Origin of the sequence: Hymenobacter sp. 5516J-16, from assembly GCF_022919335.1 — a bacterium.
GTDB classification, from domain to species: Bacteria; Bacteroidota; Bacteroidia; order Cytophagales; family Hymenobacteraceae; genus Hymenobacter; species Hymenobacter sublimis.
In genome coordinates this window covers 2862629-2917500 of record NZ_CP095058.1, presented here as the reverse complement: position 1 = coordinate 2917500, position 54872 = coordinate 2862629, and the positions used below count along the sequence as shown (strand labels likewise).

General features: G+C 56.5%; 53 protein-coding genes, 1 tRNA gene, 1 rRNA gene and 3 pseudogenes (1 of these 58 cut by a window edge). 21 read left to right on the top strand and 37 right to left on the bottom strand.

Features of this window, described 5'->3' with window-relative positions:
• From MUN84_RS14485 to rpmH, 11 genes are all read right to left on the bottom strand, one after another.
• A 16S ribosomal RNA gene (locus MUN84_RS14485) occupies positions 1-260 on the bottom strand; it reaches 1255 nt to the left of the window's first position.
• An 878-nt stretch (positions 261-1138) separates the two neighbouring features.
• Entirely contained in the window at positions 1139-2434 is a 1296-nt protein-coding gene (locus MUN84_RS14480; RefSeq protein WP_244694723.1) for a serine hydrolase, read from the bottom strand.
• Positions 2435-2554: 120 nt separating this feature from the next.
• The gene (locus MUN84_RS14475; RefSeq protein WP_244694722.1) at positions 2555-3418 is read right to left on the bottom strand and encodes a hypothetical protein; all 864 of its coding nucleotides are present in this window, start codon (positions 3416-3418) and stop codon (positions 2555-2557) included.
• Between the two features lie 403 nt (positions 3419-3821).
• Positions 3822-4661: an ion transporter gene (locus tag MUN84_RS14470; protein WP_244694721.1), complete on the bottom strand. Its 840-nt coding sequence runs from the start codon at positions 4659-4661 to the stop codon at positions 3822-3824.
• A gap of 97 nt (positions 4662-4758) precedes the next feature.
• Positions 4759-6015, bottom strand: a complete 1257-nt coding sequence (locus MUN84_RS14465) for an APC family permease (protein WP_244694720.1) — start codon at positions 6013-6015, stop codon at positions 4759-4761.
• A gap of 313 nt (positions 6016-6328) precedes the next feature.
• Positions 6329-6838 (bottom strand): DUF2480 family protein, encoded by a 510-nt coding sequence (locus MUN84_RS14460; protein ID WP_188558084.1) that lies wholly within the window; start codon positions 6836-6838, stop codon positions 6329-6331.
• Between the two features lie 70 nt (positions 6839-6908).
• Entirely contained in the window at positions 6909-7616 is a 708-nt protein-coding gene (gene tsaB / locus MUN84_RS14455; RefSeq protein ID WP_244694719.1) for a tRNA (adenosine(37)-N6)-threonylcarbamoyltransferase complex dimerization subunit type 1 TsaB, read from the bottom strand.
• Positions 7617-7649: 33 nt separating this feature from the next.
• Complete coding sequence (locus MUN84_RS14450; RefSeq protein ID WP_244694718.1) at positions 7650-8210, bottom strand: hypothetical protein; 561 nt, start codon at positions 8208-8210, stop codon at positions 7650-7652.
• 72 nt (positions 8211-8282) lie between these two features.
• On the bottom strand, positions 8283-9992 hold the full coding sequence (locus tag MUN84_RS14445) for a S41 family peptidase (RefSeq protein WP_244694716.1): 1710 nt from the start codon (positions 9990-9992) through the stop codon (positions 8283-8285).
• Between the two features lie 95 nt (positions 9993-10087).
• Positions 10088-10513, bottom strand: coding sequence for a ribonuclease P protein component (locus MUN84_RS14440; RefSeq protein ID WP_244694714.1), 426 nt, complete (start codon positions 10511-10513; stop codon positions 10088-10090).
• A gap of 46 nt (positions 10514-10559) precedes the next feature.
• A complete protein-coding gene (gene rpmH, locus MUN84_RS14435; protein ID WP_088845492.1) occupies positions 10560-10718 on the bottom strand; it encodes a 50S ribosomal protein L34 in 159 nt (52 codons plus the stop codon).
• Between the two features lie 235 nt (positions 10719-10953).
• Here rpmH and MUN84_RS14430 point away from each other — a divergent pair, with 235 nt between their 5' ends.
• Together MUN84_RS14430 and MUN84_RS14425 are read left to right on the top strand one after the other, a co-directional pair.
• Complete coding sequence (locus tag MUN84_RS14430; protein WP_244694713.1) at positions 10954-12687, top strand: M61 family metallopeptidase; 1734 nt, start codon at positions 10954-10956, stop codon at positions 12685-12687.
• 185 nt (positions 12688-12872) lie between these two features.
• The gene (locus MUN84_RS14425; protein ID WP_244694712.1) at positions 12873-13679 is read left to right on the top strand and encodes a hypothetical protein; all 807 of its coding nucleotides are present in this window, start codon (positions 12873-12875) and stop codon (positions 13677-13679) included.
• A gap of 81 nt (positions 13680-13760) precedes the next feature.
• Here the strand turns inward: MUN84_RS14425 and MUN84_RS14420 are convergent, their stop codons facing one another.
• The 4 genes from MUN84_RS14420 to MUN84_RS14405 all read right to left on the bottom strand — a co-directional run bounded on the left by MUN84_RS14420 (position 13761) and on the right by MUN84_RS14405 (position 15792).
• Entirely contained in the window at positions 13761-14036 is a 276-nt protein-coding gene (locus tag MUN84_RS14420; RefSeq protein WP_244694711.1) for a hypothetical protein, read from the bottom strand.
• 182 nt (positions 14037-14218) lie between these two features.
• On the bottom strand, positions 14219-14467 hold the full coding sequence (locus MUN84_RS14415) for a hypothetical protein (RefSeq protein ID WP_244694710.1): 249 nt from the start codon (positions 14465-14467) through the stop codon (positions 14219-14221).
• Between the two features lie 159 nt (positions 14468-14626).
• Positions 14627-15559, bottom strand: coding sequence for a PfkB family carbohydrate kinase (locus tag MUN84_RS14410; RefSeq protein ID WP_244694709.1), 933 nt, complete (start codon positions 15557-15559; stop codon positions 14627-14629).
• Between the two features lie 159 nt (positions 15560-15718).
• Positions 15719-15792 (bottom strand) — tRNA-His (locus tag MUN84_RS14405).
• Between the two features lie 265 nt (positions 15793-16057).
• On the opposite strand from MUN84_RS14405, the gene MUN84_RS14400 reads away from it, so the two are divergent.
• Positions 16058-17488, top strand: a complete 1431-nt coding sequence (locus tag MUN84_RS14400; protein ID WP_244694708.1) for a DEAD/DEAH box helicase — start codon at positions 16058-16060, stop codon at positions 17486-17488.
• 218 nt (positions 17489-17706) lie between these two features.
• Here MUN84_RS14400 and MUN84_RS14395 read toward each other — a convergent pair whose 3' ends face one another.
• The 4 genes from MUN84_RS14395 to MUN84_RS14385 all read right to left on the bottom strand — a co-directional run bounded on the left by MUN84_RS14395 (position 17707) and on the right by MUN84_RS14385 (position 19957).
• Positions 17707-18165: a hypothetical protein gene (locus tag MUN84_RS14395; protein WP_244694707.1), complete on the bottom strand. Its 459-nt coding sequence runs from the start codon at positions 18163-18165 to the stop codon at positions 17707-17709.
• A gap of 132 nt (positions 18166-18297) precedes the next feature.
• Positions 18298-18537: a uracil phosphoribosyltransferase gene (locus MUN84_RS23905; protein ID WP_317238948.1), complete on the bottom strand. Its 240-nt coding sequence runs from the start codon at positions 18535-18537 to the stop codon at positions 18298-18300.
• Between the two features lie 14 nt (positions 18538-18551).
• Positions 18552-19013, bottom strand: coding sequence for a uracil phosphoribosyltransferase (locus MUN84_RS23900; protein ID WP_317238947.1), 462 nt, complete (start codon positions 19011-19013; stop codon positions 18552-18554).
• Positions 19001-19957 carry a GNAT family N-acetyltransferase gene (locus MUN84_RS14385; RefSeq protein ID WP_244694706.1) on the bottom strand — a complete coding sequence of 319 codons (957 nt, stop codon included), beginning with the start codon at positions 19955-19957 and terminating at the stop codon, positions 19001-19003. The genes MUN84_RS23900 and MUN84_RS14385 overlap by 13 nt, the downstream gene beginning before the upstream one ends.
• Positions 19958-20078: 121 nt before the next feature.
• Between MUN84_RS14385 and MUN84_RS14380 the strand changes: the two genes are divergently transcribed.
• The 8 genes and pseudogenes from MUN84_RS14380 to MUN84_RS14345 all read left to right on the top strand — a co-directional run bounded on the left by MUN84_RS14380 (position 20079) and on the right by MUN84_RS14345 (position 28682).
• Positions 20079-21626: a hypothetical protein gene (locus MUN84_RS14380; protein ID WP_244694705.1), complete on the top strand. Its 1548-nt coding sequence runs from the start codon at positions 20079-20081 to the stop codon at positions 21624-21626.
• A 2-nt stretch (positions 21627-21628) separates the two neighbouring features.
• Positions 21629-21964 (top strand): hypothetical protein, encoded by a 336-nt coding sequence (locus MUN84_RS14375; protein WP_244694703.1) that lies wholly within the window; start codon positions 21629-21631, stop codon positions 21962-21964.
• Between the two features lie 96 nt (positions 21965-22060).
• Positions 22061-22417, top strand: coding sequence for a hypothetical protein (locus MUN84_RS14370; RefSeq protein WP_244694702.1), 357 nt, complete (start codon positions 22061-22063; stop codon positions 22415-22417).
• Positions 22418-22575: 158 nt separating this feature from the next.
• A pseudogene (locus tag MUN84_RS14365) lies at positions 22576-24422 on the top strand (ABC transporter ATP-binding protein).
• A gap of 193 nt (positions 24423-24615) precedes the next feature.
• Complete coding sequence (locus MUN84_RS14360; protein WP_244694700.1) at positions 24616-25020, top strand: hypothetical protein; 405 nt, start codon at positions 24616-24618, stop codon at positions 25018-25020.
• Positions 25021-25035: 15 nt separating this feature from the next.
• Positions 25036-25617, top strand: coding sequence for a D-sedoheptulose 7-phosphate isomerase (lpcA, locus tag MUN84_RS14355; protein ID WP_244694699.1), 582 nt, complete (start codon positions 25036-25038; stop codon positions 25615-25617).
• 261 nt (positions 25618-25878) lie between these two features.
• Positions 25879-27415 (top strand): annotated as a pseudogene (locus MUN84_RS14350) (YifB family Mg chelatase-like AAA ATPase).
• A 233-nt stretch (positions 27416-27648) separates the two neighbouring features.
• Positions 27649-28682, top strand: a pseudogene (locus MUN84_RS14345) (quinone-dependent dihydroorotate dehydrogenase).
• A gap of 116 nt (positions 28683-28798) precedes the next feature.
• Here MUN84_RS14345 and MUN84_RS14340 read toward each other — a convergent pair.
• A complete protein-coding gene (locus MUN84_RS14340; protein WP_244694698.1) occupies positions 28799-29155 on the bottom strand; it encodes a hypothetical protein in 357 nt (118 codons plus the stop codon).
• Positions 29156-29223: 68 nt separating this feature from the next.
• On the bottom strand, positions 29224-29775 hold the full coding sequence (locus MUN84_RS14335; protein ID WP_244694697.1) for an acyloxyacyl hydrolase: 552 nt from the start codon (positions 29773-29775) through the stop codon (positions 29224-29226).
• A gap of 432 nt (positions 29776-30207) precedes the next feature.
• Here MUN84_RS14335 and MUN84_RS14330 point away from each other — a divergent pair, with 432 nt between their 5' ends.
• The 5 genes from MUN84_RS14330 to MUN84_RS14315 all read left to right on the top strand — a co-directional run bounded on the left by MUN84_RS14330 (position 30208) and on the right by MUN84_RS14315 (position 33592).
• Entirely contained in the window at positions 30208-30957 is a 750-nt protein-coding gene (locus MUN84_RS14330; RefSeq protein WP_244694696.1) for a porin family protein, read from the top strand.
• A 322-nt stretch (positions 30958-31279) separates the two neighbouring features.
• On the top strand, positions 31280-31570 hold the full coding sequence (locus MUN84_RS23090) for a PorT family protein (protein WP_262920538.1): 291 nt from the start codon (positions 31280-31282) through the stop codon (positions 31568-31570).
• 47 nt (positions 31571-31617) lie between these two features.
• The gene (locus tag MUN84_RS23085; RefSeq protein ID WP_262920537.1) at positions 31618-31980 is read left to right on the top strand and encodes a PorT family protein; all 363 of its coding nucleotides are present in this window, start codon (positions 31618-31620) and stop codon (positions 31978-31980) included.
• Between the two features lie 133 nt (positions 31981-32113).
• The gene (locus MUN84_RS14320; RefSeq protein WP_244694695.1) at positions 32114-32893 is read left to right on the top strand and encodes a porin family protein; all 780 of its coding nucleotides are present in this window, start codon (positions 32114-32116) and stop codon (positions 32891-32893) included.
• A 96-nt stretch (positions 32894-32989) separates the two neighbouring features.
• Entirely contained in the window at positions 32990-33592 is a 603-nt protein-coding gene (locus MUN84_RS14315; RefSeq protein WP_244694694.1) for a porin family protein, read from the top strand.
• Positions 33593-33679: 87 nt separating this feature from the next.
• On the opposite strand, the gene MUN84_RS14310 is transcribed toward MUN84_RS14315, so the two are convergent.
• The 12 genes from MUN84_RS14310 to MUN84_RS14260 form a co-directional block, all read right to left on the bottom strand.
• Positions 33680-35041, bottom strand: a complete 1362-nt coding sequence (locus MUN84_RS14310; protein ID WP_244694693.1) for a dipeptidase — start codon at positions 35039-35041, stop codon at positions 33680-33682.
• Between the two features lie 568 nt (positions 35042-35609).
• Positions 35610-36251: a glycerol-3-phosphate 1-O-acyltransferase PlsY gene (gene plsY / locus MUN84_RS14305; protein WP_244694691.1), complete on the bottom strand. Its 642-nt coding sequence runs from the start codon at positions 36249-36251 to the stop codon at positions 35610-35612.
• 106 nt (positions 36252-36357) lie between these two features.
• A complete protein-coding gene (locus MUN84_RS14300; protein WP_244694690.1) occupies positions 36358-37188 on the bottom strand; it encodes a hypothetical protein in 831 nt (276 codons plus the stop codon).
• Positions 37140-38432: a hypothetical protein gene (locus MUN84_RS14295; RefSeq protein WP_244694688.1), complete on the bottom strand. Its 1293-nt coding sequence runs from the start codon at positions 38430-38432 to the stop codon at positions 37140-37142. Before MUN84_RS14295 ends, MUN84_RS14300 begins: the two co-directional genes overlap by 49 nt.
• The gene (locus MUN84_RS14290; RefSeq protein ID WP_244694686.1) at positions 38417-38701 is read right to left on the bottom strand and encodes a hypothetical protein; all 285 of its coding nucleotides are present in this window, start codon (positions 38699-38701) and stop codon (positions 38417-38419) included. Before MUN84_RS14290 ends, MUN84_RS14295 begins: the two co-directional genes overlap by 16 nt.
• Positions 38620-41601, bottom strand: a complete 2982-nt coding sequence (locus MUN84_RS14285; RefSeq protein ID WP_244694684.1) for a hypothetical protein — start codon at positions 41599-41601, stop codon at positions 38620-38622. Before MUN84_RS14285 ends, MUN84_RS14290 begins: the two co-directional genes overlap by 82 nt.
• Positions 41602-41977: 376 nt before the next feature.
• Complete coding sequence (locus MUN84_RS23080) at positions 41978-42163, bottom strand: 50S ribosomal protein L11 methyltransferase (protein WP_262920535.1); 186 nt, start codon at positions 42161-42163, stop codon at positions 41978-41980.
• Positions 42124-42813, bottom strand: a complete 690-nt coding sequence (prmA, locus tag MUN84_RS14280) for a 50S ribosomal protein L11 methyltransferase (protein ID WP_262920534.1) — start codon at positions 42811-42813, stop codon at positions 42124-42126. Before prmA ends, MUN84_RS23080 begins: the two co-directional genes overlap by 40 nt.
• 91 nt (positions 42814-42904) lie before the next feature.
• Positions 42905-43291, bottom strand: coding sequence for a DUF6150 family protein (locus MUN84_RS14275; RefSeq protein WP_244694683.1), 387 nt, complete (start codon positions 43289-43291; stop codon positions 42905-42907).
• A 158-nt stretch (positions 43292-43449) separates the two neighbouring features.
• Complete coding sequence (tpiA, locus tag MUN84_RS14270; protein WP_244694681.1) at positions 43450-44214, bottom strand: triose-phosphate isomerase; 765 nt, start codon at positions 44212-44214, stop codon at positions 43450-43452.
• Positions 44215-44358: 144 nt separating this feature from the next.
• Positions 44359-44658 carry a hypothetical protein gene (locus MUN84_RS14265; RefSeq protein ID WP_244694679.1) on the bottom strand — a complete coding sequence of 100 codons (300 nt, stop codon included), beginning with the start codon at positions 44656-44658 and terminating at the stop codon, positions 44359-44361.
• Positions 44646-45164, bottom strand: coding sequence for a tryptophan-rich sensory protein (locus MUN84_RS14260; RefSeq protein ID WP_244694678.1), 519 nt, complete (start codon positions 45162-45164; stop codon positions 44646-44648). Before MUN84_RS14260 ends, MUN84_RS14265 begins: the two co-directional genes overlap by 13 nt.
• Before the next feature lie 190 nt (positions 45165-45354).
• Between MUN84_RS14260 and MUN84_RS14255 the strand changes: the two genes are divergently transcribed.
• Positions 45355-45591, top strand: coding sequence for a hypothetical protein (locus MUN84_RS14255; RefSeq protein WP_244694677.1), 237 nt, complete (start codon positions 45355-45357; stop codon positions 45589-45591).
• A gap of 74 nt (positions 45592-45665) precedes the next feature.
• On the opposite strand, the gene uvrA is transcribed toward MUN84_RS14255, so the two are convergent.
• A complete protein-coding gene (uvrA, locus tag MUN84_RS14250; protein ID WP_244694676.1) occupies positions 45666-48500 on the bottom strand; it encodes an excinuclease ABC subunit UvrA in 2835 nt (944 codons plus the stop codon).
• Between the two features lie 199 nt (positions 48501-48699).
• Here uvrA and MUN84_RS14245 point away from each other — a divergent pair, with 199 nt between their 5' ends.
• Complete coding sequence (locus MUN84_RS14245; RefSeq protein WP_244694675.1) at positions 48700-49182, top strand: DinB family protein; 483 nt, start codon at positions 48700-48702, stop codon at positions 49180-49182.
• A gap of 141 nt (positions 49183-49323) precedes the next feature.
• Here MUN84_RS14245 and MUN84_RS14240 read toward each other — a convergent pair whose 3' ends face one another.
• The gene (locus tag MUN84_RS14240; RefSeq protein WP_244694674.1) at positions 49324-50004 is read right to left on the bottom strand and encodes an SGNH/GDSL hydrolase family protein; all 681 of its coding nucleotides are present in this window, start codon (positions 50002-50004) and stop codon (positions 49324-49326) included.
• Positions 50005-50935: 931 nt separating this feature from the next.
• Between MUN84_RS14240 and MUN84_RS14235 the strand changes: the two genes are divergently transcribed.
• The 3 genes from MUN84_RS14235 to MUN84_RS14225 all read left to right on the top strand — a co-directional run bounded on the left by MUN84_RS14235 (position 50936) and on the right by MUN84_RS14225 (position 53475).
• Positions 50936-51730 (top strand): alpha/beta hydrolase family protein, encoded by a 795-nt coding sequence (locus tag MUN84_RS14235; RefSeq protein ID WP_244694673.1) that lies wholly within the window; start codon positions 50936-50938, stop codon positions 51728-51730.
• Between the two features lie 236 nt (positions 51731-51966).
• Positions 51967-52569, top strand: a complete 603-nt coding sequence (locus MUN84_RS14230; RefSeq protein ID WP_244694672.1) for a hypothetical protein — start codon at positions 51967-51969, stop codon at positions 52567-52569.
• Positions 52570-52722: 153 nt separating this feature from the next.
• On the top strand, positions 52723-53475 hold the full coding sequence (locus tag MUN84_RS14225; RefSeq protein WP_244694671.1) for a copper resistance protein NlpE: 753 nt from the start codon (positions 52723-52725) through the stop codon (positions 53473-53475).
• 79 nt (positions 53476-53554) lie between these two features.
• Here MUN84_RS14225 and MUN84_RS23075 read toward each other — a convergent pair whose 3' ends face one another.
• Together MUN84_RS23075 and MUN84_RS23070 are read right to left on the bottom strand one after the other, a co-directional pair.
• A complete protein-coding gene (locus MUN84_RS23075) occupies positions 53555-54319 on the bottom strand; it encodes an MFS transporter (protein ID WP_262920533.1) in 765 nt (254 codons plus the stop codon).
• 2 nt (positions 54320-54321) lie between these two features.
• Positions 54322-54855 carry an MFS transporter gene (locus MUN84_RS23070; RefSeq protein ID WP_262920532.1) on the bottom strand — a complete coding sequence of 178 codons (534 nt, stop codon included), beginning with the start codon at positions 54853-54855 and terminating at the stop codon, positions 54322-54324.
• Positions 54856-54872: the final 17 nt, after the last annotated feature.

Below are 54872 nucleotides of genomic sequence, written 5' to 3'. Positions count from 1 at the left end.
GTGGGCCATTACCCCGCCAACTAGCTAATGCTACGCAACCCCATCCAGATCCGATAAATCTTTACCCATTACATGATGCCATGTTGTGGGCTTATGCGGTATTAATCCGCCTTTCGGCGGGCTATCCCCCAGATCTGGGCAGGTTGGTTACGCGTTACGCACCCGTGCGCCACTAGTGGTATTGCTACCACCCGTTCGACTTGCATGTATTAGGCCTGCCGCTAGCGTTCATCCTGAGCCAGGATCAAACTCTCCATTGTATAAATTACTGCACTAGCCCGAAGACTAGCTGATGTCAAGTGCTGATCCGACTCGTACTCTTGACGAGCTGTGGTGCTCTGTCTTCTTGTACGCGTAGTATATGACGGCGTGTCTACTTCTTCTCCCGAAAGAGAAGTAGAAGGCCAACCGCCTACCTATTTGTTGTCTTTTCCAATCATTCAAAGAACGTGTGCCAGACCCCTGTTGGGTCTAACCGTGCGCCTCTAGAAAGAGGCCGAGTGTGTTAAGCAAGCTAGCTTCCGTTCGAAGCGGGTTGCAAAGGTAACACCTAGTTTTTATTTCGCAACCGTTTCGAAAAACTTTTTTTCTCGAAGCGAGCGGCTTTCTTTTTCTCGCGCCAGCTTCCGGTTGAAGCGGGCTGCAAAGGTACAACCCGTTTTCCTTTTTCCAAGTTCACAGCGGAAAAACTTTTTTCGTTTTTCGCAGCCTGCTTTCTCAGAACCCGGTTTCTCGTTCGAAAGCGGGGTGCAAAGGTACCACCAACTAGTTGGCTTTTGCAAGGAAGTAGCGAAAGTTTTTTTCGTCTTCCCGGGCCCGCTTCCGGTTGAATCGGGGTGCAAAGGTAGCGCTGTCCGTGTCAATGTTGCAAGCCTAGCAGAAAACTTTTTTTTCATCCGTTTCCTACCCGTCCCATCGGTTACTGTCTTCGTACCAAAGCAAGTCGCACCGCGTGTTCGCTCAAGCCCTCCCGCGTTTCGGTTTGGGAGTGCAAAAGTGGCGCTTCAAATTCAGTTCTCCAAACCCTGCCCACACTTTTTTCGTTAAAATTTGCTTCGTTGAACGCCTCGCGAGCGTTTCCTGCAGATTATCAATTGTTTGCTACCAAGCATCTGTATTACATTTTACTGGCTTGCTCTCATCTTACCTGCTTTTGAGGAAAGGATTCATTCAAGAGAGGGAGTATTGGTCGTGCACGCGAAGCTTCATACTGACTGACCACCTGACCGAGGGCTGCTAAGAAGGGTAAACCAATGGACTCATACTCGTAGGCCCCATCATTGATTACGCCATCCTTATTCACATACAAGACGGCGCTAAGCATGAACTCTGTATGCTGGGTAGAGTCAGCGAAGTACGCAACGTCGGCGAGGTAGCCATGTGACATGCCTACTACGTTGTACATGTGTAAACCTGCGTCAGCCTTGGTGTTTCTGCTTCGACCGTAGTAGAGGTACTTCTTGTATGCGTCGAAATAGCTTGGAGCTCTGTAAGCAGTGTAGCCTGAACTGTGCGGAGTGTGGTGGAGGTAATAGCGCAGAAAGGCATAATCGGTGGTGGTGAGGTTGAAACGCCGTTGAGCGAGTACTGCTTCCGGAAACAAGATGACCTTGAGCATATCCGTAACATCTTGCAACGGCAGGTAATTGGCAGTGGTAAAATCGTATGGTTGCGGGATGATGCGGCCCCCGGCCTGATAGGCGCGGCCTTTCATTACGCGGCCTAACGGATGCGTCAACGGAACTCGATTCACTGTAGGCGGCTGCTGGTAGCATACTTGGCCCGTATTTGGGTTTCGAAACTCAATAGGATTGGTGTATCGATTGGCTGCGGTATCACAGGGGGCAAAGCGTCGGACAATTCGAGCATCAGGATACCCTAGCTGGCGGAGACGAGCATTGAGCGGGCCCTGCCCCAGAAATTCATATAATCGATTATAGGCCTGATTATCACTCACCAGTAGCATGCGCTTGATGTAATTGCCGACAGTATTGATGCGGTCAGAATCAGGAGACACTATATAAGGAGCAGCCGTCTGGCAACGAAAGCCCACGCCGGTGGCCATTGGGGAGCGACGAGACAAGCCCGGTTGCTGCAGTTGATTTAACTTTTCGAGAGCTAAAGCGGCGGTGGGTAGCTTAACTAGACTGGCCGGATTGAAATACCGGCCGGCATCAAGGCGAAAGTTGTGCTGAACGAAATGAGGCCGCTGTTGAGCATCTCGGTTTATTTGTGTGTAAATGATCTGCAACTCGTAGTTGGCGGCGCGCTGTACCACTGGCCGCAGACGCGAATCGGAGTTCAGCAAACTATCTAGCAAGCGGCTGTTCGCAACTGGAGTTACAGCGGGCAGAGGCAATACAGAATGCTGGTCCTCATTGGATGTGAAGCGCAATAATGCGGCTATGATGGGAATGAGAATGATGTGCATCATATAATAAGGTAGCAAAAGACCTCTCCCCTACCCCAAGCAGTACCTGTCATGTGTGCTTTAACGCAACCGGCGAGCCGCATCTATATGATACGGCTCGCCGGTTGCTGATTTTATAATGAGTTATTGAACAGTGATTGTCCGCTGGGCTAGCAAAAGGTTGGAATCGTTTTGACGCCAGTTGTAGCCCGTGCCAAACGGTAGGGGGCGCGGGCGGTTGGCTGAGTCGGTGTAGGCAGTCGTCAGTTCGGGCTGGTAGTGTTTGGCGAAGAGGTTGATAGGACGCTTATAGGTCCCGTAGAAGGTAAACTGCCAATCGGTGGCAGGACGGAAGTACTTCATGGCAATGCCTGAATCGTCCTGGAGCACGTAGTTGCTGCGCGCTAAAATCAGATTGCGGACTTTGCTGAAGTAAGGCTTGTGCATCAGATACGTAGCCGACTTTACGTAGGTGGTGAGCGGCCCTAGCGTTTGGACGTATTTGAGGGCGGCTTCCTTGGTAACTCCTAGCTTCCAGTCGCTGAGGTCGGCGGAGAGGTAGACCACCTTTTTCGGCTGGCCCTGCGCAGTACGCAGCTGTACTTCAACCCCGGGTACCACTTTTAAACCAGGCCGTCGAATCGTAGCGGTGTCGGCTTCTACTACCTCGCCCTCCGGAGTGAGCTGGATATAGCGCACAGCTTCTACTTGGTGATTAGTACGCGTGGCGAACAGCATCAGCAGCGGCAAGGCTCCGTCGAGTTCAACCGACTTCAGATCAACGGCCATGTCATTCGTGCGGAAAAAGCTGAAGTTGAGCACCGACCAAAGCGACGCTTTCAGGGCTGTGAACAGCTTGGGATTTTCTAGGGTAGTAGGGCGCGGCACGGTACCAACGGGCTCCAGACCCATCAGTACGTAGGTCTGGCTACCGGGAAACATCGTCGTGACGTTGAGAAAATCGGGGCCGCTGAAGGGGTAGAAGATGGTAGGACTGGTGGCCCGCACCGAGTCCAGCTCCGTTTGAGCCCAAGCTTCAATTTTGGCCGTGCGGGTAGTGTGGTAGTTGGTCCAGCTCTGGGCGGCGTCGGCGGCGTAGGCCTGCCAGGCGGGCTGGGCTGTGAGGGCCGCAAGTTGCCAGCGCGGCTGGTAGGCAGTCCTGCTAGGTAGGCGGCCACATCGTGGGTAGCGGAAGTGTCGGAGGCAGCGGGTTTGGGGGCAGCTGGTAGGGTTGCAACCGTATCGGTGGGGGTAGCGGCTGGCTGCTCAGTGGTGCTTGGTTTTTTATCGGAGCAGGAAGCCAAAACGGCCAGCATAGCCGGCATGATAAGCCGGGTGACGGAAAAACGCATAGGTGCTAGGAGTTGGAAAGGGCCGAAAGGTAGAAAATGTAGGGCGGAGCTTTCTACACCTAAAGCTTCTCTCCGCACCGCCAGCAGTATTCTGCCTCGGGCCGGTGTTCCGTGGCTTGGCACACATGGCAAATAACCTGCTTGTAAGTAGGCGGCGAAGAAGCTGGAGCAGCCGGCGTTGCCATCTGGGCCGATACAATCCCTGTGGGCACGGCAATAATGGCATAGCCCAGAATCATGAGCACAGAGGCCAAGCTTTGCCCGAGCACCGTTACGGGTGAAATGTCGCCGTAGCCCACGGTTGTAAGCGTAACAATAGCCCAATAAATGCTCTTTGGAATACTGGTAAAGCCATTTTGACCGCCTTCAACCACGTACATCAGGGTACCTATCACGACTACCAGTGTCAAGACAGCCGTCAGGAATACCAAAATTTTAAAGCGGCTGGCTTTGAGGGCCCGTACAATAAATTCTCCTTCGCCCACGAAGCGGCCTAACTTAAAAATGCGGAATACACGCAGTAGCCGCAACGTGCGGATCGTCAGTAGGTATTGGCTTCCTGGCAGCACCAGACTAACCAGGGTAGGCGCAATCGACAGAAAATCGATGATGCCCAACAGACTCAGGGCATAGGTGAGCGGGCGGCGCACTACCACTAAACGGGCAATGTATTCGATTAGGAACAGCACGGTGAAAGCCCATTCCACCGCCCGAAGGTAGGGGCCATACTGGGCATTGATGCTCCGCACGCTCTCGAGCATGACCACGACTACACTCAGCAAAATAGCCCACAGCAGCGCAATATCGAAGGTTCGTCCGGCGGGCGTATCGGCTTCAAAAATGACGCTGTAGGCTTTCTGCTTCCAGCCAGGAGCTGCTAGGGGCGGGCGTGTTTCCATACCGTATAAAACTCAGCTTACGGCCGGGAAGCGGGTTGGGGTTGAGCTGAAAAGCGCTTTCCCACGAAGTATAGCACCAGTCCTACGGCCAACGTGGCTACTCCGTATACCGTCTCTTGGGGTTGCGCTGGGCAATGAAACGGAGCGTCCAGCCATTGAGTAGCAGAAACAGCAGGGGCGTAACGGGGTAGCCCCAGGCCCGGTAAGGCCGGGACAGCGCGGGCTGGCGCCACCGCAGAATGAACAGGCCTAGCACCGTCAGAAACGTAAACAGGCTCAGAACAAAGCCAGCGTACAGCAGCACTTGCTCGAAAGTGGCCGTCAGAATAAAGAGAATGGTTAAGGCGGTCTGAAACAGGGTAGCTCGCACCGGAATACCCGCCGAGCTTAACTGGGCCAGTGGCCGAAGTGCGGGTAGGTCCTCCCCCATCACCTGCACAATACGCGGACCGGCAAATATCATGGAGCTTACCGTAGATACTAACAGAACGGCAATGGCTCCGCCCATAAGTCGGCCCGCAGTGTCCCCGAATAAGTGGCTAGCCACAACAAAACCGACTTCGAGCTGGCCACTAATCTTGGACAGAGGAGTTGAGTAGAGAAAAACGAAATTCAGCCCTACATATAAAAGGAGTACGAGGCTGGTACCGAGCAACAAGATGCGGGGCAGATTACGCTGGGGTTGCTCTACTTCGCCCGTAAGGTAAACGGCCGCGTTCCAGCCTGAATAAGCATAGGACACATACACCAACGATACGGCAAAAGCCGGGCTTAGCAGCTGCTGCCAGTCGGCGGCCCCATGAGGCGCAAAGTGCAGGGGCTGAGGCTGGGCCACCAGCAGGCCTACCCCAATAAACCCAGCCAACACCAACACTTTTATGGTCGTTATAACTACCTGCAAGCGACTCCCGGCCCGTCGGCTCGTTATGTGCACCGTCGCTAATATGAGCACGACAACTACTGACAAAGCGGAAGGCGAAACCGTAGGCCATACGCTTTGAGCGTAACGGCCCAGGGCCATGGCTGCCAAGGCGGTAGGCGCGGCAAACCCTACCGTAGCCGAAACCCAGCCCGATAGAAACCCCAGCGCCGGGTGATAAATACGCGAGAGGTAGTGGTACTCGCCGCCGGAGCGGGGCATAGCGGCTGCTAGCTCCCCATAGCTCAAGGCCCCGCACAGGGCAATAATGCCCCCTACGGCCCACAGCATCAGCAGCGCAAAACCACTCTTGATGTCCAGCACCTGAAAGCCGAGGCTAGTGAACACGCCAGTACCTACCATACTAGCCACTACAATGGCTATGCCCGTCATAACACTGATTTTATATGAGCCAGAAGGATTGGGTGCGGGCATATGAGCAGGGTTAAGAAGCCAAAGATGCACAATGTGCCCCCTGCATCAGTTCGCAGCCTGAGTTTTAGCCACTGCGAAAGTGCTGCGTTCCGCTGCATAACTGGCCCATACCTGCCAAGCATACAGCTACCCTTTAGCGTCCGTAACTTCCACCCCACCGCGGGCGGTAAGTGCTTCCGTTGAAGTGTCGCTTACTTCTACATCCAGATTGCAAGGCTAAGTTGGTATAGAAGTAACATGAAAAGAGCCCACTTGCCGGGCAAATGGGCTCTTTTCAGTAAAAATCAACCGCTAAACTTCGCGTAAGCCGAGGCTACACTTTCGGGCGCTTGTATAGCGGCACAGTACTGCACGGCTCCCCGTACATAACGCTGCTGACAACGGGTAGCAGCTTCTGCATGATGGCCACGTAGGCGTAAGTTGGCACGGGTTTTTCGCCGCAGCCTTTTACTACCACTTTTGCGTCGTGGTACTGCTCCACGTCGATGGCCGCAATGGCCTCGTGGAATAGCTCCTGCTCCAAGGCCTCTAGGTTACCAAATACGTAGCGATGCGCGTGCTTTTGCAGCTTGGTTGCCAGCAACATATAGGCCCACGTGGGCACAATAGCGTCAGCGGAACAGATAATAGCTACGTTCTTTCCGTCGTACTGGCTCCAGTCGTGGGTTTTGATAAACTCGCGGAAATCCTTTTCGCGAAGCATCAGCCCATGAAACAGATTTTCCTTGATATCATATACCACCCGCTCCCCTGGGTGAATAAACTCTTCGAGATTAAGGGTAGTAAGGGCGCTTTGCGCCACGCGGTTGATAAATTCTTCCATGCTCAGCGCCGCAGCAGCAGCGAATTAGTAAGATGTCGTTCCCTATGATTGCAACAGCGTAGTGGTACCTCTACGAGCCGGCTTTGTTCTTTGGAGTTGTGGTATAGACTTCCTTCAAATAAAACGGCTCATAGTAAGCTACGTTCTGAAACTCCTGGCGCTGGTAAGCCGCTACTCCCAGGGCGCCTACCGCTATGGCTGAGGGCTCAATGCCTGGCAAGAAACCAGCTCGGGCATTGTTAGCCACCAGCGGATGAAATTTCGTGGCTCCGCTACCAAAGAACAACAAGGAGTGGTGGGCTAAATGTTCGGCCAAGGCGGTTTCGTCTAGCACCAAGGGGGTAGGTGCCAGTACCTCGGCGCCATCGTGGCGGTAGAGGGCCGTGTACACTTCCATCCGGCGGGCATCCAGCATGGGGCAGTATAGGTACTGCTCGGGCTGGGCGGTGTACGTAGCTACTTGGTGCGCCAGGCTTTGCAAGGTGCTCACGGCCAGTAGCGGAATATCCAGGGCATAGCATAGCCCCTTGGCCGCCGCCGCCCCAATGCGCAGCCCGGTGTAGGAGCCCGGCCCGTCGGAAACGGCCACTGCTGCCACATCCTGCAGGGTGTGCAGGGTATTTTCCAGCAGCTGGTTCACGAGCACACTCAGGTGCGAGGAGTGCGACTTTTCCAGACGCAGTTCCGATTGTCCGACCAATGTACCATCCGCCACGCGGTGCAAGGCAACGGAGCAAACTGGCGAGGACGTTTCCAAGGAGAGCAGCAAGGTAGGCATAAGACAAAGGTACGGCGGCTCTTGGGAAGCGTACTACAGTGCTTGCTCATCAGCGCCTATCCGCCGCAAGGCACGCTCTTCCCACTGCTTCTCTTCCCATAGCTTATTCAGGCGGGGCTGTATAAACCACACTCCGACTGGCCAGAAAAAGCAAAGCAGAAAGCCTTTTACAGCTTGAGCAGCATCAGGACGGCGGCCTGTTTGACTAGCATAAAGCAGGGAGCCAGGAAACCAATGCATGTGTAAGTAGGCAAAGGCAACATAAAAGAAGATCAAACCACCAACCCCATCGGCATGCCAACTCGTTGTTGAGATATGAAAGTGAGGATCTTCGGTTGCTACGCTGTAGCCCCATGCGCCCAGGACTAGAAAGGCATCGAATAGAAACCAGTTCATATTATACCCTTCCTGCTTAGGACGAAGCCGCATCAACTCATTCGACTGCAGGATCAACCATACTATTAAGGAGAAGGCGCCCAAAAAATCCAGCACACTATCCAGAAAGAGGTCTTCCGTGTACCAGGATAGAAAGTGAGGAATAAGCAAGCACAAGAATACCTGCCAATGTTTGGCACGTAGTACAACGTCGTTCATCTTACTTCAACATAACATAGAAAAAGCAGCCCCAAGATGAGGCTGCTTTTTCTATTTACAATTCCAAGACACCTATTTGCCGCCAGCCGTGCTGCGCTTGGCTTCAGGGCGGGTTTTGGCTTCTACGGTGCCGGGCTTTAGCAAAGCTGAGTAGCGCGGCTGGTCATTGAGCACGTTCAGGGCCATCAGGATGTTGGGGTCATCGTCGAAGCTGGCTTCTACGCTGCCCTTCTGGAAGTAGTAACGCGACACAATTTCCTGCTCCAGCAACTCCCGAATTTCTGGCTTGAAGCGCATCAGGTCGTTGGCCTTGTTGGTCGTCACCTTTTTGCGCATGCCTTCTAGCTCGGTTTTCACATCCTCGTAGTGCTTTTCCTCCTTTACTTTTTTGGTGAGGTCAGCCAACGCCTTTTCCGCGTCGGTGCTGTAGCTGATGTCCTTGCCTTTGAGGTAGTCTATGAACTTCTGGTAGTCGGCGTCGGTGAGCTTGAACTGGCGCGCAGCGGCAATGGTCGGGTGCTCGGCGCGGTAGCGGGTAGCGTAGTCGAAGAGGTAGCTTTTCTGGAGCAGCACGCGGGTGATGTCGGCTATTTCGCGGTCCTGCACTTCCACGTCGGGCGCTACGCCGCCGCCGTCGTATACGGTGCGACCGGCCACGGTTTTGAAGGCTGTGCGCAAGGAGTCGGGCACTTTACCCAAGGTGCCATCATCGGCGCGGTGGGTGTAGTCGATTTCCTGAATGCACCGGCCGCTGGGGATATAGTACTTAGCAGTGGTTACTTTCAGCTGGGAGTTGTAGCTCAGGGGTCGGGTGGCTTGCACCAGCCCCTTGCCGAAGGTCCGCTCCCCCACCAGCACGGCCCGGTCGTAGTCCTGTAGCACGCCCGAAACAATTTCCGAAGCCGAGGCAGAGCGGTTGCTGGTGATGACCACCATCGGAATTTGGGTATCCAACGGCGCATCCAAGGCTTTATAGGTTTTGTTCCAGTCGGATACCTTGCCTTTGGTGCTCACGATGTCTTTGCCCTTGTCCACAAACAGGTTGGAGATATTCACAGCCTCGTTAAGCAAGCCGCCGGGGTTGTCCCGAATATCAAAGACGAGCTTTTTGGCGCCTTGCTCCTTGAGCTTGGCTACCGCTAAGCGCACTTCCTTACCTGCATCCACGGTAAAACCCGAGAGCTGAAAGTAGCCAATTTCGGGCGTCAGCATGCCGTAGTACGGTACATTGTCGACCTGAATTTTGTCGCGGGTAATGTTGACTTCCACCGGGGCTTCTTGGCCGTAGCGCGTCACCATCAGCTTCACCTGGGAGTTAGCCTGGCCCTTGAGCAGCTTGCTGATATCGGAGTTGGACTTCTTCTCCACCGTCACGCCGTTGATGCTCAGAATTTCATCACCGGGCAGCAGACCCGCCTTTTGGGCAGGATAGCCCTCGTAAGCTGCCTGCACTACCGTTCTGCCGCTACGCTTCACGACTACCGCCCCAATCCCGCCGTACTGGCCTGTGGTCATGGTGCGAAAGTCCTCAATATCGTCCTCAGGAATATAGTTGGTGTAGGGGTCTAGGGACTTGAGCATGGCGTCAATCCCGGTTTTCACCAGCTTAGCCGGCGGCACCTCATCAACATAGTAGGTATTCACCTCCTTGAAGAGGGTAGCGAAAATGTCGAGGTTCTTAGCAATTTCGAAATACCGCTCGTTGTCAGAGGCCGGGCGGAAGGATACGAGCAGCGCAGCGCCGCCAAGCAGGGCAACAGCTGCCAAGGATTTTTTACGCATATACGGGGCTGAAATCAACTAAACGACCCTACAGTGTGCCTCGCTTCCGGCTTGCTGTTTCTACCATGAACAGCCGGAGGACAAGTCATTTGTACCTAAGAACCGGCGACTCGCGAAGGAGTTGCACCGGCTTCGGTGAGCAAACGCTCTAGCCCTGAAATTAATTTTTTTTCAACCAGCGTGAAAGGCTTTTTTTCCTTACCCGTGTAGATAATCGCCAATCGCCCGAGGCAGTGGCCTCCTTCGGCTTCCAGCAGCCGGTATTTGTTAAGCCGGTAAGCCTCGCGCAGCAGGCGCTTAAGGTAGTTGCGGTCAACGGCGCGCTTGAAGCTGCGCTTACTTACGCTGACCAGCACCTGTGGCGGCGCGGTAGTAGGTGTTTCCGTGGGCAACCAGATCAGCCGCAAGGGGTATAAACCAAAAGAAGAACCCCGGCCGAAAAGCTCTTCAATGAGCTTTTTGCGACACAGATGTTCTTCTTTCGGAAACGAATAGGAGCGCCCGCCCGGCATAGAATCCATGGACTCAGACTCAGAGAGCGGCGACTGCACAGAAGCCGGCAGCGGCTTAGCGCTTATGACGACCTTCGTCGGATACGGTCAGGCGCTTGCGGCCTTTGGCACGACGACGAGCGATTACGCTGCGGCCGTTAGCGGACTCCATGCGCGAGCGGAATCCGTGCTTGTTGCGGCGCTTGCGCTGCGAGGGCTGAAAAGTACGTTTCATGGTATTGTTAAGTGACTCAGTAACAGGTAAGGCCGGCAAAGGTAAGGGGTTGAATCGGAAAAGACAATGCTTTCCCGCGCTTTTTCCTTTCTGACTAAGTGGATTTTACCGGAAATGGCCTCACGGAATGCTGGTTGTTTTCCGCCTGCAGCCGTATGAAAACCACGGGTATCCGCCCCGCAAATTCGTAGCTTTACGTTCAGGTTTACCGGCCCTTGCCGCCGTCCGCGCTTCCATGATTCACTACCACGTCTCGTTCGAGAACCCGCTTACCTTCTACGTTCAAATTCAGATGACCTTTGAGGTAGCCCAAGACGCTACTTCGGAGTTGGAACTACAGCTGCCAGCGTGGCGGCCCGGACGGTATGAGCTGCAGAACTTCGCCCAGAAGCTTCAGCACGTAGTCATTGAAGATGCAGCCTCCGGCGAAGCCCTTTCTTCCCGCAAAATCACCAAAGACCGGTGGCAGGTAGCAGAGGCCGCCGGCCGCACCGTGCGGGTGCGCTACAACTTTTACGCCCACCAAATGGACGCCGGCGGCTCCTGGCTCGACGAAGGCCAGCTCTACCTGAATCCCGTGCAGGGCTTTATGTACGTGGAGGGCCGGCAGCAGGAAACCTGTCAACTATTGCTAGACCTGCCGGAAGGCTGGCAAATTGCTTGCGGCCTCCCCCAAAGTGGCCCCAACACGTTGCAAGCGCAGAGCTTCGACCATCTCGCCGACTCGCCCCTCATTGCCAGCCCTACCCTGCAGTATCGTAACTACGAGGTAAATGGGTTGCCCTTTTACATCTGGATTCAGGGTGACTGCCCCGTGGACTGGAAGCGCGTGGTAGAGGATTTTCGAGCGTTTAGCGCCGAGCAGCTGGCTTTGTTCGGCTCGTTCCCGGCCCAGGATTACCACTTCCTGAATCAGATTCTGCCCTATAAGCACTACCACGGCGTGGAGCACTTGAACTCCACGGTCATTACCCTGGGCCCGGCCGAGTTGCTGATGACGGAAGGACTCTATAAGGAGTTTCTGGGGGTAAGCTGTCATGAGCTGTTCCATGCCTGGAACATCAAGAGCATCCGGCCCGCCGAAATGCAGCCCTATGATTACGCCCGGGAAAACTACTTCCGCACCTGCTTTATTGCGGAAGGCATCACCACGTATTACGGTGAGTACCTGCTGGCCCGCGCTGGGGTCCGTACTACGGAGCAGTATTTCCAGGAGTTGAACACGGTGTTGCGCAAGCACTACGACGACTACGGCCGCTACCACCTCTCCGTGGCCGATGCTAGCATGGACCTCTGGCTCGATGGCTACAAACCCGGCATCCCCGACCGCAAGGTGTCGGTGTACCACAAAGGCGCGCTGGTGGCTTTGCTGCTGGATTTAACGCTGCGCCAGCTTTCCGGCAACAAGCGCAGCCTCGATGACGTGATGCAACGGCTGTGGGAAGAGTTCGGAAAAACCGGCGTGGGCTACACCGAGGAAGACTACCTCCGCATCGTGAAGGAAGTGGCCGGGCGCGACATGCAGGCCTATTTCGACAAGTTCATTTACGGCACGGCCCCACTGGAAGAACCCTTGAACCGGGTGTTAGGCTTTGTGGGCTGTCGTCTTCGCCTCGACGAAAATTTGTCGGTTTCGGAGGGTACGTATGGCTTCCGGACGGTAGTGAAAAACGAACGCACGGAAGTCACGGATATTCTGCCCGATTCGCCCGCGGCGCTTAGCCTGACGGTTGACGATGAGGTTATAGCCGTAAATGGCCGGCGCGTGGATATGAACCTGCAAAACCTGCTCAGCGACGGCGCCGACCACCACGAAATCACCGTATTCCGGCAGAATCGTTTGCTAACTGTTCCGTTGGTAGCAGATCCGGCCCACCGGTTCTGGCAGAAGGTAACGGTAGAAAAACTGGCCGCCCCTACCCCCGAGCAACAGGCTAGCTTTAAGCAGTGGCTGAAACAGGATTTTTAAGGTAATACCCTTTTCAGAGCCTTGCTTGCCGATCAGCTAGTCACTTGCCTTCTTACGCAGCCTCCGCGCTTTTCACCCCAGAATATTTCGCATAATCAGTGCTTGGCGGAACTCCCTGCACGCGTTTTCTTTTTCGCTCTTTGTCCACCAGACCTCGCGCATTTCGAATCAAGCCTACCCCTATCATGTTTCGGTTTCGTACCGTGGCGGCCGTGTTGCCGCTAGCCATGGCTTTGCCGGCTTGTTCACTGCGGATGCAACCGGCTGAGAAGCCGCGCCCGGGCATTGCAGTACCGCCACTACCCGCGCCAAAGCCCCCACGCATCTACCGCCTCGAGCATCTGGATACGCTGGTGCAAGTGCCCGGCCGCGTGCTGCGCATTTACCCGGCGGCCCGGCCCGTGTATGAACGGCTGCCCAGCCCGCACTGGGTTTTGCCGCAAGCGGCCTCGGCAGCCGAAGAAGAGTCGTTTCTGGACTTTGCCGCTGAGGAAAAGCGGCGGCTACTGAAGGCTGGGCCGCGAGTATTTCGGAAAGGCCGAGCTTTGTACCTACGCCCCACAGCCAGCCGGGAAGTTCGTTTGGTAAACAACCCGGTAGAAGATGAGCGTAACGTTGCCTACGAATACCTAGCCACTCTTCCCGAGATAAAGCAGTGGCTGGTATCGGTGCACCTGTACGAAGGCGGCTACTATATGCTGATTGACCAGCGCACAGGCCACCGCACCCAACTCATGGCCCCACCCGTTATTGCGCCCGATGGGCAGCATTTTGTGTGCGGCAACTCCGACGTCCTCGCCCGTTTCGAGCCCAGCGGTCTGCAACTCTGGTCTATGAATGATGGGGTGCCCCATTTGCTGTGGGAGCGACAAACAGAATGGGGGTGCACGCAGCCCCGCTGGCTCGACAACAAAACCATTCTCTTTGAGCAGGACTTCTTTGATAAGGGCGACGTAGACACCCGCGTAGTACGACTTAAAGTAATTCCGTAGCGCCATTACGCGCTTACGCTCTTATACACCAAACGGCCTTCCTGAAGTATATCAGGAAGGCCGTTTGGTTTGTACTCGTAATTATTTCTGCTTTTGCTGGCTGGGGTTCGGGTTGTGGCGAGGCTTATTTGCTTGCGTGGTCCGCTCCTGCTCACTGTCGCCACCGCCGGGCGCATTATTCCGGGTGTGGTTGCCCGCCTCATTGAGGCCGTTCTGGTTGTCGTTTTGCACCTGAGTACCGCCGGACTGTCCGCGCGTATCGGGGTCAACTGAGGGAGCGTGCTGCAGGGCATCGGGGCCCATGGCCGAGTCGCTTTTTTGATTCGAGGCTGGGGAATCTTTTTTATGCTTAGACATGGCAGTAGAGGCTAAGAGTACGTGAACAATCTGCCTTCTTTTACCCAGCCAGTACCCGTAGGGTTGTAAAAAAGGAGCGGACTTTTCGCAAGCTAAACAGTAGGCAAACCGAACTCTTACGCTCTATTCACCTACTGTTTACTTGCGAAAAGTCCGCTGTAAACACTCCGCTGGGAGGTTACTTAGTCAGCCTTTTTGCCCGGTCCTCGCTGGTTACCATCTACCGACATGGGCTGGTTGCCCTGCGGATTGTTGCGAATGGGCGTGGTTTTGCGGGGCTCATTGCCACTGGAGTTGCCGTCGGTGGTATTGCCGTGCGCCGATACGTTGCTCACGTTGGGGTTCTGCACCTGGGTGCTTTTCTTCTTGGTATTCGCAGCCGGATTAACCGAGGTTTGCTCGCTGGTCAGGTCGGTTTGTTTTTTGCTCATGCTCATGGCCGTAGGGGGTTACGGGTGAATAGATAGAGCATGTACCTCATCAGTAGCTGGCAGGTTACGGTAAAATTAGGGCCACGCATAAGCCCTGGCCGCTACTAGCAACCAGGGCTTGCTACCGTTGTCGGTGAATATTGCGCGAACCGGGCCGCTTTACTGGGCCACCGCCGAAGCCGGCACAACGGCCACCAAGTCGGCAAATTGCTGCTCGCGGGCTTCAATTTCTTCTTGGGTTAAGTTCAGCAGGCGCTCCGTGCCAAACTTCTCCACGCAGAACGAAGCCATGGCCGAACCGTGAATCACGGCGCGTTTCATATTGTCGAAGCTGATGTCATCGGTAGCGGCCAAGTGACCGATAAAGCCGCCCGCGAAAGTATCCCCGGCGCCGGTCGGGTCGAATACTTCTTCCAAGGGTAGGGCTGGTGCGTAGAACACCTTGTTTTTGTGGAAAAGCAAAGCGCCGTGTTCCCCTTTTTTGATGATGAGGTACTTCGGCCCCATAGCCATGATAATTTTGGCGGCTTTCACCAACGAGTGCACCCCAGACAGTTGCCGTGCTTCCTCATCGTTGATGCTGAGCACGTCCACCATTTCAATGGTCGTTTTCAGCTCATCCATGGCCACGTCCATCCAGAAGTTCATCGTGTCCATCACGATAAGCTTGGGCCGATTCACGAGGCGCTGAATCACGAGGCGCTGAATTTGGGGCGTTAAATTGCCCAGCATCAAATACTTGCAATCCTGGTAGGAGTCGGGGATAATCGGGTCGAAATCAGCCAGCACGTTCAGTTCCGTTACCAGCGTCTCACGCGAGTTCAGGTCGTTGGAGTACTTGCCCGACCAGAAAAACGACTTCTCTCCTTCCTTGATCTGCAGGCCTTCTGTATCCACGCCGTGCTCCTGAAGCAACAGAATATCCGACTGCGGGAAATCGTCGCCAACTACTGCCACTACCTTCACAGGCTTCACAGAATAGGAGGCCGATAGGCCGATGTAGGTAGCGGCGCCGCCTACAATTTTGTCGGTTTTGCCGAAGGGCGTTTCCAGGGCGTCGAAGGCCACCGTGCCGATAACAACCAGACTCATAGATCAGAGGGGGAAAAGTGGTTCATGTACTATTATTACTGCTCCGCAACGTTGCTCAAGCCGAAATCCTTCCGTAACGCGGTAAAAACACCCAAGAGTGAGCCACCAAGGCAAACAAAAAAGGTCTCTACCGAGACGGAGAGACCTTTTTTGACAGTGGGTAAATAATGGGGCTCGAACCCACGACCTTCGGAATCACAATCCGACGCTCTAACCAGCTGAGCTATATCTACCGTGTGGAGTATTGTGTCACAAAAGTAGCTGGTGCCGGGTTATTTGCAAACGATTTGGCGAGATTTTTCTTCTAAACCCAGAAGTAATAGGTCGGCGACTTCCTCGGTCCGGCGGCTTTAAATGGCCGGAACGCGGGTAGCCAGCGGCGAATCAGCCTACTAATTACTGCTCCGAGAGCTACCTTATTTCTGAACCTCCACTGCGGGGCAGAATACCCGCCGCCCGGATTACCCGTACCTTTGGGGCTCGTAATACCCTTTTGCCATGTCTGATACGCCGCAGCCCGTTTCCTTTGCCGACTTTAAGCTCAACAAGCAGCTCCTGACCGCCGTGGCGGAAGCAGGCTTTGAGCACCCTACCCCCGTGCAGGAGCAGACGATTCCGTTGCTGCTGGCCGGCCACGATGTGCTCGGCATCGCCCAGACGGGGACGGGCAAAACTGCCGCCTTCGGCCTACCCCTGCTGATGAAGGTAAAGTATGCCCAGGGCACTCACCCACGGGCACTTATTCTGGCGCCTACCCGGGAGCTAGCCATGCAACTGGAGGCCCACCTGAAGAAGCTGGCTACCTACACCGACCTGCGCATTTTTGCTATTTACGGGGGCCTGGGGCCGAAAACGCAAATTGAAACCATTGCCCAAGGCGTAGATATTCTGATTGCTACCCCCGGCCGCCTAATGGAAATCTATCTGCGCGGCGACTTAGTGCTGAAGGAGCTGAAAACCCTGGTGCTAGATGAGGCCGACAAAATGATGGACATGGGCTTTATGCCCCAAATCCGGCGCATTCTGGAGGTAATTCCGCGCAAACGCCAGAACGTGCTGTTCTCGGCTACCATGCCCGAGAAAGTAACTACCCTTAGCGAGGAGTTCCTGGAGTTTCCGGTGCGGGTAGAGGTTACGCCGGCCGCTACCTCGGCCCAGAACGTTACCCAGAGCTTATACGAAGTACCCAACCTGATTACCAAGATCAACCTGCTAGAGTACCTGTTTCTGGACTGGGACACCTTTAGTCGGGTTATGATTTTTACCCGCACCAAGGAGCACGCCGAAAACGTAGCCAGCTTCCTGCAACGCAAAGCGCACGGCGAGGTGCGAGCCATCCACGGCAACAAGGGTCAGAATGTGCGCATCAATGCCATGGAGGCTTTCAAAGCGGGTGATGTGCGGTTCCTGGTAGCTACCGACGTAGCGGCCCGCGGCATCGACGTGCCACAGGTAAGCCACGTTATCAATTTCGACGTGCCGCTGGTGTACGACGACTACGTACACCGCATTGGCCGCACGGGGCGCGCCCAGCACACGGGCGCCGCCATTACCTTCGCCAACGAGGCGGAAATGCACCACATGCACCAAATTGAGGAGCTAATCCGGCAGCAGATTCCGGTGTTGCCCCTTCCGCCGGAGGTAGTTATTGCCAAAACTTCCTTTGAGGAGCAGCAGGGCATGGACCGGGAGAAAGATGAGCGGCGCAAGCGCGAAGACCCCAACTTCAAAGGTGCCTTCCACGAGCGCAAGGAGTGGATCAAGCCCGGCGTTACGATTGACAAGCGCACGGGCCGCGAGTTTGTAGCCGGCCCAAACCGCAGTCAGAAGGGCAGCAAGGCCAATCCTTCCAAGGGCAAAGCCTCGTCTCACTCTTCCAAAGCCTTCCGCGCCGCCCAAGGCCGCGCCCGCAGCCGCCGTAGTAAGTAAGTGGTGAATGAGTGCTTGAGTGAAGGAGGGGTACAGTGAGCGGAGCGCAGCCATCCTTTCTCTCATTCGCTAGACACTTGATAATGCGAGAAGCCCTTGACGCCAGCACGGACGTCAGGGGCTTCTCACGTAGTACAGGGGTAGTACTTTATGAAGGATAGCCACGCTTCACTCGCCGTACCCCTCCTTCACTCAAGCACTCATTTACCAGTTCACTACTACCGGTAGTGGTCGAAGATGGGGAGGTGGCTGAATTTGACAGCTAGCAGGGTGAAGGTGATGCCCCACAAGGCCGCGCTCCAGAGCATGTGCACCAGAATCCGCCAGCGCGGTACGTGCAGTTGGGTGGCAATAACGGTTCCGCCGACGGGGCTGAACAGAATCGGGGTTAGGAAGGCAATGCCTACCATGCCAAAGCGCCGGTAAATGCGCACAATAGTTCGAGTACGGCGGTTGAACAGGGGCTTGCCCTTTTCTTCGCGCCGGCGGCGCTGATGCAAGGCCCAGGCCCGTCCTAATCCGGAAATGAGCACCACCGTCGTCATCATACCCGCCACCGACAGGCCCCAGATCAGCCCAGGCTGTAAGCCGGCGGCAACCCCAGCAATGGGCGCCGCCACAAACTTGAACATCCCAATGGCGAAAACGGAAGCGTATTTAAGAAGAGCAGGCAGCACGGTAGTACGTGAAATAAGCGGAAGGCAATGTGCTTAAACGCACCCTTGAAGATAACAGATTTACCTCGACCAGTGGCTTTGCTGGTGGTTAGCCATGTGTTACTAAACCTCACCCAACTAGTGGCCCTACCCTTACAGCTTGCTACCGTACGACAGGTCGCCGGCATCACCCAGGCCCGGAATGATGTAGGCTTGGTCGTTGAGGCCTTGGTCGATGGCAGCTACCCACAGCGTGGCCTCGGGTACTTCGCGGGTTACGTACTCTACGCCCTGGGGGCTGGCAATAACGGCGGCAATGTGCACCTGCCGGGGCGTACCGAAGCGCAGCATAGCCCGGTAGGTTTGCACCAAAGATTTGCCGGAAGCCAGCATGGGGTCGGCCAGAATCAGTACCCGCTCGTCCAGGCTGGGGCCGAGAGGTAGTCGACCTGCACTTGCACCTGGGCCGTGCCCTCAATGCGGTAAGCGGCGGCAAAAGCCGAGGGCGACTGATCGAAGTAGTTCAGGAAGCCCTGGTGAAACGGTAGGCCTGCCCGCAGCACGGTGGCCAGCACTGGAAAATCGTGGAGCAGCTTGCCACTGGACTCGCCGAGCGGAGTGCGCACGGTTTGGTCGGTGTAGCTGAGTTGGGAGCTGATTTTGTAGGCAATGATTTCGCCGAGGCGCTGCAAGTTTCGGCGGAAACGCAGTGAATCCTGCTGCACCGTTACGTCGCGCAGCTCGGCTAAAAAGTGATTGGCAATGGAGGGCTCAGCGCACACCTCGTGCACGCGGCTGTGGTCGGCGGCGGGGGTAACGGATGCCGCGGCAGCCGCCGAAGAATCAGGAGTGGGGGTCAGCGCATCCATTTCAGATACCAGGGGCGTTGGGTGAACGATAGGGCCGCGTAGGGCACGGGCTCGGCCCCGAAATTGGCGAAAAAACGCGCAATAGACGGTATCGTGCCGCCTTCAAAATCCAAAACCAGCTCTGAGGTGCCAGCGTGTTGCTGAATAACCGCATCTAGCAGCAGCAGCGGGGCCCCGGCCTTTTTACCGGCCAGCGAGGCGGCCGCAAACAAATACACCAGCTTGGTGCGGTAGCGCACGAACAAGGCACTGGCCAGCAGCTCGCCGGTTTGGGGCTCCCGTACTTCCCGAATATCTAGCAACTGCCGCAAGCTAAGCGCCGCTACCAACTTGCGCATGAGTATATAATGGCGGGTTTTAAGGCCGGCCTCCGGACCCTTCGTCTGCTGAAAGAGCTGCAGCAGCGGCTCCACATTCGTCGTTTCCGTAACGCGAAGGGGACGGCCGGCCGCCTCATAAAGACGCAGGCGGCGGCGGTAGTCGGCGGCATAGGCGCCCCGCAAGGTTTCGTAGGGACTGTCCAGCCGCAACTGATAGGTATGTCGCTGCTGAAATGCTACCGGCAGCGGCGCTTGGGGAGGCAGCTCATTCGCCTCATTAAGTTGGGTGTAACAGCGGGAGTAGTGCGCGAGTAGGCTGTCGAGGTTCATCAGCCCACCAGAGCCTAGCGGCTGCTTTGCATTGGTTGAGGCGAGCCAGCCTAGCTGTTGAGTGAACGGAGGCTGATGAATCTCGCGGCCCCAGGGGCGCCACTTCACGGGCAGGGGCCACACGCTCAGGTAGCGGCCACTGCTTTCTTCCAGCTCTACCACGGCATCCCAGCGGCCAGCCGTAGCCTGCAGCCACCACGAGCAGGCGTAGGGCACTACCTGCCGGGCCGCCCCAACGCAGGCGTCCCAGGCGGCAAGGTCGATTTCGTGGTGGCGGAGCAAGCGCGTGGGCATGAAGCAAAGGTACTGCGGCGCAACTTCCGGCGTTACTGGACTCCTTACCCGAACTGAATCTTACCGTAACTCCGTAGGTTTGCCTACCCGCGCGCCGGCTTCGGCGTAAACGGCTCTGCTTATGAGAAAATCCTACCTTCTACTGCTGGCTTTGACCGGCCTGCTTACGGCTCCGGCCGCCGCCCAGGACACGCCCACGCGCCCCTCCGACGGCAAAGGCACCTGGCTTGATTACTCGGGCGCGCCCAAGCCCTACCGGCCGGCCGCCTGGAACCTGAACTCTGATGAGCCGGCCAAATCCACGATGGGCACTACCTACGTGCCCCTGGACGTGGATATTTACCGGCTTATTGATCGGTATGCCATCAAATACGGCTCCGATTCCCTAGCTGATCCGCACACCTCGGTTCGGCCCTACACGCGGGCGGCCGTAGCCCGGCTGGCCGAGCGCATCCTGCGCGACTCCACGGCTGGCCTGTCGCGCCAGGACCGCTTTAATGTGCGCTACCTGTTGCGCGACAACTGGCACGACGCTCGGCAGGACTCGGCCGTGAACCTGCGGGAGCAACCTATTTTGAAGCACTTTTACGAACGGCGCTCCGACCTCTACAGCCTGGAAACGCCCGATTTCTCGTTGCGGGTGAACCCCGTGCTGGGCCTGAGCCTGGGCAACAGCGACGGCAGCAAAAGTTATAGCTTCCTGAACACCCGCGGGGTGCAGGTAGAAGGTACCATTGACCAGCGCTTGGGCTTCTATACCTTCCTGGCCGACAACCAGATGGCCGTGCCGCTCTACGTGCAGCAGCGCATTGAGCGCGACCAAGCCGTACCGCACGAAGGGTTCTGGAAGCCATTCAAGAATACGCCCGGCCAGTACGATTTCCTTTCTGCCCGGGGCTACCTGACGTACGCCGCTGGCAAGCACATAAGCCTGCAGCTGGGCCACGACCGAAACCAAATCGGCAACGGTTACCGTAGCCTCACCCTGTCGGATTACGCCTCGCCCTACCTGTTTCTGAAGGCAAACACGCGCATCTGGAAGTTTCATTACCAGAACCTATTCGCGCAGATGACGGCCGATGCGCCCAACTTGGATGCAGAGTACGACCGGAAATACCTGGCTTTGCACCACTTAAGCTTTGATGTGCTACCTAACTTGAATGTGGGTGTGTTCGAAAGCGTGGTATACAGCGGCTATTCTTCTACCTCTGACAGCGTGCTGGTAAATGGCCGCCCAGTGATTCAACCGCGTCGCCGAGGCTTCGAGCTGCAGTACCTGAACCCCATCATCTTTTACCGGGCCGTAGAGCAGGGTACGGGTTCTGAGGACAACGCCATTCTGGGTCTGGATTTCAAATGGAACATCAAGCGGCAGGTGCAACTCTACGGGCAGCTGGTGCTGGATGAGTTTGTACTAAGTCAGATCCGAAGTGGCAACGGTTGGTGGGCTAATAAACAGGCTTTCCAGCTCGGTGGCAAATATGTAGACGTAGCGGGTATCCGGAACCTCGATATCCAGGGCGAGTTCAACTACATCCGGCCCTATATGTACCAGCACGAAGACCAGTTTCGCAACTACCAGCACAACGCCCAATCCCTGGCCCACCCCATGGGCGCCAACCTCTGGGAGCTAGTGGGCATTATAAGTTATCAGCCCTACCCCGCCTGAATGTGGTGGCCAAGGGCTTTTACGTCAAGCAAGGCCTTGATCCGGTGGGACAAAATTACGGCTCCAACGTGCTGCTGCCTTACACCAACCGCCCCTTGGATGCCAATGGCAACCTGCGTGAATACGGCTTTGTGGTTGGCAGCGGCCCCACCTCCTACCTCTTCCACGGCGACTTCACCGCCACCTACCAAGCCGCGCACAACCTCTGGCTCGACGGCAAGCTGATTGTGCGTCACCGAACCTTCGACCAGCCCGTGCCCCATTTTACCGCCGGCACTGATGCCCTGGCCTCCGTGGCCCTGCGCTGGAACATTGCCCAGCGCCTGCACGAGTTTTAATAGGTGGGGCTAGGCATATCCAGCGCAGCTTATTCCGCCGGCCGAAACAGATAGCTTATTCTTTTTGCTACCCGTCGTACTCCCTGCTTACTTTTTATGCGCCATGAATCTGCCACCATGCTGCTATACCGGCCAGTTAATCAGCAAGAATTAGATTTGATTGCCGCCTCGGGCTGGCTGGAGTTTCCGCCGCGCCTACCGGAGCAGCCCATCTTCTACCCCGTGCTGAATGAGCAATACGCTGCCCAAATTGCCCGGGACTGGAATGTGCCTTACTACGGCGTGGGCTACGTGCTGCGCTTTGCCGTGGACGCCGACTATGCCGCCTCATTTCCGGTGCAGAACGTAGGCGGCCGGGAACATGAGGAACTGTGGGTGCCGGCCGAGGAGCTAGCCGAATTCAACCAGCACATCGTCGGCCAGATTGAGGTAGTAGGCATGTTCCAGGCCTGAGAGTTGGTGGGATTGCACTTCAGTTTTGCGTAGAGAGCCTTTTGCCACCCTGGCAAAAGGCTCTTTTGCTTGCTATCAATGTGCTTACCTATGGCTCAGGCCGGCTTGCTGACCTGCCACATTGGTAGCGCGTCGGATGCTGTACCTTTGTGCTTCCAATGAAGACCTACCTCCGCATTCTGCAATACGCCCGCCCCTGGGCTGCCTTTCTGCCGCAATACCTACTATTTACCTTGCTGGGTACAATATTTGGAACTGCCAACTTCACGCTAGTTATCCCACTATTGAGCGTACTGTTCGACAAATCGGAACAAGTTGCATTTCAGGCTCCGGCTTCCCTTCCCAGCTTTGCACCAACCCTTGATTGGGTAAAAAACTCCTTCAACTATTATTTCGCTGACGTGCTAGCACAGCATGGCGAAATGGGTGCACTGACATTTGTTTGTGGAGTCGTCGTCGTTTCTGTGCTTCTCAGCAATGTATTTCGCTACCTGAGCCTGCGAATTTTAGCAATGGTTAGGGCGCGGGTAATCAGCAATATGCGGCGTGATTTGTACTACCGCATCATCGATCTGCCGCTTAGCTTCTTTGGGAAAGAACGCAAGGGCGATTTAATGTCCCGTTTCACCTCCGATGTGCAGGAAGTAGAAACGTCAGTGGTGAACACCTTAACAGCTGTTATTCAGGAACCTCTGCGCATTATTGTCTACTTCGCACTGCTGTTCTACATTTCCGTACCCTTAACTCTATTCGCGCTAATTTTGCTTCCTATATCGGGAGGGCTCATCGCAGGGGTAGCTAAACGGTTGCGCACCCAAGCGAAGCAAAGCCAAAGCACGCTAGGCTCTATGTTGTCGGTGATTGATGAAACATTAGGCGGCATCCGAGTCATAAAAGCCTTTAATGCTCAGACGTATATTAAAGGCAAGTTTGAGGACCAGAATGACCAGTACGCTCGCACCTCCCGCAACATTGATAATACTAGGGATTTGGCGTCTCCTTTCTCCGAAGTTGCTGGGGTAGCTGTGGTAGTGGGCTTATTGTACTTCGGGGTACATTAGTATTAGGAGAACAACCTACACTTACTGGTCCCACATTTATCGGCTACGTTATCCTGTTTTCGCAGGTGCTCACGCCGGCTAAGGCGCTGTCGTCGTCCTTTGGCAACATTCAGCGCGGCTTGGTGGCCGGCGAGCGGGTGCTGAGCATTATTGACACGGAGCCAGTAATTCGGGATAAGCCCAACGCACAACTCCTGCCGACCTTTGAGCAGCAGATTGAGTTGCGCAACCTGCAGTTCAGCTACGGCGATACGCCCGTGCTGCAAGATATTAACCTCGTCATCCAGAAGGGCAAAACCGTAGCGCTGGTAGGGCCTAGCGGCGGCGGCAAAAGCACCCTGGCCGACCTACTTCCCCGCTTTTACGACCCTACCGGTGGACAGCTGCTCATTGATGGCCACGATGTGCGCGACTGTACCATTCACTCCGTCCGCGACCAGATGGGCATTGTGACCCAGGAAAGCATTTTGTTCAACGACACCATTTTTAACAACATCCGCTTCAACACCCAGGCCACCGAGCAGGAAGTGATGGAAGCCGCCCGCATTGCCAACGCCCACGACTTTATTATGGCCGCGCCGGAAGGCTACCAAACCGTCATTGGCGACCGGGGCAGCCGCCTGTCGGGTGGGCAGCGCCAGCGCCTGAGCATTGCCCGCGCCATTCTACGCAACCCGCCCATCCTGATTCTGGACGAGGCTACCTCCGCGCTGGATACGGAAAGTGAGAAACTGGTGCAAGAAGCCCTGACGCGCCTGATGCAGAACCGGACTTCCCTCGTTATTGCCCACCGCCTGAGCACGGTGCAGCACGCCGATGAAATTCTGGTGCTCCAACACGGGCGCATTGTGGAGCGCGGCACTCACGAGCAGCTGCAGCAGCGCGAAGGTGGCCTCTACCAGCGCCTGAGCCTGATGCAAACGACTAACGCCGCCTTGGTATAGGCCCGGAAATCTCGCTCTGTTATCGGCTACTCAGCCGTTAACTGCTTGCCGCACCAAAGCTGAAAGTAAGCGCGAACTAAGGCACACCAAGCCCTTACGGGTTTCCCATTGCGAAAAACCTATATTTAGTCCGCGAAGTTGGCTGTCCCGTATGAGGGCTAGTTCTGTACTCCACCACAACCTGCTACAACTCATGCTTGCTCTCAAACGTCTGGTTACGATTCTGGTCATGGTGTTCCTGCTGCTGGCGCTGCTAGTGCTGCTGCTGCCTTCCGTGCGCGCCAGCTTCGTGGGTATGGCCGGCACTGCGGAGGCTCTGTATTTTGCCCTGCTTATTGCTGCAGTAGTGTTACTGGGCCTGCAGTTGATTACCGAAAACCTCGACAGCACCCTGCTGCGCCGGGAAGTAGCCGTTCGCGAAGCCAAGATCAACGAGTTGAAAGCCCGGCTCTACGACCACCAGATGGAGCAGCGCACCTCTGCCGACCGCCCGCTGGGTGCCCCGCGCACCGGCACCACTACCCTACCCGATGGCTACATAGCGCCGGCATCGTCGGGTGTGCCTCCTTCGGATGCTGCCAACCAGCCCTTGGCTTAACCTTTACCGCGTATCGTGTCTTCCCTTTCTGATCTTATTCGGGCCGAGCTAACGGAGGCCCAATCGGTTCTCGAACGTTTTCTGCAAGATTCTGCCAACCTCGGAGCCATAGAACAAGCGGCCCGCCTAATGGCTGGCTCTTTAAATCAGGGCGGTAAAATCCTGACCTGCGGCAACGGTGGTTCCCTCTGCGACGCCCAGCATTTTGCCGAGGAGCTAACGGGCCGCTACCGCCAAAACCGCCGCGCCCTGGCTGCCATTGCCCTCACCGAGGCTTCGCACATGAGCTGCGTGGCCAATGACTTTGGCTACGACCATGTGTTCAGCCGCTTTGTGGAGGCGCTGGGCCGCCCCGGCGACGTGCTGCTGGCCATTAGCACCAGCGGCAACTCCCCCAACGTATTGCTAGCTGTCCAGGCTGCCCGCGCGGCTGGCATGCAGGTAGTCAGCCTGACGGGCAAGGATGGCGGCCAGTTAGCTGCCATCAGCGACGTAGAAATTCGGGCCCCGCACAGCGGCTACGCCGACCGGATCCAGGAAATTCACATCAAGGCTATTCACATCCTGATTATGCTCATTGAGCAGCTGGTGAAGTAGCACGTAGTGAGTCTTGCCACAAGACACTACTGCCTCCTTGTACAGTTGAAGTAGCAAAAGGCCGAATCCATGTAGAAAGACGTAGTACTACGTCTTTCTACATGGATTCGGCCTTTTGCTGCCTATATCAACTTCTTACCGCTTTATTTCTCGGTTCAGTTGCTGAGTGCGAGCAGCTGAAAAATGCGACTCTGTTATGCGCCTGCTACATTTATTCTACCTTCGTTATTTCCATTCTCTTACTAATGTATTTCCTGGGTTATGCTCACTAAAACCTTCGGCTCGGCCGTGCAAGGGGTTAATGCATATACTATTACTATTGAAGTAGTTGTATCACAAGGCACGGGCTTTTTCGTGGTAGGCCTACCTGATAACGCCATCAAGGAAAGCCAGCAGCGGGTAGAAGCAGCTCTGAAGTTCCGAGGCTACCGGATGCCGCGCACGAAGGTGGTCGTAAATATGGCCCCCGCCGATATTCGCAAGGAAGGTTCCTCCTACGACTTGCCCATTGCTCTGGGCATTCTGCATGCCTCCCAGCAGCTGACCACCGAACGGTTAAGCGAGTACATCATCATGGGTGAGTTGGCCCTGGATGGGGAGCTGCGGCCGGTGCGGGGTGTGTTGCCTATTGCCATTCAGGCCCGCAAGGAAGGCTTTAAGGGCTTTATCCTGCCCCGCGGCAACGCCCAGGAGGCAGCTATTGTCAACAACCTGGACATCATTCCGGTAGATACCATGCAGGAAGCCGTTGACTTTCTGGAAGGTCGCCAACCTATTACGCCCGTTGTGATTGACACCCGGGACGTGTTTCAGCAGATGGCTAACCAGTACACCGCCGATTTCGCCGATGTGCAGGGCCAGGAGAACATCAAGCGGGCCCTGGAAATTGCGGCGGCTGGGGCCACAACGTCATTATGATTGGTCCGCCCGGCGCGGGTAAGACGATGCTGGCCAAGCGCCTGCCTAGCATTTTGCCTATTCTGAACATGCAGGAGGCGCTGGAAACCACGAAAATTCATTCGGTGGCGGGTAAGCTGGGGGCCGATGCATCTTTGCTCAACACCCGGCCGTTCCGTTCGCCTCACCACACCATCTCCGACGTGGCCTTGGTAGGCGGCGGGGCAACCCACAGCCCGGGGAAATTTCACTGGCCCACAACGGGGTACTGTTTCTGGATGAGCTGCCGGAGTTTAAGCGCACGGTGCTGGAAGTGATGCGTCAGCCTCTAGAGGAGCGCCGCGTGACTATTTCCAGGGCTAAAATTAGCATTGATTTCCCGGCCAACTTCATGCTCATCGCCAGCATGAACCCCTGCCCTTGCGGCTACTACAACCACCCTGAAAAGGAGTGTGTGTGCGGCCCCGGCGTAGTGCAGCGCTACCTCAACAAAGTCAGCGGACCGCTGCTGGACCGCATTGATTTGCACGTGGAAGTAACGCCCGTAACCTTCGACCAGATGACGGAAACACGGCGTTCGGAGGATAGCCGCGCCATTCAGGAACGGGTAGAGCAGGCCCGGCAGCGGCAGGCTGGGCGCTTCCGGGAGTTTCCCGAGATTCACTCGAACGCCATGATGCCTTCCCAGATGGTTAAAGACATCTGCCGCATCGACCAAGCCGGCCTAACCCTACTCAAAACAGCCATGGAGCGCCTCGGCCTGTCGGCCCGGGCCTACGACCGAATCCTGAAGGTAGCCCGCACCATTGCTGATTTGGCTGGCACTGAAGAAATCCAGATTCAACACCTAGCCGAAGCCATCCAGTACCGCAGCCTCGACCGGGAAGGCTGGGCGGGGTAATAGTGGTGCAGTAAGCGAGTAAGTGAATGAATAAGCTGCTACACGTAAGATGTTGTTATTCTTAACAGAGCAGAGAGTCTGGATGAATGGCTTTCGTTGTAGCGACTCGTGTCAGTGCAACAGGTCCTTCGCTCGGCGCAGGATGACACTTCACCCATACAACTTGTTCACTTACCCGCTCAACCACTATTTCACTGCGTCGCTAACTCACCTTTTCCCATCTTTGCGGCATCATGTACAAAGCGCTGCTCAAACCGCTTTTCTTTCGACTTGATGCGGAAGAGGCTCACCATCTGGTTTTTAATAACTTGAAATGGGTGTACCGCCTGCCGGGGGCCCAGACAGTGCTGCGCGGCCTCTACGAGCACCAGCACCCCAGCCTGGAGCGGGAGGTGTTTGGGCTGTCCTTCCGAAATCCAGTAGGTCTGGCGGCGGGCTTCGATAAAAACGCGGAGTTGACAGATGAATTAGCGGCGTTGGGATTCGGGTTCGTGGAAATTGGGACGGTTACGCCCCGGCCCCAGCCGGGCAACCCGCTGCCACGCCTGTTCCGGCTGCCCAAAGATGAGGCCTTAATCAACCGTATGGGTTTTAACAACTCTGGGGCTGAGGCTGCTGCTGCCCGTCTGCGCCGGCGCCGGGCTCCCGGGCTGATCATCGGGGGCAACATTGGTAAGAACAAAGACACACCCAACGAGTTGGCCGCCCAGGACTACGTGGCCTGCGTGGAGGCCCTGCACGAGGTGGTTGACTATTTTGTGGTAAACGTTTCCTCGCCTAACACTCCCAACCTGCGCCAATTGCAAGAGCGGGAACCCCTAATTGCCTTGCTGCAACAGGTACAGGAGCGCAACCAGGCCCTACCCCAGCCCCGCCCCTGTTACTTAAAATTGCCCCGGACCTAACTGATTCTCAGCTCGACGACATCCTACTAATTGCCCGCGAAACCGAGCTCAGCGGCCTAGTAGCTACCAACACCACCATCAGCCGCACCGGCCTGACGACTCCTGAGTCCCAGGTAACGGCCGCCGGAGCAGGTGGCCTCAGCGGACGGCCCCTGCGGCGGCGCGCTACGGAGGTTATTCAGTATTTGAGCAGCCGAAGCCGCGGGCAGCTGCCCATTATTGGGGTAGGCGGTATCCACTCGGCCCAAGATGCACAGGAAAAGCTGGCCGCCGGCGCAGCCCTGGTTCAGCTATATTCAGGGTTTATTTACGAAGGGCCGGGGCTGGTAAAGCAAATCAATCAAGCTCTTACTAGGGCCTAGTTTTCGGCGTTTGTTCGCTAATTCTACTCAGTAGTCTTGCCCGACTACCTTGCTGAAAACCGCTGACGGGTAGTGCCGCCAACGTAGCACTAGGGCTTTGGGACTAGCCAAGTCTTCTAGAGTTTCATGCCTAGGCGCCACTCAATAACGTCGGCCGCACCGCGGTGTACCTTCAGGTCTACGTTGCCAAAGACTCGCTCGGTGAAATGGTATTTTAGCCCGAGCCGCTCGTAGTAGAAGTTGTTGGATTTGTAGGGGTTATATACGTAAAAGCCCAGGTGTGACACGAATGCCAGCCGGCCAAATAGCAGCTCATGCCCGACGTAAACGCCCGCCTTTTTTACGTCAGGTAGCCGCACGCTGACGCGGGCAGTATCCCGCAGCTGCGCCCGCAGGCTCCGGTCGTAAAATCCTTCGAGGCCCGCTGTTAGGTTGCTTTTGCGGTTCACGCGCCGACCCACTGCCAGGGTCACGGAGTTTACTAGGTAGTTTTGCGAATCGGTTTCATTGCGCTGCTTCCAGCCCAGCGAGGCACTCAGGTTCAGAAAGTTGCGACCAATATCAGTGGGCGCTGGCGCCGGGGTGTAGCCAAGGGGCGCAGGGGCCGTTGCTGATGGTAATTAAGGCCCAGCACCACGGTAGGCAGATTGATGCCAAAATTAGGTTTGGTGGTAGCGCCGTTGGAATAATGATTGAGGCCCACCCCCAGCAGTAAGCCCAGTTGTTCGCTCAGGGCCACATCATACTCGAGGCGGGTTTGGAGGGTAGCGTTGAGCCGGGAGCTAATAATGGTGTTTTTGTGGTTCGTGGCCTGGTCGAACCGCTTGGAGAAATAGCCTACTCCCGTCCCGATGCGGAAGCTTAGCTCCTGGCGCTGTGTCCGCCAAAAAGCTTTATTAATGTAAACGCTAGCCGCGTAGGACTGGCCCAGCCGGGGGTTATGATAGTCGTAATACATCAGGGCTACACCCACTTTGGGGTAGCGGTACCAGGCGTGCCAGGGTTCCCCACCATGCGTCTGACGCTGCAAGTTCACCTCCACACCCGTCGGGTGCGACACAGCTAAGTGCTTGACGGCCGGCGTGTGGGCCATGATAAAGCTGCCTTGAGCGTAGGCTCCTATCACCAGCGGGGCCGACTCTGGGTAATGAGTTCCGGGGTCGTTTGCGCCTGGGTGTTCGTTAGTCCACTTCCTGCCAGTGCCCCTACTAATAGCACCCCAAATCGAATCATCATAACGCGGAAGGCCAACTGCCCAAAAGTAACAAAACCTGTTGGAAGCCATGCGCCAAAGCGGTGCGTCAGATTCCTACTTGGCGCTGTTTATTGGTATGGTAACAAGTTGCTGGTGTTGCACTTCCTCATGACGAGCTGCATTATCACTAGGATAATTCTAAAGTAATTCTGTACTCATCCGCAACCAACTGAGGCTTTTTTGCGCTATGAGGCCTTGAAACCACGAGGAACGTGGCTGTGCTGGTCAGTGAAGTGGTCTTTGTAGGCATTTTCCCCATCCCCCTATCCCATGAAAAAATTTGCAGCTCTTACGTTGGCTTTGGCCTCAGCTGGTTCAATTGCTCACGCTCAGGATGCCGGTGGCTTCCGCATTGGCGTGAAAGCTGGTGCCACTTACTCCAACATTTCCGGCGACAATGTTGGGCAGATTACCGGCCCCAACTACAGCACTGACCTAGCCGACTACAAGCTCGGCTACAACGCTGGGGTGTCCTTGACGATTCCATTGAGCAGCGACGGTTTCTTCTCTTTCTCGCCAGAATTGCTCTATAACCGGAAGGGCTACGAAATTCAGACGGAACAGAATTCGGGCTTCGCCGCTGGCTCTAACATCACCAAAATTGAAGTAGAGCAGAAGCGGGTGCTGCATTACGTAGATGTGCCACTGCTGGCAAAAATCAACGCTGGAGGCCTGTTCTTCGAGCTGGGTCCGCAGGTAAGCTACCTGTTCGGATCGAAGAATAAGCAGCAGACCACCACCAAATATTCGAACAACCAGAAGGACAAAGTGGACGCCAACAGCGGCTTCCAGGACTACACCGGCATCAGCCGCGACGAAGCCTACAAATCTGACCTGTCGCAATTTGACATCAGCGGCGTAGCCGGCCTGGGCTACATGACCGATGGTGGTCTGAGCATCGGCCTGCGCTACGCCCGTGGCTTCAACTCCCTGATTGACACAAAAGACCAAGATAATGAGCCGAAAGCGTTCAACAATGCCTACACGCTGCAAGTTGGCTACCTGATTCCGACCAAGTAAGCACTTGGCTCACACCATAAAAAAAGGCTACTCCGCAAAGGGTAGCCTTTTTTTATGGTGCGCAACCTAGCTGCAGCCTAAGTGAAGTACAGCTAGCCAGCGTTTTTATGGCTGAGCTACTGGCTCGGGCAAGAGTTACTACCGTGGGAAAGTGATTGGAGCGAGAAGCATACTCAACTGACTACCAGGTCATTTTAAAATAAAAAATCCAAGTAGGGAACTTTCACGAGGAGGAATCTACACGCTGGCACACTTTTCGACGTTAGCCCGACAATTCCACTTTCTTTCACCTGTGGAGTTGTCACTCAACCCTATTTGCACCATGAAAAAGACCGTCTTATTTGCCGCTGCCCTGCTGGGTGTAGCCGCTGTTTCGTCCTCTTACGCGCAAGGTGTTCGTCTGGGCCTGCGCGCCGGCACCAACTACTCCAACCTGGCCGGCAACGTTCAGAACGAGAATACTTACAACAACAAATTTGGCTTTCTGGGCGGCGTTATGCTGAACGCCGATATCACCGGCGACGGCTTCTTCTCCATTCAGCCCGAAATCCTGTACTCACAGAAGGGCTTCGAAAATAAGCCTACAGAATATACCAGCACCATACTGGGGTAGGCTACACGGAGAAGCGCGAGGGCAAGGTTAACTACAACTACCTCGACGTGCCCGTGCTGCTCAAAGTGAATGCCGGCGGCCTAATTCTGGAAGCGGGCCCGCAGTACTCCTACCTGCTCAGCGCCAACGATGAAACGAAAGTGACCCGCACGCGCCAGCCCAACGGCACGCCCACGGTAGCCGAAGCGGAAAACAAGAAGGATGTAAGCGGTTTCAAGCGTAGCGAGCTGGGCTACGTGGCCGGCGTGGGCTACCAAGCCGACAATGGCCTGAGCCTGAATCTGCGCTACACCGGCGCCTTCAGCGACTTTGTAAAAAGCGACAATGGCAACTACTTCAACGGCGACCTGGCCAACGCCCGCCACTCCGCGTTTCAACTCTCGCTCGGCTATCTACTTCCGAGCAAGTAAGCTTGATCTACGATTAACTACTGCCCGACTTGCGTGAGCTGGTCGGGCAGTTTGCGTGAGGTTTGTTTCGGTGCGCCCGCCTCTTTACGTGCCTCTATTCTATTCATTCCATGCCCCCTACTTACTGGACTTAATGCGGCTTTTTTACGGATTTTTTGTTACTCTATTCGTATTGGTAAATCATCATGGCACAGCGCAACGCATACAGTTAGGCCTCAGAGGCGGCGGGGTAATCACCCATGGCATAGGGGCCAATGCTACTAACAGTTCCCCTCGGTTTGGAGGTGAAGGTGGGGCCCTGATTCGGATAAAAATTACGCAGCAACTGGCCCTGCAGGCCGAGGGGCTCTACGCACAACGTGGCGACAAGAGCACAAGCTATGGCCCCTCCATCATGCACCGCCTGAACTACCTTTCGCTTCCCGTACTGGCTCAGTACCACTACGGTGATGTTTTCTTCGAGGCTGGGCCTTCTTTTAGCCAACTGTACGCTGCTACCCCTACTATAGCACAGTCTACAAACAGCAGTGGCACCGTTTTTCGCTCTCGCGAATTGGGGTTTATAGTGGGTATCGGCTACCAGGATAGCACCGGCTTGATGCTGGGCTGGCGCTACAACGGCGGACTAAATAATGTGTACCGACGGGTGGACTTAGCAGGCAGCAGCCAAGTACAGTTGCGCAATAGCGCTATAGAGTTTTATTTGGGGTATTTGTTCGAGCCTAAAGAGGCTGCCCACCTTGCTGTGGGTAGCGCCAAGCTGGCCTTTGTTACTACTCCTGTCCTTCTGTTTAAAGGCAGCAAATTTCTGTTCTACACAGCTCCGGGAAAGCTCTTTCGAGGCATAGGAAAAAAGCGTAGGCAAGCTACTACCGACGTGGTTTCTCCGCCCAATGAAGTCGAACCAAAGTAAGTACTTCTCTCGCGGGTGAGGTAGCGAGTTTAGTGGGCAGCATCGGACCTCCTCGATTGTTTTGGGCTACTTTTATGCCCCCGTTATCTCTTTTCTATGAAAAAGATTTTCTTTTCCCTGGCCCTGGTTGCCGGTGTTGGTGGCTTAGTGCAAGCGCAGTCTGTGCAGGTAGGCGTTAAGGCCGGCGCTAATCTGGCTACCGTTGTCGGCGACGATGCTAGCGACGCCAATGAAAGCAAAGTAGGGCTCAATGCCGGCGTGGCCTTCCGATTTGGACTTGATGCGGAAAATCAAGTGGCCCTTCAGCCGGAGTTGTTATACTCCGTGAAAGGCACTCGCTCGCAAGACGGAAAGAACAAGTCCGACTTAACCCTGCACTCCCTCGATATTCCGGTGCTCCTTCGCCTTGATGCCAAAGGCCCTTTCTTCGAATTGGGCCCGCAGCTAGGGTTTTTACTAGCTGTCAGAAGTGAGTTGAGCGACGGATCTTCCTCAGTTGTTGGTCGGAACAAAGACGCGTACAACAAAGTAAGCCTTGGTGCCGTGGCCGGGGTAGGCTACCAGTTCAGCAGCGGACCGAGCGTTGGCATCCGCTATAATCGGGACTTTAGCTCTGTATATGAGAAAATACAGGGCACCCAAGCGCAGCATTTCAACTCTGTATTTCAGTTTCAACTAGGCTATATATTTGGCCGTTAGCCTCAGACGGCAGCTAGCTTGAATACAAAAAGGCTCGTTTCCGTACTGGAAACGAGCCTTTTTTTATGCACATGTTTTCCGCGCCGCTTACTTGGTAGCGGCGGCGTAGTTGCGGTAGAAATGCGGAATGGTTTCGATGCCCTTCAGGAAGTTAAACACGCCGTAATGTTCATTGGGCGAGTGGATGGCGTCGGAGTCGAGGCCGAAACCGAGTAGCACCGTATCTAGCCCCAATTCCGATTTGAACATGGCCACAATGGGGATGGAGCCGCCACCGCGGGTAGGAATGGGACGCTTGCCGAAGGTAGTTTCCATGGCATCGGCGGCGGCTTTGTAGGCTACTGAGTCGGTAGGCGTTACTACCGGCTCGCCGCCGTGGTGGGGCTTTACCACTACCGTTACGCCGGCCGGGGCAATGCTTTCGAAGTGCTGCTGGAAAATCCGCGTGATTTCGTCGGAGGTCTGGTTTGGCACCAGGCGCATGGAGATTTTGGCGTAGGCTTTGGAGGCAATAACCGTTTTGGCGCCCTCGCCGGTGTAGCCACCCCAAATGCCGTTCACGTCCAGCGTCGGCCGGATGCCAATGCGCTCCACGGTGGTATAACCGGCTTCGCCATAGGTGGCGGGCAGGCCGATGCTTTGCTTGAACTCGTCATCGGAGTGCGGCACCCGGTTTAGTTCGGCGCGCTCCTGCTCGCTGAGTACGGCTACGTTGTCGTAGAAAGCTGGGATGGTAATGTGGTTATTTTCATCGTGCAGGGAGGCAATCATCTTGCAGAGCACGTTAATGGGGTTGGCCACCGCGCCGCCGTAGAGGCCGGAGTGCAGGTCACGGTTGGGGCCGGTTACTTCTACCTCGTGGTAGCTCAGGCCGCGCAGGCCTACCTCAATGCTGGGCTGCTCGTTGCTGAGCATGCCGGTATCAGAAATCAGGATGACATCGGCCTTGAGCTTCTCCTTGTTGTTGCGCACGAAGATGCCCAAGTTGTTGGACCCAATTTCCTCTTCGCCCTCAATCATCACCTTCACGTTGCAGGGTACGCCGCCCTCCTGGTTCATCAGTTCCAGGGCTTTCACGTGCATGTACACCTGGCCTTTGTCGTCGCAGGCACCGCGGGCGTAAATCTTACCGTCTTTGATAACGGGCTCAAACGGCCCGGAGGTCCACAGCTCGTAGGGGTCAGCGGGCTGCACGTCGTAGTGGCCGTACACCAGCACCGTGGGCAGGCTGGGGTCGATGAGTTTCTCGCCGTAGACAATAGGGTTGCCGGCCGTGGGGCACAGCTCCACGTTCTCTAGGCCTACTTCCTCGAAGCGGGCTTTCAGGTACTCGGCGGCGCGCAGCACGTCGCCGTGAAACTTGGGGTCAGCTGATACGGAAGGAATGCGGAGCCAGTCAATCAGCTCATTCAGGAAACGCTCTTGGTTCTGCTCGAGGTAGGAAGCCATGCGGCGGTGGGGTTGGTTGGAAATGTGGAGGTAAAAGTAGGGAAGGGATAGATAGAAGGAAGGATAGTTACGCTAATGTAGAGGGCGAAAATCTGGCAGCAGTTCGTAGTTAATGATGATAGAGTCGCCTTCCTTGCTTAACAGTCAGAACCAGCGGTTGGGAGGGAAAAAGACCTATGGCTCCTGCCTGTAGCTTATGTTTTCCAGATGACAATGGCAACACATAATAACTGTTTTCGTCAGCTATAACGTAGGGCTGCCGATCCGCCCAGCTAACGGCCCCAGGGAATGGCCGTGAAGTTTTATTGCTTTCCAACACCGAAATGCGCCCACATGCCACAGCATTCTGGACTGGGTTTCTCCGGCGAAGGCGGGTATAGACCGTAGGCGGCGGACCGAGGGCTGCGGTTGAGTGACGGAGGATGCGGCGCATCTGCTTTTTTTCCAGCGTGGCAGGATTAGCTGCCTCCCGGGTAAGCACCAAAGTTTGCCGACACGCAGAAAGGGTAATCGATAATAGCAGTGTTATTACAATCTTATAATTCATAGAATGATACATAATACGCGCTTACCTCTTATCCCACGGCATGGGCACGCGGCTTTCGGTGCCGGCGCGCAGGCGGCCGATGTTGGCGCGGTGGGTGTACACGAGCAGGGCGGCCAGCACAAAGCCAAACCAGAGCAGCAGGGAGTTATCGGGGCGGAACTGGGGTAGCAGCTGGAGCAGGGCAAACACGATTCCGGCCGTCATGGAAGACAGGGACACGTAGCGCGAAATCAGCAGCACCGTGATGAACACCAGGATGCACACGCCTACCGTAGCGGGGGCAATGGCCAGCATCATGCCCAGCACGGTGGCTACGCCCTTACCGCCCCGGAAACCCGCCCAAATAGGATAGATGTGGCCGACCACGGCCAGCACTCCACAGGCCAGTTGGTAATACAGAAGCTGGTCGGGCAGAATGGCGCCCTGGTTGAGCATTACCTGGGCCAGGGAGGTAGCCAGCCAGCCTTTAAGCACATCTACGGCCATCACGAAGGAGCCGGGCTTCTTGCCTAGCACCCGGAAGGTATTGGTAGCCCCAGCGTTGCCAGAACCATGCTCCCGAATATCCAGCCCAAAAAACGCGCGGCCGACCCACAACGCCGTTGGAATAGAGCCAATAAGGTAAGCGGCCACCAACAGGCCAAGCACTAAGGGGAGATTCATGGAAAGGATGGGTAGCGTTTAGTCGATACTGACAAAGATATCATTGTCATTCCGACCGTAGGGAGGAATCTGGGTCCATGGCTACATGGCAAACCCAGATTCCTCCCTACGGTCGGAATGACAAAAAAGCCCCGGCAGAAAATCTGCCGGGGCTTTTCAGATTACTCGTCGCCGAAGGGTCGTTGGCGTCTTTCTTCTTTTTCTTCTTGGATTCCTTTTTTGGCTCCTCGGTGGGGGCGTCGGTGGGCGGAGCGGCTTCTACGGCCTCATCCTTTTTCTTCTTTTTCTTGCCCGTGTCTTCTACCGGAGCGGCGGGGGTGGAAGTAGGAGCGGCTTCTACAGGCTCGTCTTTCTTTTTCTTCTTTTTGGCGGGCTCTTCCTCGGCGGGCGGGGCGGCGTTGGGGTCAGCCTCCAGGGCTTCGTCTACCGCATCCTTTTTCTTCTTTTTCTTCTTACCACCATCCTCCATGAAGTCGAAGTTGCCGGTGCTCTGGGGCTGGGTCGTGTTGACTTTGCGCTTGCCGGTTTCCTTCAGGTAGTCCTTGCGGAAGTGGTTGAGGAATGTTTGCACCTCCATGTCGTCGCCGAGGAAGAAGCCGTACTCGGTGGCCGTGTTGTAGTCACCTTTCGCTTTCAGACCAATGATTTCATCGAAGGAGCCATGCTGGGCCTTGGCCAGCATCACGTTGTTAGAGTACTTGAGGTAGTACCAGGTCTGGGGCTCGGCTTCCAGGTACAGCTCCACGGCGTCGCCGGTGCTTTCCTTCTTGATTTCGATGTAGCCGTCAATCAGGGCGTTGATGTCCTTCTTGCCCACACTCACCAGGCCAATTTTGCCCACCGAGTACCACGACTTGAATTTCTCGTTCCAACGCAAGTTCACCTGGCTCAGCACCACCGTGTGCAGGAATTTGGCCGATACCTTCTGCAACGGCACGTAGCCCCCTTGCGGGTGCTGTAGTCCTGCACGGCCTTGTTACCGATGAACTCGCCCATTTTGTAGAGCTGGGCCGGCGAACCATCCAGCGCCTCCGGCGCGCCCTTGGCGTTGGTAGCCAAATCGGCAGCCATGGCTTCCACGGCCTTTTCCGGCAGGTTGATGTCGAAGGTCAGGAAGGTGTTCAGGTCGTAAATGGCGCTGTCGGGCTTGGCGTAGCCCAGGCCGGCGGCCGTCAGGGTGTAGTCTTTGTTGGAGTTGATCAGGTTGAGCTTGCCCCGGAAGTCGAGCGCGCCCGTGGAGTCGGTTAGGGTCAGCACCGAGCCCTCGTACACGTCGGGGTCAGCGGGGTCGTGGCGGCTGATGCTGTACTGGCCTTTCTTCTGGTTGAAGCGCAGGTCACCATCTACTTCAAACAGGTTCATGTCCGTCACGCCAGGCTTAGTGGCCACAAACAAGGGGTAAATTTTGCCCGTTCCTTCCGACATAAACAGGCCCGACAGCATGGGCGTACCATCGTCCGACTTGGGCCCGTTCAGCTTGATACGGATGCCCTTGGGGTCAATGGTATCCTGCACGGCAAACCAGTCGGAGGCCGTCGTCGACTTCACAAAATTAAGCTTGGCCTGGCCGTCGAAGGTGAAGCCTTTCTTCTGGGAGTTCATGGTAACACCACCCCGGTAGGCAATGCGCGGGGCCAAGTGAAACTTGTCGGTTGCCTGCAGGCTGGCCACGGCAATGGTGGGCGGCGAAGCCGGCTGGTCCTCCTCCGAAGGTCCGCGTTTCAGTAGTCCTTTCATGCCGCCCTTAGCTGCGCCGTTCTTGCCCAGTGAGGCCGTCATGGTCGCCATCGAATCGACGTGGAAGTTGGCAAACTTGATGGCGAAGGAATCGGCCGAGGCGTTCTTGTAGCTATACAGCGCGTTACCCGAGAAGGCCATGCGTGAAAGCACCCGGATTTCGCCCTTGTACAACTGGTGATACTTGCGCAGGGTATCCATTACAATGCCTGCGTTCTGGAAGGCGCGCATCTCGGCATTGGGCAGGATGTACACCTTGCTAGAATCTGGCGTAATCCAGGCGTCGGCCGAGGAAATGCGGGGTACGCCGCCGGCTACCAGCCGGTAGCGGCTCAGGTCGTACTGACCGGTAGCAGCCTGGAACTTGAGGCCTTTCTGCTCGGGCTTGGTACTGTAGAAGAAGGAGCGCGACGAATCGGCGCCGGGCGCTACCCGCAGCTGCACCAGCTTCTTTTTGAAATCCCACTTCCCCCCGAAAGGGTGGTGCGGTACTGGGAGTACGGCAGGTCAATGCTCGACTTGTTGTCGCCTTCCTCGCGGGCAAATTCCGTGTTGCCAGCCTTCAGGTCGTAGGTGAAGTTTACGTTGTTGGCCGTGAGGGCGGGCTTGTTCACCTCCGCCGACTTGATGTTCAGCGTGGCCTTTTTACCCGTGTAGCGCGTAGGCTTGAAGGCAAAAGAAGTAGACCGGATAAAGGACTGGGGCCCGTCCATGCGGCCGTCGCCGTAGAGGCCGCCGGGGTATAGGTAAGCGTGCCTTTAAAGCCGTTATTAACATCATAGAGCTTGAAGGCTTCTCCCTGGGCCTGGGAGGTCAGGTACATGGAGTCCTGCTTCACGGCCCATTTCATCTGGTAGCCGGGCAAAAGGCTCACCTTGGCAAACTCCGTCCCGCTGAGCGGCCCCGGCAAAATAGTCCCGCTCTTGCCCACAGTCACCACTGAGTCGCGGTAGAACACAAACTGGTCGCTTTGGAAGTCGCCGGTGAGGTACTTTACGTTCCCGACGCCCTGCAGGCCCTGGTTGTTCATGCGCACCTTGTTGTACAGGCGCCCCTTGCCCCCGTACAGCGGAAATCCTTCCTTGGGCACGTTGTACACGAAGCCCAGGGAGCCATCTTCCTGCATACTCAGCTTGGTCTGGAAATCGGGCATGATGCCGCCCGACACAAACGTGCCTTTAAAGCCCACGGCTACCCGGTTCTTGTTGTTCAGGGAGTCGAGTTTAAAGGGCGGAATATCGAAGTACAAGGTCGTATCGTAAGCGCCGCCGAGTACCTCGGGCTTGTCGAAGTACACGTAGGCCCCGGTGCTGGCGTCAAAGGTGGGGTAGGCACCCAGCTTCTTGCGGCCCGACTTGTTGTTGGGCGCGTTGATGTAGAGGCGGCCGGCCGAGTTCTTTTTCTTGTTGGTCAGGGTCCAGTCGACGTCCTTGCGGGCTTTCATTACGGAGCCTTTCGAGCCCTTGCCCTTCACAATGATGGAGTCAATCTTAACCAAGTCGATGTAGAACCCGTCGTAGTCAAACTTAAACTCCTTGCCCTTGAACACGAAGGCCGAGGCCACCACGGTACCATTGAACAGCACGCCGCGGTTTTTCTGAATCCGAATGACGCTGGAGTCGGGCTTCACGAACACCGTCACGGAGTCGTCGGAGAAGTTAAAACGGTCCACGCCCCGCACAATCAGGTCGTTGGTATTCAGGTCGAGGGTAGCGTTTTTGCCCGAGGGCGAGAGGCTCTTGATGGCAATGTGGTCGTAGTCTTTTTTGCCCCGCGAGGAATTTACGTAGTGCATGGCCTTGGGCAGCAGCACTACCTGGTCGGTTTGGGGATACCAAGCCACGTATCCATCACGGGCTAGGCCGGCCACGGCGGTGCGCACGTTGTCGGGCTTCAGCTTGCGGAAAGTGGCTACGTCCTGAATCGTGAACAGCCTTTTGTTGCCGTTTTCCATGCTGTAACCCACCACCATCTGGAGCGGGTGCAGCTTGTTGATGGCCTTGATTTGCTGGTAGCGGGTGTTGGTGTAGAACTCCTTGGACTCGAAGTTGGCCGTTACCTGGTTTTTAGCCGTCAGGATGGAAAAGTCGATGAAAGGAGTGCGCACGGGCCAGGTTAGCAGCTCGGCCGTTACTTCCATCTGGTGGTAGGAGTCGTAGTAGGGCGTGGTTTTGTAGAGGCCGCTTTCCCGGGCCAGCTGCAGCACTTGCTTGGGCTTGTTATACTTCAGTTTCACGCCAGGGTGAGTCAGCGAGTCCTGCTTGTCCTGGAAAATGGTCACGGCCGCGTGCGAGGCCGTAATCACCGAGTCGCCCAACTCGTAGGCCCGCGAGGAAGCTCGGAACTTCGGCTTGCCATCTACGTCTACGATAATGCGCGACAGGGCCCCGTCCAGCGAAGCCGACAGCGCCCGGCTACCCGACAGCGAAAAGCCGCCGAAATAGCGAATGTTCTGCCCAATGTTTTTTACTCGTGCATCGTTGGTATTAGACACAAAGCGGGGGTAGCCCGTATCGGTAGTGGGCGTTTTGCGCTTCACGCTGCGGTAGGCCAGCCAGCCCTGCACGGGCTGCTCCAGCACGGCCGGGTAGGTGAGGGTAACGGGTTGGGCCGTAAACTCCGGCCGGGTAATATCGAAGTCGTACGTGGTCAGGTCGGCCGTTACGGGGTTGGCGTTTACTTGCCACGCATATTGCCCGCCGTAGCCCACAAACCGGTTGCGGGTAGGCACTACCGCGCCATTGGTTTTGCGAATCAGTACGGAGTCGCCGGAGGAGGCCAGAAACAGGTCGGCATCCTTGATGAGCAGCACTGGGCCGCGGGTAGAAGGCGCTACGTAGGAGCTGTAAGAAGGCGTTTGGTCGGTCCAGCCGCTGCCATCGGCAGATTTGGCGGCCGTGCCGCTATCCGTGTTCCAGGGGTCTTCGTCGCCCCAGCCGTTGTTTTTCTTCTTGGTATCCAGCTTCTTGGTGGAAACGGTAGCTGGGGCCGGCGTGGGCGCTACCGGGGGCGCGGGCGGCGCCATAGAGGGCATGTCGGCTTCGTTGTAAGCAAAGCTGAACGTGCCACCCACTACGCGCAACGTGCTGTAGCGCGAGCGGTACAGAGAACGGGTATCCAGGAATTGCGCAGCGCTGGCCATGAACTTCTCCGCATCGGTGGGCTGCTCCTTTTCCAGGGCTTTGCCCACTACGCTCAGAAACTCGGTCATCTGCTGATCCGAAAAGTTCTGGACCAGCGCCCCGGCCGCAATGGCCGTGTAGAAGTGCTCAAAGTGAGGCTTGGGCCGAAACTTGCGGGCCAGCATGTACTGGCTCAAAGACACGATGTAGCGCTGCTGGGTAGCGGTAAGCTTGTTGCTAGCCCAGAGCTGCTGCATGCGCGCGCCAGCAGCTTTGGCTGTGGCGTTGTTGGTGGTTGCCATCATCGACTGCACGTCCACCATGAACTGCTCCGGCTCGGAGCTGAGCTTGCCCGTGAACTTGGGCAGGGCTGGCGCGGCTGCCGGAGTACCGGCCGGTTGTTTGGCGGGTTGCGGTTTCTGCTGCGCCCAGGCCGGAGCATGTACTCCCAACAGCAGCGCGCAAACCCATCCAACTAGAGTACGCTTCATATCAAATTCGTCAAAGCCTGATTAATCGCCTACAATTTCGACAAAACCCAGCACTTTTCGCGCCGGATTGCCCCGTCCCTCGCCACAATCATAGGGCACCTTTTTTTTATACCATTCTGATCATCAGCCTAGTTCCTATCATACCAAGTAGAGCTTGCCCTGGGTCAAGGGGTAGGCAAAAAACGACCAGGCCCAGGCAAAATTGTTGCCTGGGCCTGGTCGTATAATTTCTTCTAACCGCGGCTGCCGGTACCCGTTAAACCGTCATCCCGAGCGCCGCGAGTAATCTGGATTAAGCCGTTGAACGGTAACCCCAGATTTCTCGCGGCGCTCGGAATGACAGGGATTGGCTATACAGTTGGGTTCTAGATGAAACCTACGCCGGCTGCCGGAATACGGCCGAAACCCAGTGATTTTGGGTGCGGTGGTTTTCGTACTGGAAGCCAGCTTTTTCGGCAGCGGCCTGAATCAGGGGTAGGTCATCTTCGTAGAAACCGGAGAACAGAATCGGGCCACCAGGTTTCAGGTACTGAGCGTAGGCACCCATGTCTTCCAGCAGCACATTGCGGTTGATGTTGGCCAGAATAATGTCGAAGGGCTCCTCCCCTCCAGGGCCGTTATGTCGCCGAGGCGGGCTTCTACCTTATCCTGCACGTTGTTTTCGGCGGCGTTGTCGGCGGCGTTTTCCGCGGTCCAGGGCTCCACATCCACGGCCAGCACGTAGCGGGCCCCGAGTTGCACGGCCATTACGGCCAGAATGCCGGTACCGCAGCCCATATCTAGCACCCGCTTACCTTGGTGGTCGATGCCGAGCTGATTGGTAATCATGAGGGCCGTGGTATCGTGGTGGCCGGTGCCAAAGGACATGCGCGGCATAATCACGATTTCGTGCTCCAGCTCAGGCCGGGCCTCGTGGAAGGGTGCCCGCACCGATACTTTATCGGCAATGATTAGGGGCTGAAAGTTCTTTTCCCACTCGGCATTCCAGTTCTGGCGGGTAATTACGCGGTGCGAAAATTCCAGCTCGCCCAGGCCTTCGTACCGGCTCATTACCTCGGCTACGGCATCGGCCGAGAACTGGTCTTCGTCGATGTAGGCACAAAAGCCTTCGTCATTGTCTTCGAAGGTGCTGTAACCTACCTCGGCCAATTCGGCCACCAGAATATCCGACAGCTCGCGCGGAGCTTGTACGCGTACTTCAACGTAATCCATCTTCAACAACTATCAGGAGTCAAGCAAAACAAAACCGTCCCGCGCACCAGAGGCACGGGACGGCAAAGGTCGCAGGAAAAACCGGGCGGCCCTACTGCTTCCGGCAGCCGGCAAAGGCCCGGGCTTTGGTATAGTGAAACGAGAAGTCGGCCAGGTTGCGGTTATCCGTCACGAAGAGCACGTAGTCGGCGAAGTCGCGCGAATCGGTCAGGTACCATAAGCCTACCTTGTCGGCGAAGAGTTTGTTGGTTTCCTGGTATACCAGCACATCGGCAAAGGCCTCTTCCGGCTCCTGGTACACCACTCCGAAGCACTGGCTTCGGCGGCGCGGGTCCGTTTCCAGGTACACCGAGCCGTAGAGGCGGCACGGGTCGACGGAGGCAGCTACCGCGGCCGCCAGTGGGGTAGGCAACTCGGCTGGGGCGGGCCGGAACGGGTTCAGGGCCAGCAGGCCGGAAAGGAGAAAAGTAGGAAGCATGAAAGAGCTGAAGCAGCCTAAAAAACGTTTGTCATCGGGAGGCGGTAGCCAGAGGACCTTGTCACGTCAGAACGTCAATTTTCGTTCCAGCGTGACAAAGCTCTCCGACTACTGCCTCCGGATAACAGATACCTAGCGGCTACGGATTGGTACAGTCCTTAAAACGACTTGATAATCTCGGTGAAGTCGCGCGACTTGAGGGAGGCGCCGCCAATAAGGCCGCCATCTACGTCGGGCTGGCTGAACAACTCGCGGGCGTTCTGGGCGTTGGCCGAGCCGCCGTACAGAATGGTGGTGTTGTCGGCTGCCTGAGCGTCGTAGGCGCGGGCAATTTGCTCCCGGATGAAGGCATGCACTTCCTGGGCCTGGGCGCTGGTAGCGGTTTTGCCGGTGCCAATGGCCCAAATAGGCTCGTAGGCAACAACGACCTGGTCAAACTCCTCATTGGAGAGGTGAAATAGGCCGTCCTGCAGCTGCTTCTCAATGAACTTAAAGGTTTCCTCGGCCTCGCGGGTTTCCAAGGATTCGCCTACGCAGAAAATAGGCTTCAGACCAGCAGTCAGGGCAGCTTTCAGCTTCTGGCTCAGCAGCTCGTCGTCCTCGCGGAAGTACTGCCGCCGCTCCGAGTGGCCCAGAATTACGTATTCGGCACCTACGGATTGTAGCATCTGAGCCGATACTTCGCCGGTGAAGGCGCCGCTTTCTTTCTGGTGGCAGTTTTGGGCGCCGAGGTGGAAGCGGCCGCCGGCGGGTAGCTGCTTACCAATAACCGACAGAAACGGAAAGGGCGGGCACACGACTACCTCTACCTGGGAGCCGGTTACTTCGTCCTGCACCATGTTGACGATTTCGGAAATTAGCGCCTGGCCATCCTGGAGAGTGGTGTTCATTTTCCAGTTGCCGGCCACAATATTCTTACGCATAGCGGAAATGGTTGAGGGTAGGAGTTGGCTTGCAAGTTATGATAATGAAGAGTTAGGAGTGAAGAACGAGGCATGAGGACGCAAGGCAAGAGGACACTTGACTCTCTATTCCTCACTCTTTATTCCTTCTTCTCACTTCCTACCCTATCCCTTGCGCCTACCCCACCAAGCTAGCCCAAGCCCGCCAAGCACTACCAAACCCGCCGCGGCCAGCGCCATCCAGGCTAGCACGAGCGTATCAGCCTCGGCGCGCCGGGCCGCCCAAATGCCCAGCAGGCCCCAGGCAACTGCTGCCGGGTAGGCCAGCTCCCGAAACTGCTTGGTCACGTTCAGGGCCAGTCCGGCCGTGATGCCGACTACTACAATGGCTAGTTCAATGCTTTGCTCCGCGCCCGGCCGCCATTGCGTGCCCAGGACCAGCGTCAGGTTTACTACCGTCGCCACCGAAATCCAACCCAGATACAGGCCAAAAGGGACGCTGGTGTACCAGGGCGCTTCCCCCGCTGCACAAAGTGGCGGGCCCGCCCATAGACTACCGCCAAGCTGGCCAGAATGCCCAGCATCACGACCACGCTCGGGACCAACAGCTCGTAGGCAAAGACCACCAGCCAAGTGGCCGTAAGTACGTTGGCTAGCACCAGCGGGCGGGCCACGGCGTCGGGCAAGGGATTGTGCCGCTGACGAGGCAGCAGCTGCCACCCGGCGTAGCAGGCCAAGCCCAGAAAAATAGCGCCCCAGATGCTAAACGCGTAGCCGGCCGGCGTGAGCAGCGTGGGGTATTTGTAGGATACTTGCGCGTTGGTTTGCCCATTGAAGGGGTAACGTTGCGAAACGTAATTTATCCCCAGGTTGCCCGCAATGGCCACCGCTACCGCCCAGCGCCAGGCGCGGCTTTCTGTGGGAGCCATGAGAGTATCGAAGGCGGCTTGGGAGGTGGTAGAAACCGGCATAGGTAGTAGTAAGGCAGCGAGAGAATAGGCCGCAAGTACGTACGCAATCAGGGAAATTGAGGTGCTGTTGCTTCCGCTTTACGCTTCGTTGACCTCGCTTGCTGGTAGCCATCAAATATTCCCTAACATTGCTACTACAGGCTGCCTGTTCAGTTGAGTTATCATCCTATTTCACCTTCATTTTTCTTGTATGCGTAAACACATTCTCTCTGCTTTGGCTCTCACGTTTCTCGCTGGTTCGGTAGCAATAGCCCAAACCGCGCCGGCGGCAAAAGCCGCTCGTACTACCACCGCTACCACCAAAAAGACTACTGCCGCCCGCCCAACGCAAGGCGCCGCTGCTGCTAGTCCGAAAGCCGCTCCCAAAGCCGAGGCCAGCACACCAGCTAAGTCCAGCAAGCCGGCCGCCGCAGCCCAGGATTACTAGGCTCCAGCTACTACCAAAAAAGCCCCGGTACCTGCAGGTACCGGGGCTTTTTTGGTAGTAGCTGAAGTAAGCGCCTACAACTTTTCGGCTAGGAAGCGGGCCGTGTGGTTGGTGTCCTTGAGCTTCACCATTTCCTCGGGTGTGCCTTCGAACAGCAGATGGCCACCGTTGAGGCCACCCTCAGGGCCGAGGTCAATCACCCAATCAGCGCACTTGATGATGTCCATGTTGTGCTCGATGATAAGTACCGAATTGCCTTGCTCCACCAGCGCATTCAGGGCTGTCATCAGCTTGTTGATGTCGTGGAAGTGCAGGCCGGTGCTGGGCTCGTCGAAGATGAACAGGATTTTGTCGTTCTGCAAGGTGTTGCCTTTGGTCAGGAAGGAGGCCAGCTTTACGCGTTGGGCCTCGCCGCCGGAAAGCGTGTTGGCCGACTGTCCCAGGCGGATGTAGCCCAGCCCTACGTCGTCGAGGGGCTTGAGGCGCTCTACTATTTTGGGCTGATCCTTGAAGAACGTGATGCTGTCCTCAATAGTCATTTCCAACACCTCGTTGATGCTCTTGTTCTGGAATTTCACGTCCAGAATATCCTGCTTGAACTTGCGGCCCTCGCAGGCTTCGCAAGTCAGGTAGATATCGGCCATGAATTGCATTTCAATCTTCACCTGACCTTCGCCCTGGCACACCTCACACCGGCCCCCGTCGATGTTAAAGGAGAAGTGCGAAGGTTTAAAACCGCGGGCTTTGGCTAGCTGCTGATCGGCAAACAGGCTCCGGATGGCGTCGTAGGCCTTCACGTAAGTTACCGGGTTGGAGCGGCTGCTCTTGCCGATGGGGTTCTGATCCACGAACTCTACGTGCGTTACCTGCCCGTTCACGCCCGTCAGGCGGTCGAATTTGCCGGTTGCCTCGCCAGCACCGCCCCCCAGCTGCTTGAGCAGGGCCGGAGCCAGAATCCGCCGAATCAGGGTAGACTTGCCCGAACCCGATACGCCCGTTACTACCGTCATCACGTTCAATGGGAACTTCACCGATACGTTCTTAAGGTTGTTCTCGCGGGCGCCGGTCAGCTCCAGGGCGTTGCGCCAGGGCCGACGGTCTTTCGGCACCGCTACCTCCAGGCGGCCGCTCAGGTACTGGCCGGTGTAGGTGTCGGAAGCCAGCACCTCGGCGTAGGTGCCCTGGAATTGGAGAATGCCGCCGCCGCTACCCGCCTCGGGGCCGATGTCGATAATCTGGTCGGCCTGCTCCATCATCTTATCCTCGTGCTCCACCACAATGACGGTGTTGCCAAGCTGCTGCAAGGAGCGCAACACGCCAATGAGCTGCTCAGCATCTTTGGGGTGCAGGCCAATGCTAGGCTCATCCAGAATGTACATGGAACCCACTAGCGCTGAACCCAAGGACGTAGCCAGAGAAATCCGCTGGCTTTCTCCGCCCGAAAGCGTGCTACTCAAACGGTTCAGGGTGAGGTAGCCCAGGCCTACGCGGTTCAGGTACTCCAGGCGGTTGGTGACTTCCGTCACGAGGCGCTCGGCTACTTTGGCTTCGTGCTCCGGCAGGTCGAGGTTCTGAAAAAATTCCAGGGCCCGGCTGACGGGTAGCAGCACCAAATCCGTAATGCTTTGGTCCTGGATTTTGACGTACTGGGCGTCCTTGCGCAGGCGGGTGCCGCGGCAGTCGGGACAGGTAGTGCGGCCCCGGTAGCGGCTTTGCAGCACACGGTACTGAATCTTGTGGGTTTGGGTAGCCACCCACTTAAAGTAGGCATCAAGGCCCTCGAAGTACTTGTTGCCCTTCCAGAGCAGTTGGCGCTCGGCCTCGCTCAGCTCGTTGTAGGGCCGGTGAATGGGGAAGTCGAAGCGGATACCGTTTTTCAGCAGGGGCTTCAGCCACTCGCTTTGTTTGTCGGTGCGCCAGGGGGCAATGGCGCCCTCGTACACGGTCATGCTCTTATCCGGGATGACCAAGTCCTCGTCAATGCCCAGCACCGAGCCGAAGCCTTCGCAGGTTTGGCAGGCACCGTAGGGGTTGTTAAAGGAAAAGAAGTTGACGCTGGGCTCCTCGAACACCAGGTCGTCCAGCTCAAACCGGTCGGAGAAGGTGCGGGTTTCCTCGTCGAGCTTGGCCACGCAGGTGCCATGCCCTTCGAAGAAAGCCGTTTGCACGGAGTCCGACAGGCGAAACATCAGGTCTTCGTCGCCGGGCTGAATCACGGCCCGGTCAATCATGATGTACACGTCGCCCTGCACTTCGGGCTGACCTTCGGCAATCAGTTCCTCAATGAAAGCCGTTTCGCCATTCACTACCACGCGGCTGTAGCCTTTCTGCAAAAGCAAATCCAGCTCCTTGCTCATGGGGCGGCCATCCTCGCTGGGTAGCAAGGGCGAGAGCAGCATTACGCGGGTACCTTCGGGCAGGCGGAAGAGGTAGTCTACCACGTCGGCCACGTTGTCCTTGCGCACCTGCTCCCCACTCACGGGCGAGTAAGTGCGGCCCACGCGCGCAAACAGCAGCTTGAGGTAATCGTAAATTTCGGTGCTGGTGCCCACGGTGGAGCGGTTGTTCTTGATGCTGACCTTCTGCTCAATGGCAATGGCCGGCGAAATGCCCCGGATGTAGTCCACGTCGGGCTTGTCCATGCGGCCTAGGAACTGGCGGGCGTAGGAGCTGAGGCTTTCCACGTACATGCGCTGCCCCTCGGCATACAACGTATCAAACGCCAAGCTCGACTTGCCCGAGCCCGACAAGCCCGTAACTACGATAAACTTATTGCGCGGCAGCGCTACGCTCAGGTTTTTGAGGTTATGAACCCGGGCGTTTTTTATCAAAATAAACTCGCGCGGATCGAGCTGGTCAATGGGGTCGGCCGCGGGGGCGGCTACTTGCAAAGCGGAATTGTCGGCCATAGGTCGTTCAACAGCCCGGGGCTAGGGTTTGGTTTCCGGCCGGGGTAGTTTGGGCAGGCGAAGGTACGGCGGGGACGGCCTAGGTTGGTAGCCAAGCTACCCAGGACCTTTAGTCTGTTACCTTGCATAGGACGAGCAGCCACTGTTATGAGCAGCGGCAGTCAGACTATTAGTAACATGCACAAAATGTCCGCAATCTATGAACCTGATAAAACATATTGCCCAGCACTTCCGAGCAGTGTATTTCGGCGGTAACTGGACTTCCGTTAACCTCAAGGACAGCTTATCAGACGTAAGTTGGCAGCAAGCCACAACCCAGGTTTACTCCCTTCATACAATTGCCGCCCTCGTTTACCATACGAACTATTACGTTGGTGCCATCTTGCGTGTCTTGCAAGGAGGTTCGCTTGACGCCAAAGATCAGTATAGTTTTGACCTTCCATTGATTCAGTCAGCGGAGGATTGGAACAAGCTCTTAGCCAAAAGCTGGAGCGAGGCAGAGCAATGTGCCTCGCTGATTGAACAGTTACCAGAGCAAAGACTTGAAGAATGTTTCGTGGACGAAAAATATGGAAACCACTATCGAAACTTACAGGGAGTAATTGAGCATACTCATTACCATCTGGGTCAGATTATACTACTAAAGAAGCTGTTAGCACAGTCATCTAACTCTGCAACTTAGGGCACAGCAGCCCATAGGCTGCTGCCAGAAGTGGTTTGCTACAACCCGAGCTGACGTGACCAAGCCTTGCTACGCACTCAGCCTCTTTAACGAGCCACGGAGGCTAGCATCTAAAGTTGAAACAACATCCTGGAGAAGGTATTACGGCTTGCTTATTAGCGGCTGCATTACCCCCTTCCACAGCTCATACCCTGCGGGCGTCATGTGCAGGCTGTCCGCCACGAACAGTTCCGGGCGGGGCCGGCCATTGGGCCCTAGCATGGGGGTAGCCACATCCATGAAGCGTAGGCGTTTGGGGTGGGCGGCAATATATTCCCGAATGAGGCGGTTGGCTTCCTGCACTTTCGGATAGAGCGCCCAACGGGAGGGGCTGGGCTTAATGGCCAGAAACACCAGCGGCACTTTGGGCAGCTTCCGCTGCATTAGCTTCTCGAAGGCTAGAAATGACTGAAATACTTCTTGCGCGGTAGCCCCAGACCCAATGTCGTTGTCGCCCTCGTAGAGTACAACCTGCCGCGGCTGGTAGGCGACAACCAGCTTGTCGAAAAAGTACAGGGCATCGGGGAAGCGGGAGCCGCCAAAGCCACGGTTGAGCACGGGCTGGCCTGGGAAGTCTTGCCGCAAGGTTTCCCACTTCCGGATGGATGAGCTGCCGTAAAACAAAATAGGCCGCCTGGGCGGGGGCGCAAGACTATCCTGGCGGGCGAAGGCGCGCAGCTCGGCGGCCCATTGAGCCGGGTTGATGGCCGGAGTCTGGGCCCGGCTATGGTGGGCAGCAACGGTGAAAAGCAGTAGGAGCGCCCCGGCTCTCACCCAGCGCATAAGTAAGTAAGGCATCAGCTCAGCATGAAGAAGTACGTGAGGTAGGGCAAGGTAACCCGGAACCAGCAAAGCGCCTGCAAGCGCAGCACGCACCATAGCAATAATACTGCGCTACCTCCCGGACTGGGTAGCACCAACTCACTTTTTGGCTTCTGAACTAGCAAGTTCAGGCCGGAGTCAATATAGAGGGCATCAGATGTTCACAACCTGAACAATAGACGGGAGGCGCTAAAAAATTTTAGCCCTTCTCACTACCTCTAATCGGGTTCTGCGGTTGCGGGCGTAACTCTGGCTGGTATGTATGCGTCAAGTTTGATATTTTCATACCTAGTATGCGCGCTTAGCGGTAAAATACCCCTGTTGACTTTCATTTTATGAAGAAAACCCTACCCGCACTTTTCCTGCTTTGGCTCCTGTATTGGCTACCGCTGACCTTGTTAGCGGCCGGCGACCCGCCTACCCTGAACGGCCAGTGGAAGGGCCCGTTGAAGGTACCGGGCGGTCAGCTGACGCTGATTATCACCCTGGTTCCGTTGTCTAATGGTGCCTACTACGCGGCGCTTGATGCTCCTCAGCAGCGCATCAGCCGCATGCCCGCCGAGGTAACCCTGAAAGGCGCTGACATTACCGTTAGTATTGAGCAGGCTGGTAGCAAGTTTGTGGGCAAAGTGAAGGACGGGGGCACCACATTCCAGGGCACCTGGTCCCAGCCCGGCCTCACGGCTCCGCTCACGCTTACGCGCCTCAAGCCCGCAACTCAGCCCGTGGCCGCCAGCAAGCCCCGCCTAACCCCGCCCTACCGCGAGGAAGACGTTAAGTTTCTGAATACCAAAGCCGACCTGGCCCTGGCTGGCACCCTCACTATTCCGGCCGGTCCTGGTCCTTTCCCGGCCGTGGTGCTGCTCTCCGACAATGGCCCCAGAACCGCGACGTGGAGCAGCAAGATTACCGCATGTTCGGGTCGTTGGCCGACCACCTCACCCGCCGCGGTATTGCCGTGCTGCGCTTCGACGACCGGGGCGTGGGCAAATCACAGGGCAACCACTTCACTACCACCACCGTGGATCTGGTATCGGATGCCCAGGCCGCCATGGTATACCTGCGGGCCAAACCCCTCATCGACCAGCGCTACATTGGTCTGATTGGTCACGGAGAGGGAGCTAACGTGGCACTCTTGGCCGCCGCAGAGCAGCAGCCCGCTACCCCAGCCTTCGTGGTAGCCTTGTCGGGCTACGGGATTCCGGGCCGCGACGTGATATTGCGGCAGCAGGTGGAGATTATGCGCCTAATCGGCTCAAACCCGGCCCAGGTGAAAGCCGCGTTGGAGCTGCACAAAGAGATGGTAGAAATCATCCGACAGACACCCAACGATAACCAGGCCCGTGGCAAAGTAGCCGCTACCCTGCGCTTCAACAACACCGATATGGACCCCCACATGGCCCGGGCTCGCGCCGTGCAGCTCACCTCGCCCTGGTCGCGCTACTTCCTCGATTTTGACCCGACCCGCAGCTTAGCCGAGGTGAAGTGCCCGGTACTGCTGCTGGGCGGCTCCAACGATTTGCAGGTAGACCCCAGCCAAAACATGGGCCCGCTAAAACAAGGACTGAAGAATGCTAAAGTGAAATCGGCAAAGCTGGCGGGTGTCAACCACTGGTTTCAGCCCGAAATGAAGGACTGGCCCTGGTTAACGGGGAGCAAACACCAACCTTCTCGCCGAAAACCCTGACAACGGTTCGGGAATGGATATTCGAAAATACGGAGCGGCCCCAGCCCCTACCCACCTCGGACACCAAAACGGCTACTACCCCAAACCCACTAAACGCGCCCCGAAATCGGCCCAGGCCAGTCGCTAACGTAGCGCGCCGCTCAGGCAAAGAAAAAGCGCCGCGGCTGAGCTGCGGCGCTTTTTCTTTGCCTGCCATTCACGGAACCTCCGCCCTGGTTTCGGACTTATAGTCAACCATGCTAGCGCTGCGCACCGACTTACACGACATCCTCACCTTTGGCATGCTGAGCCGCCACACGCTTGACATTCTGCGCCACAAGCACGGAGTAAGTGAGGGCGAGTTGTTTTCGGCGCTGATGCAGGTGCTGCGCGAGCAACGAGCCACATCGGCCGCGCCCTACCCCACCCCGGATCAGTTAGTATGCCGAGCCGACGAGCACGTTTGCCGCCACTGCGGGGAAATTCTGCCGAAGAAAGATGCCACGAAGCACCTCTGGCAAGCTCATGACCTAGTAGTGCGCCTCCGGCCCGAAGACCACTACACCACCGATGTGCGCCTAGCTGCTCTCTACCGCGAAGCCCAAGCTGCTGGAACTGACCCTGAGCCGCTGGTAGCGGCCTGGGCCACGGCGGAGCAATTTCAGGAGCAGTTTACGCCTGCCCCTGGGGCCGGCCTGCGCCGCTACTTGGTGCGCCGCCGAGGCTACACTATGCTGCTAGTAGGAGCACCCTCGCTTAATAGTGCTTATCATCGGCAGGACCTGAACCGTGACAATCAGCGACGCGGCTTTGTGCGCTGCCTGCAAGGCACCTTTCTGTTGGTTCCGATGCGGGCCTAGCACTGGCGTAGGCAAATAGCTTACCATGTGCATAAACCCTGTGTTATCCACACACTTATCCACAATTTATAGAATTATCGGGTTCAAACCGGCTATTTGGTATCTATTGGAAACGAGGCTGCGTAGGAAATTTTCTCCCTACATGTTCTGCTTATGACTTTCTCGCACTCACTTTTAGTTGCTGCCAGCGGCTTGTGCCTGCTGGCTTCCTGCCAGGGCCGGGAGCAACCTTTTGGTACTGGCTCTGAAAACGCAGCCGCTGACAAGGATGCGGGTGCCGCTACCCTCCCCCTGGCCGGCATCTACGCTGATACCATGCCTTGCAACGACTGCCAGGGCATCGCCACTCGCCTTACCCTCCGGCCCGACAGCTTGTATGAGTTGCAAGAAGCCTACCTCGGGCGTACCTCGCCGGTTAATTACCGCCGGGGCCCGTGGCGAGTCCGGGGGCAAGTGGTTACCCTAGAACCCAGTGGCAACGACCCTGTACGCCGCTACTCCGTGGAAGCGGACCAGTCGTTGCGCTTGCTGGATGCCACGGGCAAGCCCATGCAGGCAGCCGGCCAAGACTACACCCTGAACCGCACGGCTAACAGCGACCTGAGCGCCGCTGGCACCCGCCGGGAGTTCACGGGTAAGTTTACCTACCAATCTGATGCTGCCAGCCTAATCGAATGCGGTTCCGATAAACGGTACACAGTAGCGCCAGCTGGGCTTACCGCTGATCTGCAACGCCGCTACACCACTACCCGGAAAAAAGACGGCCAAGCCGTTTTCGTGCGGGTGCTGGCTACAGTACAAGGTCCACAATCGGGGGCTGAGGAGGCCTTGTTAGTAGAGAAAATCCTGGAAATGAAGCCGGATCCTATCTGCCCCCAAGAGCAGAAGCAGGCCTTCCAGAAGTAACCTACCTTATTCATGCCCACAAAAAGGCCCGCTCGAACTACGTTCAGGCGGGCCTTTTTGTGGGCATACTTTTTGGCGCCTACGCTTTCTGGGACTGGGGCGTCAGGTCCAGCTTGCGCAGTTTGTTGGCTTTCAAGGCCGTAATTGCCACAACCACCAACGTCATAGCGCCCCCAAATACTACGGAGTTTACCACTCCCAGTAGTTTGGCCGCGGCCCCGGACTCAAAGGATCCAATTTCGTTGGACGAGCCAATAAAGATGTTGTTCACGGCCGATACGCGGCCTTTCATGTGCTCCGGCGTAAAGGTGTGTAGCAACGTAGAACGCACAATTACTGACACGGAATCGAAGACGCCGGTTAGGAATAGCAGCCCCAAGGAAAGCCAAAAGTTGGTGGATAGGGCAAAACCGATGGTGGCTAGGCCAAAGCCGGCCACGGCCCACAGCAGTTTGCGCCCGGCCCACTTCCGAATGGGAAAGTACGTAAGGCTCATGGCCATCAGTACCGAGCCAACGGCCGGCGCAGCCCGCAGATACCCCAGCCCTTCGGCCCCAACTTTTAGAATATCATCGGCGAAGATGGGCAACAGGGCCACAGCTCCGCCAAACAGCACCGCAAACAAATCCAAGGACAAGGCGGCTAGCACCAACTGGTTCCCAAAGATGAATTGTACCCCACTCAGTAGACTTTCCTTCAAGCTGAGCTTCTCGCCCTCCCGCGCTGGCAGGGGCCGGCCCGCAATGCTGATAAAGATGCTAAGTGCCACGGCCATCAGCACGGCATCCACGGCGTAGGCCGTAGAAATACCAGCGTCGGTTTGGTGCCGGCCGGCCAAGCCCACAATTAGGCCCCAATAGCCGGTCCGATTACGGAAGACGCCTGCCAGGTAGTGCTGTTCCAGGTAATGGCGTTGGACAGCACCTGCCGGTCGGGGAGCAACTGGGGCATAAATGAAAACAAAGCCGGACCCAAAAAGCCCCGGGCAATGCCGCTCACGAAAATAACCGCGTACAGGGGTAGCGTATAAAAAGCGTCTTTCTGCAACAACGTCAGCCCCGCTGGCCGCGACAGTAGCCATAACGAGACCGAACAGAGCAGCAACACCGCCACCGCTGACACGATAATGTTTTTACGGCGTACTGAATCGGCCACATGGCCGGCGTACAAGGACACCACAATGCTAGGAATGGCCTCGGCCAACCCAATCAGGCCCAGAGCCAGCGGGTCGTTCGTGAGCTTGAACATCTGCCAACTCACCACTACCCCTTGAATCTGGGTGGCCATCACCATGGCCGCGCGGGCCGAAATCAGCCGCCGAAAATCAGGAATGCGCAGGGCGGCGTAAGGATCATGGCGAGGGGTAGCAGAAGTGGACATAGAACGGAAAGGCGAAA

Bases quoted from the DNA above. Each gene is read 5' to 3' on its own strand.
- MUN84_RS14415 (WP_244694710.1), bottom strand. From the start codon at position 14,467: ATGAGCAAAAAACAAACCGACCTGACCAGCGAGCAAACCTCGGTTAAT.
- MUN84_RS14450 (WP_244694718.1), bottom strand. From the start codon at position 8,210: ATGAACGACGTTGTACTACGTGCCAAACATTGGCAGGTATTCTTGTGC.
- MUN84_RS14275 (WP_244694683.1), bottom strand. From the start codon at position 43,291: ATGCTTCCTACTTTTCTCCTTTCCGGCCTGCTGGCCCTGAACCCGTTC.
- uvrA (WP_244694676.1), bottom strand. From the start codon at position 48,500: ATGGCCGACAATTCCGCTTTGCAAGTAGCCGCCCCCGCGGCCGACCCC.
- MUN84_RS14335 (WP_244694697.1), bottom strand. From the start codon at position 29,775: ATGGCCCACACGCCGGCCGTCAAGCACTTAGCTGTGTCGCACCCGACG.
- MUN84_RS23070 (WP_262920532.1), bottom strand. From the start codon at position 54,855: ATGTCCACTTCTGCTACCCCTCGCCATGATCCTTACGCCGCCCTGCGC.
- MUN84_RS14465 (WP_244694720.1), bottom strand. From the start codon at position 6,015: ATGCCCGCACCCAATCCTTCTGGCTCATATAAAATCAGTGTTATGACG.
- MUN84_RS14315 (WP_244694694.1), top strand. From the start codon at position 32,990: ATGAAAAAGATTTTCTTTTCCCTGGCCCTGGTTGCCGGTGTTGGTGGC.
- MUN84_RS14460 (WP_188558084.1), bottom strand. From the start codon at position 6,838: ATGGAAGAATTTATCAACCGCGTGGCGCAAAGCGCCCTTACTACCCTT.
- MUN84_RS14470 (WP_244694721.1), bottom strand. From the start codon at position 4,661: ATGGAAACACGCCCGCCCCTAGCAGCTCCTGGCTGGAAGCAGAAAGCC.
- MUN84_RS14240 (WP_244694674.1), bottom strand. From the start codon at position 50,004: ATGCGCTGGGTGAGAGCCGGGGCGCTCCTACTGCTTTTCACCGTTGCT.
- MUN84_RS14330 (WP_244694696.1), top strand. From the start codon at position 30,208: ATGAAAAAATTTGCAGCTCTTACGTTGGCTTTGGCCTCAGCTGGTTCA.
- MUN84_RS14425 (WP_244694712.1), top strand. From the start codon at position 12,873: ATGTTTCGGTTTCGTACCGTGGCGGCCGTGTTGCCGCTAGCCATGGCT.
- MUN84_RS14255 (WP_244694677.1), top strand. From the start codon at position 45,355: ATGCGTAAACACATTCTCTCTGCTTTGGCTCTCACGTTTCTCGCTGGT.
- MUN84_RS14430 (WP_244694713.1), top strand. From the start codon at position 10,954: ATGATTCACTACCACGTCTCGTTCGAGAACCCGCTTACCTTCTACGTT.
- MUN84_RS14420 (WP_244694711.1), bottom strand. From the start codon at position 14,036: ATGTCTAAGCATAAAAAAGATTCCCCAGCCTCGAATCAAAAAAGCGAC.
- MUN84_RS14230 (WP_244694672.1), top strand. From the start codon at position 51,967: ATGCTAGCGCTGCGCACCGACTTACACGACATCCTCACCTTTGGCATG.
- rpmH (WP_088845492.1), bottom strand. From the start codon at position 10,718: ATGAAACGTACTTTTCAGCCCTCGCAGCGCAAGCGCCGCAACAAGCAC.
- MUN84_RS14310 (WP_244694693.1), bottom strand. From the start codon at position 35,041: ATGGCTTCCTACCTCGAGCAGAACCAAGAGCGTTTCCTGAATGAGCTG.
- MUN84_RS14480 (WP_244694723.1), bottom strand. From the start codon at position 2,434: ATGATGCACATCATTCTCATTCCCATCATAGCCGCATTATTGCGCTTC.
- MUN84_RS14410 (WP_244694709.1), bottom strand. From the start codon at position 15,559: ATGAGTCTGGTTGTTATCGGCACGGTGGCCTTCGACGCCCTGGAAACG.
- tsaB (WP_244694719.1), bottom strand. From the start codon at position 7,616: ATGCCTACCTTGCTGCTCTCCTTGGAAACGTCCTCGCCAGTTTGCTCC.
- MUN84_RS14400 (WP_244694708.1), top strand. From the start codon at position 16,058: ATGTCTGATACGCCGCAGCCCGTTTCCTTTGCCGACTTTAAGCTCAAC.
- MUN84_RS14245 (WP_244694675.1), top strand. From the start codon at position 48,700: ATGAACCTGATAAAACATATTGCCCAGCACTTCCGAGCAGTGTATTTC.
- MUN84_RS14290 (WP_244694686.1), bottom strand. From the start codon at position 38,701: ATGGACGGGCCCCAGTCCTTTATCCGGTCTACTTCTTTTGCCTTCAAG.
- MUN84_RS14370 (WP_244694702.1), top strand. From the start codon at position 22,061: ATGCGCCATGAATCTGCCACCATGCTGCTATACCGGCCAGTTAATCAG.
- MUN84_RS14385 (WP_244694706.1), bottom strand. From the start codon at position 19,957: ATGCCCACGCGCTTGCTCCGCCACCACGAAATCGACCTTGCCGCCTGG.
- MUN84_RS14225 (WP_244694671.1), top strand. From the start codon at position 52,723: ATGACTTTCTCGCACTCACTTTTAGTTGCTGCCAGCGGCTTGTGCCTG.
- MUN84_RS14380 (WP_244694705.1), top strand. From the start codon at position 20,079: ATGAGAAAATCCTACCTTCTACTGCTGGCTTTGACCGGCCTGCTTACG.
- MUN84_RS14445 (WP_244694716.1), bottom strand. From the start codon at position 9,992: ATGCGTAAAAAATCCTTGGCAGCTGTTGCCCTGCTTGGCGGCGCTGCG.
- MUN84_RS14440 (WP_244694714.1), bottom strand. From the start codon at position 10,513: ATGGATTCTATGCCGGGCGGGCGCTCCTATTCGTTTCCGAAAGAAGAA.
- prmA (WP_262920534.1), bottom strand. From the start codon at position 42,813: ATGGATTACGTTGAAGTACGCGTACAAGCTCCGCGCGAGCTGTCGGAT.
- MUN84_RS23900 (WP_317238947.1), bottom strand. From the start codon at position 19,013: ATGGATGCGCTGACCCCCACTCCTGATTCTTCGGCGGCTGCCGCGGCA.
- MUN84_RS23905 (WP_317238948.1), bottom strand. From the start codon at position 18,537: ATGCTGGCTTCCGGCAAATCTTTGGTGCAAACCTACCGGGCTATGCTG.
- MUN84_RS14360 (WP_244694700.1), top strand. From the start codon at position 24,616: ATGCTTGCTCTCAAACGTCTGGTTACGATTCTGGTCATGGTGTTCCTG.
- MUN84_RS14260 (WP_244694678.1), bottom strand. From the start codon at position 45,164: ATGCCGGTTTCTACCACCTCCCAAGCCGCCTTCGATACTCTCATGGCT.
- MUN84_RS14320 (WP_244694695.1), top strand. From the start codon at position 32,114: ATGCGGCTTTTTTACGGATTTTTTGTTACTCTATTCGTATTGGTAAAT.
- MUN84_RS23090 (WP_262920538.1), top strand. From the start codon at position 31,280: ATGAAAAAGACCGTCTTATTTGCCGCTGCCCTGCTGGGTGTAGCCGCT.
- MUN84_RS14285 (WP_244694684.1), bottom strand. From the start codon at position 41,601: ATGAAGCGTACTCTAGTTGGATGGGTTTGCGCGCTGCTGTTGGGAGTA.
- tpiA (WP_244694681.1), bottom strand. From the start codon at position 44,214: ATGCGTAAGAATATTGTGGCCGGCAACTGGAAAATGAACACCACTCTC.
- plsY (WP_244694691.1), bottom strand. From the start codon at position 36,251: ATGAATCTCCCCTTAGTGCTTGGCCTGTTGGTGGCCGCTTACCTTATT.